The 57,671-nt window shown below is 70.8% G+C and carries 49 protein-coding genes and 2 tRNA genes (2 of these 51 only partly in view); 39 read left to right on the top strand and 12 right to left on the bottom strand.

What is annotated here, in order from left to right:
• A protein-coding gene (locus tag AB0436_RS03785; protein WP_366466025.1) for a class I SAM-dependent methyltransferase crosses the window boundary here: on the top strand, positions 1–750 show its 3' portion. The gene continues 18 nt to the left of window position 1, outside the view; only the last 750 of its 768 coding nucleotides appear in the window; its start codon lies beyond the left edge, outside the window; it ends in the stop codon at positions 748–750.
• A gap of 90 nt (positions 751–840) precedes the next feature.
• Here the strand turns inward: AB0436_RS03785 and rfbC are convergent, their stop codons facing one another.
• Positions 841–1,434: a dTDP-4-dehydrorhamnose 3,5-epimerase gene (gene rfbC / locus AB0436_RS03780; RefSeq protein ID WP_366466024.1), complete on the bottom strand. Its 594-nt coding sequence runs from the start codon at positions 1,432–1,434 to the stop codon at positions 841–843.
• A gap of 47 nt (positions 1,435–1,481) precedes the next feature.
• Positions 1,482–3,500, bottom strand: a complete 2,019-nt coding sequence (locus AB0436_RS03775) for a glycosyltransferase family A protein (RefSeq protein ID WP_366466023.1) — start codon at positions 3,498–3,500, stop codon at positions 1,482–1,484.
• A gap of 399 nt (positions 3,501–3,899) precedes the next feature.
• On the opposite strand from AB0436_RS03775, the gene AB0436_RS03770 reads away from it, so the two are divergent.
• From AB0436_RS03770 to AB0436_RS03745, 6 genes are all read left to right on the top strand, one after another.
• The gene (locus AB0436_RS03770; protein WP_366466022.1) at positions 3,900–6,617 is read left to right on the top strand and encodes a CDP-glycerol glycerophosphotransferase family protein; all 2,718 of its coding nucleotides are present in this window, start codon (positions 3,900–3,902) and stop codon (positions 6,615–6,617) included.
• A 143-nt stretch (positions 6,618–6,760) separates the two neighbouring features.
• Positions 6,761–7,888 carry a glutamate 5-kinase gene (gene proB / locus AB0436_RS03765; RefSeq protein ID WP_366466021.1) on the top strand — a complete coding sequence of 376 codons (1,128 nt, stop codon included), beginning with the start codon at positions 6,761–6,763 and terminating at the stop codon, positions 7,886–7,888.
• A gap of 140 nt (positions 7,889–8,028) precedes the next feature.
• A complete protein-coding gene (locus AB0436_RS03760) occupies positions 8,029–8,559 on the top strand; it encodes a hypothetical protein (RefSeq protein WP_366466020.1) in 531 nt (176 codons plus the stop codon).
• A 120-nt stretch (positions 8,560–8,679) separates the two neighbouring features.
• Positions 8,680–9,963: a glutamate-5-semialdehyde dehydrogenase gene (locus AB0436_RS03755; protein ID WP_366466019.1), complete on the top strand. Its 1,284-nt coding sequence runs from the start codon at positions 8,680–8,682 to the stop codon at positions 9,961–9,963.
• 65 nt (positions 9,964–10,028) lie between these two features.
• On the top strand, positions 10,029–10,655 hold the full coding sequence (locus AB0436_RS03750; RefSeq protein ID WP_366466018.1) for a hypothetical protein: 627 nt from the start codon (positions 10,029–10,031) through the stop codon (positions 10,653–10,655).
• 124 nt (positions 10,656–10,779) lie between these two features.
• The gene (locus tag AB0436_RS03745) at positions 10,780–11,829 is read left to right on the top strand and encodes a hypothetical protein (protein ID WP_366466017.1); all 1,050 of its coding nucleotides are present in this window, start codon (positions 10,780–10,782) and stop codon (positions 11,827–11,829) included.
• On the opposite strand, the gene AB0436_RS03740 is transcribed toward AB0436_RS03745, so the two are convergent.
• Complete coding sequence (locus tag AB0436_RS03740) at positions 11,795–12,970, bottom strand: M48 family metallopeptidase (RefSeq protein ID WP_366466015.1); 1,176 nt, start codon at positions 12,968–12,970, stop codon at positions 11,795–11,797. The genes AB0436_RS03745 and AB0436_RS03740 overlap by 35 nt on opposite strands.
• A 114-nt stretch (positions 12,971–13,084) precedes the next feature.
• On the opposite strand from AB0436_RS03740, the gene AB0436_RS03735 reads away from it, so the two are divergent.
• From AB0436_RS03735 to AB0436_RS03705, 7 genes are all read left to right on the top strand, one after another.
• Positions 13,085–13,228: a hypothetical protein gene (locus AB0436_RS03735; protein ID WP_366466014.1), complete on the top strand. Its 144-nt coding sequence runs from the start codon at positions 13,085–13,087 to the stop codon at positions 13,226–13,228.
• A gap of 81 nt (positions 13,229–13,309) precedes the next feature.
• A complete protein-coding gene (locus AB0436_RS03730; RefSeq protein ID WP_365850208.1) occupies positions 13,310–13,471 on the top strand; it encodes a hypothetical protein in 162 nt (53 codons plus the stop codon).
• Positions 13,472–13,518: 47 nt separating this feature from the next.
• Complete coding sequence (gene nadD / locus AB0436_RS03725; protein ID WP_366466013.1) at positions 13,519–14,115, top strand: nicotinate-nucleotide adenylyltransferase; 597 nt, start codon at positions 13,519–13,521, stop codon at positions 14,113–14,115.
• Between the two features lie 19 nt (positions 14,116–14,134).
• Positions 14,135–15,793 (top strand): LCP family protein, encoded by a 1,659-nt coding sequence (locus AB0436_RS03720; protein ID WP_366466012.1) that lies wholly within the window; start codon positions 14,135–14,137, stop codon positions 15,791–15,793.
• A 258-nt stretch (positions 15,794–16,051) separates the two neighbouring features.
• On the top strand, positions 16,052–16,498 hold the full coding sequence (gene rsfS / locus AB0436_RS03715) for a ribosome silencing factor (RefSeq protein ID WP_366466011.1): 447 nt from the start codon (positions 16,052–16,054) through the stop codon (positions 16,496–16,498).
• Positions 16,495–17,148: a histidine phosphatase family protein gene (locus AB0436_RS03710; protein WP_366466147.1), complete on the top strand. Its 654-nt coding sequence runs from the start codon at positions 16,495–16,497 to the stop codon at positions 17,146–17,148. The genes rsfS and AB0436_RS03710 overlap by 4 nt, the downstream gene beginning before the upstream one ends.
• Positions 17,149–17,261: 113 nt before the next feature.
• Positions 17,262–17,334: transfer RNA gene (locus AB0436_RS03705), tRNA-Ala, on the top strand.
• Positions 17,335–17,380: 46 nt separating this feature from the next.
• On the opposite strand, the gene AB0436_RS03700 is transcribed toward AB0436_RS03705, so the two are convergent.
• Positions 17,381–18,241: a helix-turn-helix transcriptional regulator gene (locus AB0436_RS03700; protein WP_366466010.1), complete on the bottom strand. Its 861-nt coding sequence runs from the start codon at positions 18,239–18,241 to the stop codon at positions 17,381–17,383.
• A gap of 103 nt (positions 18,242–18,344) precedes the next feature.
• On the opposite strand from AB0436_RS03700, the gene AB0436_RS03695 reads away from it, so the two are divergent.
• From AB0436_RS03695 to AB0436_RS03685, 3 genes are all read left to right on the top strand, one after another.
• Positions 18,345–19,787: an MFS transporter gene (locus tag AB0436_RS03695; protein WP_366466009.1), complete on the top strand. Its 1,443-nt coding sequence runs from the start codon at positions 18,345–18,347 to the stop codon at positions 19,785–19,787.
• A gap of 177 nt (positions 19,788–19,964) precedes the next feature.
• Positions 19,965–20,198, top strand: a complete 234-nt coding sequence (locus AB0436_RS03690) for a hypothetical protein (RefSeq protein ID WP_018103228.1) — start codon at positions 19,965–19,967, stop codon at positions 20,196–20,198.
• A 113-nt stretch (positions 20,199–20,311) separates the two neighbouring features.
• Positions 20,312–20,384 (top strand) — tRNA-Ala (locus tag AB0436_RS03685).
• A 47-nt stretch (positions 20,385–20,431) separates the two neighbouring features.
• Here AB0436_RS03685 and AB0436_RS03680 read toward each other — a convergent pair.
• Positions 20,432–22,012: an NADH-ubiquinone oxidoreductase-F iron-sulfur binding region domain-containing protein gene (locus AB0436_RS03680; protein WP_366466008.1), complete on the bottom strand. Its 1,581-nt coding sequence runs from the start codon at positions 22,010–22,012 to the stop codon at positions 20,432–20,434.
• Positions 22,009–23,190: a hypothetical protein gene (locus AB0436_RS03675; RefSeq protein ID WP_366466007.1), complete on the bottom strand. Its 1,182-nt coding sequence runs from the start codon at positions 23,188–23,190 to the stop codon at positions 22,009–22,011. Before AB0436_RS03675 ends, AB0436_RS03680 begins: the two co-directional genes overlap by 4 nt.
• 349 nt (positions 23,191–23,539) lie before the next feature.
• Here AB0436_RS03675 and leuS point away from each other — a divergent pair, with 349 nt between their 5' ends.
• The 5 genes from leuS to AB0436_RS03650 all read left to right on the top strand — a co-directional run bounded on the left by leuS (position 23,540) and on the right by AB0436_RS03650 (position 31,879).
• Positions 23,540–26,425: a leucine--tRNA ligase gene (gene leuS / locus AB0436_RS03670; protein ID WP_366466006.1), complete on the top strand. Its 2,886-nt coding sequence runs from the start codon at positions 23,540–23,542 to the stop codon at positions 26,423–26,425.
• Between the two features lie 114 nt (positions 26,426–26,539).
• Positions 26,540–27,292 carry a hypothetical protein gene (locus AB0436_RS03665; protein WP_366466005.1) on the top strand — a complete coding sequence of 251 codons (753 nt, stop codon included), beginning with the start codon at positions 26,540–26,542 and terminating at the stop codon, positions 27,290–27,292.
• A 62-nt stretch (positions 27,293–27,354) separates the two neighbouring features.
• Positions 27,355–28,200, top strand: a complete 846-nt coding sequence (locus tag AB0436_RS03660; protein ID WP_366466004.1) for a DegV family protein — start codon at positions 27,355–27,357, stop codon at positions 28,198–28,200.
• 404 nt (positions 28,201–28,604) lie between these two features.
• Positions 28,605–29,375, top strand: a complete 771-nt coding sequence (locus tag AB0436_RS03655) for a ComEA family DNA-binding protein (protein ID WP_366466003.1) — start codon at positions 28,605–28,607, stop codon at positions 29,373–29,375.
• A 26-nt stretch (positions 29,376–29,401) separates the two neighbouring features.
• Positions 29,402–31,879 (top strand): ComEC/Rec2 family competence protein, encoded by a 2,478-nt coding sequence (locus tag AB0436_RS03650; protein WP_366466002.1) that lies wholly within the window; start codon positions 29,402–29,404, stop codon positions 31,877–31,879.
• 53 nt (positions 31,880–31,932) lie between these two features.
• Here AB0436_RS03650 and AB0436_RS03645 read toward each other — a convergent pair whose 3' ends face one another.
• Entirely contained in the window at positions 31,933–32,391 is a 459-nt protein-coding gene (locus AB0436_RS03645) for a pyridoxamine 5'-phosphate oxidase family protein (RefSeq protein ID WP_366466001.1), read from the bottom strand.
• Positions 32,392–32,493: 102 nt separating this feature from the next.
• On the opposite strand from AB0436_RS03645, the gene AB0436_RS03640 reads away from it, so the two are divergent.
• Entirely contained in the window at positions 32,494–33,312 is an 819-nt protein-coding gene (locus tag AB0436_RS03640) for an arylamine N-acetyltransferase (protein ID WP_366465999.1), read from the top strand.
• A 175-nt stretch (positions 33,313–33,487) separates the two neighbouring features.
• Positions 33,488–34,378: a YceI family protein gene (locus tag AB0436_RS03635; protein WP_366465997.1), complete on the top strand. Its 891-nt coding sequence runs from the start codon at positions 33,488–33,490 to the stop codon at positions 34,376–34,378.
• A gap of 71 nt (positions 34,379–34,449) precedes the next feature.
• Here AB0436_RS03635 and AB0436_RS03630 read toward each other — a convergent pair whose 3' ends face one another.
• Positions 34,450–34,695, bottom strand: a complete 246-nt coding sequence (locus AB0436_RS03630) for a hypothetical protein (protein WP_366465996.1) — start codon at positions 34,693–34,695, stop codon at positions 34,450–34,452.
• 89 nt (positions 34,696–34,784) lie between these two features.
• Here AB0436_RS03630 and holA point away from each other — a divergent pair, with 89 nt between their 5' ends.
• Positions 34,785–35,774 carry a DNA polymerase III subunit delta gene (gene holA, locus AB0436_RS03625; protein WP_366465994.1) on the top strand — a complete coding sequence of 330 codons (990 nt, stop codon included), beginning with the start codon at positions 34,785–34,787 and terminating at the stop codon, positions 35,772–35,774.
• A 199-nt stretch (positions 35,775–35,973) separates the two neighbouring features.
• Here the strand turns inward: holA and rpsT are convergent, their stop codons facing one another.
• Positions 35,974–36,240, bottom strand: a complete 267-nt coding sequence (gene rpsT / locus AB0436_RS03620) for a 30S ribosomal protein S20 (protein ID WP_365850020.1) — start codon at positions 36,238–36,240, stop codon at positions 35,974–35,976.
• Positions 36,241–36,473: 233 nt separating this feature from the next.
• Here rpsT and lepA point away from each other — a divergent pair, with 233 nt between their 5' ends.
• The 3 genes from lepA (at position 36,474) to hemW (ending at position 41,814) form a co-directional block, all read left to right on the top strand.
• Positions 36,474–38,348, top strand: a complete 1,875-nt coding sequence (lepA, locus tag AB0436_RS03615) for a translation elongation factor 4 (RefSeq protein WP_366465993.1) — start codon at positions 36,474–36,476, stop codon at positions 38,346–38,348.
• A 253-nt stretch (positions 38,349–38,601) separates the two neighbouring features.
• Positions 38,602–40,482 carry an AMP-dependent synthetase/ligase gene (locus tag AB0436_RS03610; RefSeq protein ID WP_366465992.1) on the top strand — a complete coding sequence of 627 codons (1,881 nt, stop codon included), beginning with the start codon at positions 38,602–38,604 and terminating at the stop codon, positions 40,480–40,482.
• Positions 40,483–40,572: 90 nt separating this feature from the next.
• Complete coding sequence (hemW, locus tag AB0436_RS03605; RefSeq protein WP_366465991.1) at positions 40,573–41,814, top strand: radical SAM family heme chaperone HemW; 1,242 nt, start codon at positions 40,573–40,575, stop codon at positions 41,812–41,814.
• A 94-nt stretch (positions 41,815–41,908) separates the two neighbouring features.
• Here hemW and AB0436_RS03600 read toward each other — a convergent pair whose 3' ends face one another.
• On the bottom strand, positions 41,909–42,730 hold the full coding sequence (locus AB0436_RS03600; protein ID WP_366465990.1) for a DUF3097 domain-containing protein: 822 nt from the start codon (positions 42,728–42,730) through the stop codon (positions 41,909–41,911).
• Positions 42,731–42,740: 10 nt separating this feature from the next.
• Positions 42,741–43,469: an MBL fold metallo-hydrolase gene (locus AB0436_RS03595; RefSeq protein ID WP_366465989.1), complete on the bottom strand. Its 729-nt coding sequence runs from the start codon at positions 43,467–43,469 to the stop codon at positions 42,741–42,743.
• A 159-nt stretch (positions 43,470–43,628) separates the two neighbouring features.
• On the opposite strand from AB0436_RS03595, the gene hrcA reads away from it, so the two are divergent.
• The 9 genes from hrcA (at position 43,629) to AB0436_RS03550 (ending at position 54,540) form a co-directional block, all read left to right on the top strand.
• Complete coding sequence (hrcA, locus tag AB0436_RS03590) at positions 43,629–44,639, top strand: heat-inducible transcriptional repressor HrcA (RefSeq protein ID WP_365850010.1); 1,011 nt, start codon at positions 43,629–43,631, stop codon at positions 44,637–44,639.
• Positions 44,640–45,776 (top strand): molecular chaperone DnaJ, encoded by a 1,137-nt coding sequence (gene dnaJ, locus AB0436_RS03585; protein WP_366465988.1) that lies wholly within the window; start codon positions 44,640–44,642, stop codon positions 45,774–45,776.
• A gap of 355 nt (positions 45,777–46,131) precedes the next feature.
• Entirely contained in the window at positions 46,132–47,205 is a 1,074-nt protein-coding gene (locus AB0436_RS03580; RefSeq protein ID WP_366465986.1) for a nitronate monooxygenase, read from the top strand.
• Positions 47,202–47,960, top strand: a complete 759-nt coding sequence (locus AB0436_RS03575; RefSeq protein ID WP_366465985.1) for a 16S rRNA (uracil(1498)-N(3))-methyltransferase — start codon at positions 47,202–47,204, stop codon at positions 47,958–47,960. The genes AB0436_RS03580 and AB0436_RS03575 overlap by 4 nt, the downstream gene beginning before the upstream one ends.
• Positions 47,961–48,086: 126 nt before the next feature.
• The gene (locus tag AB0436_RS03570) at positions 48,087–48,590 is read left to right on the top strand and encodes a hypothetical protein (RefSeq protein ID WP_366465984.1); all 504 of its coding nucleotides are present in this window, start codon (positions 48,087–48,089) and stop codon (positions 48,588–48,590) included.
• Between the two features lie 88 nt (positions 48,591–48,678).
• Entirely contained in the window at positions 48,679–51,888 is a 3,210-nt protein-coding gene (locus AB0436_RS03565; RefSeq protein ID WP_366465983.1) for a S41 family peptidase, read from the top strand.
• Positions 51,889–52,161: 273 nt separating this feature from the next.
• On the top strand, positions 52,162–52,521 hold the full coding sequence (locus tag AB0436_RS03560) for a histidine triad nucleotide-binding protein (protein ID WP_366465982.1): 360 nt from the start codon (positions 52,162–52,164) through the stop codon (positions 52,519–52,521).
• Positions 52,522–52,526: 5 nt separating this feature from the next.
• Positions 52,527–53,471 carry a ribonuclease Z gene (locus AB0436_RS03555; RefSeq protein WP_366465981.1) on the top strand — a complete coding sequence of 315 codons (945 nt, stop codon included), beginning with the start codon at positions 52,527–52,529 and terminating at the stop codon, positions 53,469–53,471.
• Between the two features lie 10 nt (positions 53,472–53,481).
• Positions 53,482–54,540, top strand: coding sequence for an adenosine deaminase (locus AB0436_RS03550; RefSeq protein ID WP_366465980.1), 1,059 nt, complete (start codon positions 53,482–53,484; stop codon positions 54,538–54,540).
• Between the two features lie 43 nt (positions 54,541–54,583).
• Here the strand turns inward: AB0436_RS03550 and AB0436_RS03545 are convergent, their stop codons facing one another.
• Positions 54,584–55,366, bottom strand: a complete 783-nt coding sequence (locus AB0436_RS03545; RefSeq protein WP_366465979.1) for an IclR family transcriptional regulator — start codon at positions 55,364–55,366, stop codon at positions 54,584–54,586.
• A 113-nt stretch (positions 55,367–55,479) separates the two neighbouring features.
• On the opposite strand from AB0436_RS03545, the gene AB0436_RS03540 reads away from it, so the two are divergent.
• On the top strand, positions 55,480–56,406 hold the full coding sequence (locus tag AB0436_RS03540; RefSeq protein WP_366465978.1) for a 5-dehydro-4-deoxyglucarate dehydratase: 927 nt from the start codon (positions 55,480–55,482) through the stop codon (positions 56,404–56,406).
• Positions 56,403–57,671: the 5' portion of a glucarate dehydratase family protein gene (locus tag AB0436_RS03535; protein ID WP_366465977.1), read on the top strand. It continues 42 nt past the right edge of the window; 1,269 of the gene's 1,311 nt are visible here — the first part of the coding sequence; the start codon lies at positions 56,403–56,405; its stop codon lies beyond the right edge, outside the window. The genes AB0436_RS03540 and AB0436_RS03535 overlap by 4 nt, the downstream gene beginning before the upstream one ends.

The raw sequence follows: 57,671 nt of genomic DNA, 5'->3' as shown, positions 1-57,671 counted from the left end.
CCTCGAAACTACCTGGAGATCGGAGTCAACGACGGTCGCAGTCTGGCCATTTCCCGGGTGCCTTCCGTCGCGATCGACCCGGCATTCAAGGTCGTGACTTCGATCAGCTGCGATGTCCATCTGGTCAAGGCGACCAGTGACGATTTCTTCGCCCGGAAGGATCCGCTGGTCCATCTGCGGCGCGGACGGAACCCCTTCAGGGCGCTTGCCCGCCGGGACCCGCTGCAGATGCTGGGCGGCGACCCCAAGCTGGAGCTGTCGTTCATCGACGGCATGCACATTTTCGAGTTCGCGCTGCGCGATTTCATGAACGTCGAGAAGCACTCGCGCTGGAACAGCGTGATCGTGCTGGACGACATGCTGCCGCGCAATGTGGACGAGGCCGCCCGCGACCGGCACACCAGGGAGTGGACGGGCGACGTCTACAAGGTCGCGGCCGTACTGCGGCGCTTCCGTCCGGACCTGCTGGTGGTCGAGGTGGACACCACGCCGACCGGGGTCGTCGTCGTCTTCGGCGCGGACCCGACGAACACGGTGCTGAAGCAGAAGTACGACGCCATCCTCGAGGAGTACGTCACCGAGGACCCGCAGGACGTCCCCGAGGAGGTCCTCGCCCGCAAGACCGCCGTGTCGCCGGATGCGCTGCTCGGCGCGGACTTCTGGCCCGCGCTGATCCGGGCCCGTAACCTGAACCGCTCGCGGTCGGCCTTCGCCGACGTGCGCCGGCGCATCGAGCGGGTCACCGGCTGACCCGCCCTCCCGTGCAACCGGCGAACCGGTAAACCAGCACGGCCGCTGCCCCGCGGGGCGGCGGCCGTCTTCGTGCCACCGGGACCGGGATCAGCCCCGCAGCTCCTCGGTGAACGCGCGGCAGTCCGCGTACGAGGGCAGCAGTTGCTGCGCTTCCGCCTCGGCCAGGGTCGGGGCCGCCGCGTCCTTGTCCGAGAGCAGCGGGGTGACATCGGCAGGCCACTCGATGGCCAGCTCCGGGTCGAGCGGGTTGATGCCGTGCTCGCGGTCCGGTGCGTAGCCCGCCGAGCAGAGGTAGACCACCGTGGCGTCGTCGCTCAGCGCCAGGAAGGCATGGCCGAGCCCCTCGGCGAGGTAGACGGAGTGGTGGTCCACGTCGTCGAGACGGACCGCCTCCCACTGCTTGTACGTCGGTGAGCCGACCCGGATGTCCACCACCACGTCGAGGATCGCGCCCCGCACGCACTTGACGTACTTGGCCTGGCTGGGCGGCACATCGGCGAAGTGGATCCCGCGCAGGGTGCCCCGGCTGGACACCGAGCAGTTGGCCTGGGCCAGCCGCAGCGGATGGCCGGCGGCCTCGGCGAAGTCCGCCTCCTTGAACCACTCGTGGAAGCTGCCACGGCTGTCCGGGAAGACCTTGGGCTCATGCACCCAGGCACCCTCGATGGCGAGCTGCCGCATCCGATCACGTCCTTGTCCTGCTCGTCTGCTGAAAACCGACCCGACGGTCAGCCGAGCAGGCTGCCGACGAAGCGGCGGATCTTCTTGCGGCCACCGGGAGGCAGCCGGCGCACCAGCGGGCCGCCGACGGCCCGCAGGCCGCTGCGCACGACCGAGCGGCGCCGCTGTTTCTGCATCGTACGGAGGCTTTCCGCGTCTATGAGGCGCACGGTGTCCGCGATCCGCAGCCTGCCGTCCGCGCTGACCGTGGCATCGCCTATGACGAGTTCCGGTCCTTCGGCCCCGTCGAGCCGCACACCGAGCTGCCAGCTCCCCGCAGGCACCCCGGCCGCACGGGCGGGCAGGACCAGATGGGTGCGGCCCAGCATCGGCTTGGTGGCGACCTGCACGGAGTGCTTGCTGCCGCTGCCGGAGCTCAGCACGAGTTCCGCGCCGGCGGCTCCGGTGGCGGCGGTGGCGAAGGCGTCCAGCCGTACCTCGGCGGTGCGCCCGGGTATCCGCAGCACCGGGCGGTCGGTGAGCGCGCCGCCCAGCTTCTTGCCGCGGCGCGACACGTCGAGGGTGAGGTTGCTGTGCGGATGGGTGAAGTACGGAATCACCGGCCGGGCCGGCGCGCCGAGCAGAGCCGGATGGACCGCGGCGTCCACCCCCTCGGCACGGTCGGCGCCGAGTCGGGCCTTGCGGACCAGGCCCAGCGCGCGCACCGGCACCCATACGTCCCAGAAGCCCTTGGTGAGCGGCCCGCGGTGCCCGACGGCCTCCGACGGCAGCCGGCCGGTGCCGCGCAGGACGACCTCGCAGGTCCCGCCGCCGAGTTCCTCGACCATGGGGGTGAACTCCGCGGGGCACGGCCACTCGACGGCCGTCTCGCGGTTGCGCAGCGCCACCTCGAACTTGAACTCCCGGATCTCGTCGGTGACGTCGATCAGTTCCCCTTCGGGCAGCAGGCCCTCGGTGAAGTCGGGATGCAGGTACAGGCGGTCGTCCCGGCGGAGCAGGGTGAAGGGCGCTTTCTCGTCGCCCACGGCCAGCCGGGCGCTGATGCTGATGCCGAGCCGGCCGTCCGGCTGCCAGGAGAGGTCCTCCAGCCGGGCGGCGCCCTTGACGGTGGCCGCCCGGCGGGCGAGTTCCAGCAGCCCCTGCCGGTCGTCCTCGCGCAGCAGGGTGGAGCGGAGCCGGGTGATGGCGCCGAGCCCGTCGTGCACTCCGTCGTGCATGAAGCGCAGGGCGAGCGGGCGGATCGCGTCGCACATCTCGTCGCGGAAATCGGGGTCGTAGCGCATGATGGCCGGCTCGCTGAGGCGGCTCAGCATTTCCACCCGGTAAAAACGGCGGAGCAGCAGGTCCCGGAATGACCCCGGCTTGGTGTTCGCCTCCACGACTTCGAGGACTTCGCGCAGGTTTCCGTAATAGCCGGAGGGTACGATCCTGGTGGACCCGGCGTTGTTTCCGTCGTCCCGCTTGGAGTAGAAGTAGCAGGTGTAGGAACCCACGATGGAGACGTTCTTGGCCGGAAAATACGCCTGCATCATGTACAGCTGGTCCTCCAGCCGTCGCTTCCCCTCGGGGTAGGCGATCTTGTTCTCCCGGAGGAACTCCGTACGGAACATTTTGTGCGGTGTAAGGCTGTCGTAAAGTGGCGCGGTCTCCAGGGTGCACTTCTCGCGGTCCTTGCGGAAGACGCCGTGCGGAACACCGCGGAAGTTGCTGGCGACCTTGCCGATCACGATGTCCGACGCGTTGCGCACGCCCATGTCGTACAGGCGTCGCAGGGCGTCCGGGGCGAGGTGGTCGTCCTGGTCCAGGAACTGCACGTACTCGCCCCTGGCCTCCGCCACCCCGACGTTTCTCGGCTTGCCCGGCCAGCCGGAATTCGGGATGGTCCGCACCCGGAAATGCGGATGATCGGCGGACAGCTTTTCGAGCCGCGCGGGAGTATCGTCGGTCGAACCGTCATTGACGAAGATGACTTCGAATTCTTCCGCAGGGAGCGTCTGCTGCAGAAGCGAGTCGATACACGGGTCGATGTACTTGCCCGGGTTGTATACCGGGATGACGACACTCACTTTGACCGGCAAGGTATGTGTCCCATGTCTGGTAGGAGTTTCCCTGGGTGGCGGCTGCGCGCGGGTCGCCGTCGACGGCTCTGTGCATAACATGCCGCTCCTCATCACTCTATCGGGTGCACCCGGGGCGGAGCCGGGAGCCCTTCAGTTATGAGGAATCTGAGATTCCGATTCGGCCGAGCGCGACCGACGGGCCGTCGGGAGGCCTGAACGAGCCGGGCCGTCCTCACAGGGGCATGTGATATGAGACACAGCACCACCGGGGCAACCAAATGACGTGGCCATGCATCACGTCTACGCCCCGTTCATCCGGGGTTCACCTCCGCAGTCCCCCGGAAAGGCCTTCACGCCGTGGCGTCCCGACTTGTCGAAACCATCCCCGAAGAGCTCAGCCGACTCATGAAGTACTTTCCTGAGGCGCCGGCCGAGGAGCGTGCCGCTTTCCACGCCGCAGCGAAGGACTTCCTGGCGCACGCCGCCCCCAAGCTGGTCCGGAAGTTCTCGCCGCTGGCCCGGGTGAAGTGGCATCTGGCGGCCAGCGGGCGAGGGGACGAGCTGGTCGACGTGCTGCGCTACGAGCGCGAGAACCCAGGGGTCTTCACGGTCAAGGGCTTGCGGCGGGCCCGTATCGAACTTCCCGGCGTCGAGAGCGCTTCGCTGCCGCCGACGGTGCGCAAGTTCACCCGGCGGGAACTGCCGGTGACCAGCAAGCTGACCGAGCTCGCCTGGCGGGACGGGCGGTTGGTCGCCCGCGGTTACGCGTACATCCCCAACATCCCCTCGGCGACGGGCCGGCGTTCCCTCCGGATCGCCGTCCTGAAACGACAGGGCAGCAGGAGCACCATTCCGCTGAGGCTGCGCACGGTCCGGGAGCCGCGGGCGACCGCGGAGGCCAAGGGCGCCCTGCACAGCTACGACTGGTCCGGCTTCGAGATCGCCGTCGACCCGGCACGGTTGCGGACCCGCGGCGCATGGCGGGCGGGGACCTGGCGCCTGGGCATCGGCATACCCCGGCCCGGCGGGATGTCCATCGGCAGTATCACCAGGAACAACGCGGGCTCCGGAGGGCACAGCCAGGTACGGGTGCTCGATGACGGCGTACGACTCGTCGCGGGCTTCGAGCGCAATCGGCTCAAGCTCACGGTGGACGTCGTCCCGGCCGAGGTCGAATCCCAGGAGGCGGACGGCGACGATCTCGTGGTGACGCTCCGCTCCAGGGGATCGGCCGCCGAGGGCCGGACGCCGACCGCGCTGCGCTTCGACCACGAGGGAACCGGATACGAAGCCGAGTACCCGCTGGAACCGCGAGGCCACGGGGGCGACGGCTGGATCCGCTATCGGGCGCGGTTGCCCTTCGCGGAGCTGCCCGCCGAGGGGGTCGTCCCCGGCAAGGCCCGCAAGTACCGCGCATTCATCGTGTTCGCCGACGGCAAGGCCAGGCGCGCCACCATGGGCGCCAACCAGTGCACCGGTGTCCACCGCATACCCGGCGGCCTCGAATGTGCCGTACTGACCGACGGCGCGGGCAACTTCACCCTGCAGGCACGGGCCGTCCAGCCCGTGGTCGACCGGGCGGAGTGGAGCGAGGACGGCGAACTGCTGCTGTCCGGCACCTACCCGGGACCGGCCGACGCGGTGAAGTTCGTCCTGCGTCACACCGGCCGCAACGAGGACAAGCCGTTTCCGGCCGAGTTCCACGACGGACGTTTCACCGCACGAGTGAAGCCTGACGTCATGCCCGCCTACGGCGGGACGGTCCCGCTCCGTGCGGGCCGGTGGCTGCCCTTCCTGCGGGCCGCCGACGAGTGGGACCACCGGCGCGACGTCCCCGTGACCATCAGGCCGGACCTGGTCGGTACCCTGCCGCTCTCCCATCAGGGCGCCCACCGGACGTACACCGTGGAACGGACGGACTACGACCGGATCTTCCTCGAGCCGGGCCCGATCCTGAGCCCCGACCTGCGGGGCGCCTACCGGCAGCGGCTCATGCGCGACGTGTACACCCCGGAGCAGCGGAAACTGCCCCTCCGGGAAGCGGTGCTCTACAACAGCTTCGGCGGCAAGCAGTTCTCCGACTCGCCGCGCGCCGTGTACGAGGAACTGATGCGTCGCGGCACCGACGTGGAGCACATCGCGATGGTCCACGACCAGCAGGTCGTCCTGCCGCCCGGCGTGCGCGGAGTGGAGTGGGGCAGCGAGGAGTGGTACGTGGCGCTCGCCCGCAGCCGGTACGTCGTCACCAACGGTGGCATCCGCGAGTGGTTCGTCCGGCGGGAAGGGCAGGTGGTCGTGCAGACCTGGCACGGCACTCCGCTCAAGCGGATCGGTGCCGATCTGCTCGGTACGCCCAAGGCCAACCTCGCGTACATCGACAGCCTGCCGCAGCGCTCCCGCCAGTACAGCCTCTTCGTCACGCCCAACGCCTTCACCACCCCGATCATGAGCCACGCGTTCCGGCTGGAGTGCGAGGTGCTGGAAGCGGGCTATCCGCGCAACGACGTCTTCCACGCCCCGGACCGGGTGGCACGGGCCGCCGCGGTGCGGGAGAAGCTGGGCATCCCGGCAGGCAAGAAAGTCGTGCTCTACGCGCCGACCTGGCGGGACGACCAGCGTTACGGCGGACGCCGGTTCAAGCTGGACAACCAGATCGACATCGCTGCCGCTCAGCGGGAACTCGGCGACGACCACGTCCTGCTCTACCGCAAGCACCACAAGGTGCTCGACAGCATCCCCGGCGCCGGCCAGGGGTTCGTCTGGGACGTCACGTACTACCCGGACATAGCCGACCTCTACCTGATCGCCGATGTGCTGATCACCGACTACTCCTCCGTGCTGTTCGACTTCGCGCACTGCGGACGGCCGATGCTGTTCTTCACGTATGACCTGGAGCACTACCGGGACACCCTGCGCGGCTTCTACTTCGACTTCACCTCGCGCGCCCCCGGACCGCTGATCAAGACGTCCGAGGATCTCGTCGATGCCATCCGGAACATCGATGCCGTGAGCGAGGAGTACAAGGAGAAGTACGCGCACTTCAGGGTGGACTTCTGCGAACCCTCGGACGGCCTGGCCGCCGCGCGGGTGGTGGACCGGATGCTGGAGATCGGCAACGGCTGACCCGGCGGCCCGTCCGGCGGTGTCCATCGAGCGGAATGCTCGAGTACCGGACACCGCCGCTCGCGTACTGTGCCTGTGCCGGGGCGGCCCGAAACGCCCGACGGCGGTGATCCACGGTGGCCCTAGTCGGAGCGAGGAAGTACGTGTCAGCTGCAAGGCAGCTTGTGGCGGAAGCCCGCAGAATCGTCGTGAAGGTCGGCTCCTCCTCCCTCACCACCGCGGGCGGGGGGCTGGACGCGGACCGGGTGGACGCCCTGGTGGACGTACTGGCCAAGGCCCGGAGCGGCGGCGAGAAGGAGATCGTGCTGGTCTCCAGCGGTGCCATCGCCGCCGGACTGGCCCCCCTCGGTCTCGCCCGCAGGCCCAAGGACCTGGCCAGGCAGCAGGCCGCCGCCAGCGTCGGCCAGGGTCTGCTCGTCGCCCGGTACACGGCGTCCTTCGCGCGTTACGGCGTACGCGTCGGCCAGGTGCTGCTGACCTCCGACGACACCAGCCGCCGGGCGCACTACCGCAACGCCTACCGGACCCTGGACCAGCTGCTCGCCATGGGCGCCCTGCCGGTCGTCAACGAGAACGACACCGTCGCCACCGACGAGATCCGGTTCGGCGACAACGACCGGCTCGCCGCGCTCGTCGCCCATCTGGTCCGGGCCGATCTGCTCGTCCTGCTCTCGGACGTCGACGGCCTCTACGACGGCGACCCGGCAAAGCCCGGCAGCACCAGGGTCGCCGAGGTGGCGGGCCCCGAGGACATCGCCCATGTCTCCATCGGCTCCGCGGGCAAGGCCGGCGTCGGTACCGGGGGCATGGTCACCAAGGTCGAGGCGGCCAGGATCGCCGCGGCTGCCGCCGTCCCGGTCGTCCTCACGTCGGCCTCGCGCGCCGCCGACGCGCTCGCGGGCCGCGACACCGGCACCTACTTCCACCGCACCGGCCGCCGCTCCGCCGACCGGCTGCTCTGGCTGCAGCACGCGTCCACCCCGAGGGGCGCCCTGACCCTGGACGACGGAGCGGTGCGGGCCGTGGTCGAGCGGAACTCGTCCCTGCTGCCCGCCGGTATCGCCGCGGTCGAGGGCGAGTTCGGCGCGGGCGACCCGGTGGAGCTGCGGGACACCGCCGGCCGGACGGTGGCCCGTGGACTGGTCAACTTCGATTCCAAGGAACTGCCGCAGCTGCTCGGCCGATCCACCCGGGAGCTGGCCAAGGAACTGGGCCCCGCATACGAGCGAGAGGTCGTACACAGAGACGATCTGGTGGTCCTGCGCCCCTGAAAGGGTGGTTCCGCACGGGCCGGGCAGTCGAAAGTCCAGCGTTTACGGGGGGACCTTCCGCAAAACCGTCACGCGCCGGGCGCCGGGCTGGTCAACTTTGGTGCAGGGGCACACAGGGCAACGCACACAGGAGGACGCCGGTGAGACGAGCGCGTCCGGGGGCGCCGCCCCGCGGAATCGGAGAGCGGACCCTGACGAGCGTCAGCGCGGGGGCCGACTTCGAGCACAGCCGGAAGACGGCTCGGGAGACAGCGCAGGAGACGCCCCGCGACACAGCCGCGGACCAGCGGCCGGACCAGCGGCCGGATCGGCAGGCGGGGGACGGCGCGCTGTCGAAACTCTGGCACATCACCTTGAGCCTCTCGGGCCCGGCAGCCCCGCTCAGCGAGGTCAGACGCGGCCTCGAACAGCTCGCGCACGACCACCCGTTCCTGCTGACCAGCCGCTATGCCCATGACCATGCGGAGGTCCGGTACTGGGAGGAGGCCAGAGATCTGCACGACGCGGCCGCGGTGGCGCTGAGGCTGTGGGGGGAGCACCGGTCGACGGCGAAACTGCCGCCGTGGGAGATCGTGGGACTCGAGGTCATCGACCGCGAGACCTACCACTTGCGTATCGCCGAAGGATTCGGCCCGCTGCCCGCGGCGCCCGTCGGGGTCCACCCCTTCTGACCGCCCGGCACCGGCTTCGACCCTCGCCCGACACCGTGCCCAGGGCCCCCGCAGGCCCGGGGCATCTCGGTGTGTGGGATACCGGATGGATCCCCGCAGACGGCGCATTACGCTGCGGACATGACCTCGCTCTCGCCGCTCTCCGATCAGTCCCCGGTGATCCAGGCCGCCTACCGGTCCCGGGCCGCTGCCGCCGATCTCGCACCGCTGCCGCGCTCCGCCAAGGACGACGCCCTGCTCGCCATCGCCGACGCGCTCGAAGTGCGTACCGGCGAGATCGTCGAGGCCAACGCCCAGGACGTCGAGAAGGCCCGCGCGGCCGGCGCGAGTGAGACGGTCGTCGACCGCCTCACCCTCACCCCGGAGCGGATTCGCGCCATCGCCAAGGACGTACGGGATGTCGCCGCGCTGCCCGACCCGGTCGGAGAGGTGGTGCGCGGTTCGACGCTTCCCAACGGCATCGACCTGCGCCAGGTCCGGGTGCCGCTCGGCGTCGTCGGGATCATCTACGAGGCCAGGCCCAATGTGACGGTGGACGCCGCGGCGCTCTGCCTGAAGTCGGGCAACAGCGTCCTGCTGCGCGGGTCGGCGTCGGCGTACGCCTCCAACACCGCGCTGGTCCGGGTGGTGCGCGACGCGGTCGGCGGCTCCGGGCTGCCTGCCGACGCCGTACAGCTGGTACCGGGGGAGTCCAGGGATTCCGTGCAGGAACTGATGCGCGCCCGGGGCATGGTCGACGTACTGATCCCGCGCGGCGGCGCCTCGCTGATCCGTACGGTCGTCGAGGGCTCCAGCGTGCCGGTCATCGAGACCGGCACCGGCAACTGCCACGTGTACGTGGACGCGGAGGCCGACCTCGAGATGGCCGTCGACATCCTGATCAACTCCAAGGCCCAGCGACCCTCGGTCTGCAACGCGGCCGAAACCCTGCTGGTCCACCGGGACATCGCGGATGCCTTCCTGCCCAGGGCGCTGGACGCGCTGGCGGACGCGGGGGTGACGGTGCACGGCGACGAGCGGGTGCTCGGATACGCCCAGGCGTCCAAGGCGACCGTCGTCGAGGCGACCACCGAGGACTGGGAGACCGAATACCTCTCCTACGACATCGCGGCCGCCGTGGTGGACTCGCTGGACGCGGCGGTCCAGCACATCCGGCTGTGGACGTCCGGGCACACCGAGGCGATCGTCACCACCTCACAGGCTGCCGCCCGCCGGTTCACCCGGTTGGTGGACTCCACGACGGTCGCCGTGAACGCGTCGACCCGGTTCACCGACGGCGGTCAGTTCGGATTCGGCGCCGAGATCGGGATCTCCACCCAGAAACTCCACGCCCGCGGGCCGATGGGTCTCCCCGAGCTCACCTCGACCAAGTACATCGTGACAGGGGACGGTCACATCCGGTGATGTTCCGGATGGTCTGCTTCGGCTTCTCCCTGCCCAAAACGACGCGTCGGGTCTAGTCTGGTGGCGTGCCGGACGACGTGGGGGGCAAGCCGTTCCAGAACGGCTGGGAGCCCAACGACGACCGCGGAGGAGCGGACGAGGAATTCGCCTCCGTGGTCTTCGACGAGGACTTCGTCAGGGCCGCCACGATCAAGGAACCCACCGCGGTGGAGCGGCTGCTGGCCGCGGCCGAGGCGGAGGCCGCGAGGGCCCGGGCCGGCGGCCTCATCGGCGAGGACGACCCCTACGACGAATTCCTCCGCGAGGTGTCCGGGCCGGGCGGCCGAACCGGCGATTACGGCGACTACCGCGGACTCTACGGCCGCGGTGACCTCGACGGCCTCTACGGCGACCCCGACGACGGCGAGAGCGGTCCCTACGGGCCGCACGGCGGCGTCCTGCGCCCATACCGCGGCCGGGCCCGCTGGCACCGGCCGGTGGCCTGGCTACTCGCTCTGGTGATGGGGATCGGCATGGTCGCCCTGGCCTTCGCCGCGGTATATCGCGGAGCCGCGTCCAGTCGGCAGGACCCGGCACCGCCACCGGCCACCAGTGGCGTCGAGGTGGTGACGGGCGGCCTCCGCGGCGCCGGACCATCCGCATCGGCCCACGCATCGGCACGACCGGTACCGGCTGCTCCGCGCACGCACTGACCAGGGCCGCCGGCCGCTGACGGGCCCCGTGCGTGCCGACTCGGACCCGGGCCCGGTGAACGCTCGTCAGAACTCGTCCGCGACACCGCGTTTATGTTGCCCCGCGAAGACCCAACCATGAAGTATGGCGGGGCGCGAGGAGCCACCCGAAGGCCTGCCCAGCGGTGGCGAGGACGAATACCGGTCCGTCGTCTTCGACGAATCGTTCATCCGTGCTGCCCGGCTGCAGGAGTTCTCCGCACAGGAACGGATGGGCGATCACGCACTCGCCGTGCGCAGCCGCACCTTCCTGCCGTTCCGCGGGACGAAGGGGGCTCTCGTCCTCTTCGCGATGGTCCTGTTGGTCTTCGGCACAGCGATCTACCTGGGCGTCCGCCACCCCTACGACGCGCCGAGCACCGCGCACTCCGAGCCGCTCTGGGAGACGGTCGTCCCGCTCGCCCCGGACCGCGCGGTGCCGGGCGGCACGCCCGCCGAACTCTTCGCACACAGCCCTGCCGCGCACTTCCGGATCGGGGCCGAAGGGGTGAATCCGCCGGACGCCGGACGGACCAGGCACTTCGCGGACGCCCAGGTGGTGAGCGCGCTGAAGACGGCCAGGAGCTACGTCCTGGAGTCCTCGCTGGATCCCGAGGTGCTGATGGGCCGGACCGTACGGCCGGTGCGGGACCTGCTCGCACCCGACCAGTACAGCCAGTTCGACCGGAGCCTCGCCGCACCGCTCGCCGACGGGCGTCACGCGGTCACCGGCTGGCTGGTGCGCTTCGACCCGGCGCAGGTGACGCTCGCCGATCCGGGCGTACGGGTCTCGGGGACACTGCGCTACGAGGAGACGGAACCCGGCATCCTGGAGGTGACCGCGGAACACACCTTCGTCTACGCGCTGCGGCCGGCCACCAGCGGCCCCGCCGAGGCGGACGGCGCCTCGCTGTTCTCGGTCCACCGCGAGCTGCACTTCCGCTTCAACGCCGCCGAGCTGCAGCAGCACGAGACGCAGCTGGTGATCAGCTCGGTGCGGGCCGGCCCGCAGTCCTGCACCGCCGGCACGGCGGACCGGCTGCGGCCGCTGCTCGCCGGGAAGCGCGCGGATGCGCACGCCGCCGGGCAGACGGCCGCAGCACTGTGCGGGGTGCTGGCGGCTAGCTCCCAGCCGGACCTTGCCCGTCGCTCGTAGCGCCGTCGTCGGGGTTGTCGGTCTTTCCGGTGCTTCCCGTGCCGCCGGTGCCGGTGCCGGTACTTGTGCCGCTGCCGCCGCCGGTGAACTTCCCGCGCAGTTTCCCGCCCAGGTCGCCCGCCCCGCCGGCCAGGTCGCCCATCAGCTTCATCAGCGGGTCCTTGCTGGCCCGTACCGTGTCCGCGTAGTGCGCGGCGGACTCCCGGAAGGAGTCGGAGACGGAGGTGTCCTTGTCCTCGTCGCGCCGCGGATAGTGCCCGTCCATGATCCGCTGGTAGTCGCGGCTCTCCGCCCACTTCTTGAGCTCGGCGGCGCGCACGGTGGTGAAGGGGTGGGACCGCGGCAGCACATTGAGGATCTTGAGCACCGAGTCGCGCAGATCGCCGCCCGCCTCGTACTCCTCGGCCTGCTCCAGGAACGCGTCGACGTTCATCTCATGCAGATGGTTGCCACCGGCGATCTTCATCAGCCCGCGCATCGACGCCCTGAGATCCTGGCCGACCAGCAGCCCCGCCCGGTCCGCGGAGAGCTCCGACTTGCGGAACCACTCGCGCAGCGCCGTCACCAGCGCCATGATCGCGACGTTGCCCAGCGGGATCCAGGCGACCTTCAGCGCGATGCCGGTGAGGAACAGCAGTATCGTCCGGTAGACCGAGTGCCCGGAGAGTGCGTGGCCCACCTCGTGGCCGACGACCGCGCGCATCTCCTCCTCGTCGAGCAGCTCGACCAGGCCCGTGGTGACCACGATGATCGGCTCGTCCAGACCGATGCACATGGCGTTGGGCTGCGGATTCTGCGTCACGTACATCGCGGGGACCTTCTCCAGGTCCAGGATGTAACAGGCGTCCCGCAGCATGACGTTGAGATGCGCGAACTGGGCGTCACTCACCCGCACCGAGTCGGAGAGGAACAGCAGCCGCAGGCTGCGCTCGGGCAGCAGCCCGCTGAGCGCCTTGAAGACGGTGTCGAACCCGCTGAGCTTACGCAGCGCCACCAGCGCCGACCGGTCGGCCGGATGTTCGTACGCCCGTGAGGAAATGCCCTCGAACCGCTTGCGCTGCCTGCTCGGCACGCCCTCGTGGCCGCTGAACGGGCCACTGCCGCCCTCGTCGCCGCTGTTCTCGTTACTGCTGTCGGTCATGAAATGTTCCCCCTGCCTTCTGTCTTCGAGTCCGGCCCGTCCCCCTGACGGGCCCCAGCGTATGCGGTAGGGCTACCGTGTGGCGGGGGCCTACATCGACAAGGAGCACCCGCCATGCCGGACGTGAACACTTTGCTCGCCGCAGCGACCGACCAGCAGGGACCGGGCGATACGCTACGAGTTCTGCTTGTTGTGCTGATCGTCGGAGCTGTCCTGCTCGCCTGGTTCCTGCTGCGCGGATATCGCAACAACGACTGAGTCGGCGTAAGCGTGCCCGGGGGGCCCGCATACGATGGGCGCGAAGTCCCCGCTCCGACTCCCGGATAGGTCCTGCTGACCATGAGCCTCCACAGCACTGCTTCGTCCCTGGCCACCCTCGCCGCCGAGGGCGGTCACGGTGGCAACCACGAAAGCCTCAGCCCCTACCTCACCGGTGGCGGCGCGCTCTTCGCGCTGCTCCTGCTGCTGTGGATCACCACCCGGTTCAACCGCGACCGCTGATACCCGAACGCGAACGGGTACCGGCCGGGCCAGTAGGGTCTGCACGCATGGGAGAGCAGAAGAGGCGTCTCGGCGTGATGGGCGGGACATTCGACCCGATCCATCACGGCCACCTGGTCGCCGCCAGTGAGGTGGCCTCGCAGTTCCAGCTCGACGAGGTGGTGTTCGTACCCACCGGGCAGCCGTGGCAGAAGAGCCACAAGGTCGTCTCCCCGGCCGAGGACCGGTATCTGATGACGGTCATCGCGACGGCGTCCAACCCGCAGTTCTCGGTGAGCCGGATCGACATCGACCGCAGCGGACCGACGTACACCATCGACACCCTGCGGGATCTACGCGATCTCAACACCGACGCCGATCTCTTCTTCATCACCGGTGCCGACGCTCTCGCCCAGATCCTCACCTGGCGGAACGCGGAAGAGCTGTTCTCCCTCTCCCACTTCATCGGAGTCACCCGGCCGGGCCACATCCTGTCGGACGACGGGCTGCCCGAGGGCGGTGTCTCGCTGGTGGAGGTGCCCGCGATGGCGATCTCGTCCACCGACTGCCGGGCCAGGGTCCAGCAGGGCGAACCGGTCTGGTACCTGGTTCCGGACGGTGTGGTGCGCTACATCGACAAGCGCCAGCTGTACCGCGGCGAATGAGCCACGGAGAGGGGCACCGTTGAACGACCGACAGAATCCCTACGTGCAGTACGACCAGTACGGGCAGCCGATGCAGCTCGTCGGGTACGACGAGTACGGGCAGCCGGTGTACCAGCAGGTTCAGCAGCCGCAGCAGGGATACGGCTACGACCCGTACACCCAGCCGGTGCCCGGGCAGCAGCCGGTACCCCCTCAGCAGGGGTACGACTCCCAGCAGGGCTATGAGTCGCAGGGTTACGGGTCCCAGCAGGGCTACGACCACGGCACCGGGCAGCAGCCCGCCGTCGACACCACCCAGCAATGGATCCCGCAGCAGTCACCTCCCCGCGACCAGCCGCAGCAACCCCAACAGCCGCAGCAACCCGCGCAGGAACAGCCACAGCGCCCCGTGCCGGGGCCCCGGCGCCCCGCGTCCGGTGAGGGCGAGTACCGGACCGAGCAGTTCTCGTTCATCGAGGAGCCGGACGAGGACTCCGAAGACGTCATCGACTGGCTGAAGTTCACCGAGAGCCGTAGCGAACGGCGTGAGGAGGCCCGGCGGCGCGGCCGCAACCGGATCGTCTCGCTGGTGGTCGCGCTGGCCCTGGTGGTCGTCGGCGGCGTCGGCTACCTCTGGTACGCGGGCAAGCTGCCCGGCGTCTCCGGGTCGGACAGCGGGAGCACCGCCGCCGGCGGCGCACAGCAGCGCAACGTGATCGTGGTCCATCTGCACAACACCGGTGGCAGCGGCACCTCCACGGCGCTGCTCGTCGACAACGTCACCACCGGCAAGGGCACCACCCTGCTGCTGCCCAACTCACTCTCCGTGTCGAACGATGACGGGACGACCACCACGCTCGGAAAATCCGTCGACGACGACGGTTCGGACGGCACCAGGCAGGCGCTCGGCACCCTGCTGGGTGCCACGATCGGGGCTACCTGGCGCCTCGACACCCCCTTCCTGGAGAACCTGGTCGAGCTGGTCGGCAATATCGAGGTCGACACCGACGTCGCCGTGCCGGACACCAAGAAGGACACCGCACCGCTGGTGAGCAAGGGCAAGGACCAGACGCTCAGTGGCCAGATGGCTGTCGCCTACGCCACGTACCGCGCGCCCGGTGAGCCCGAGACGAAGCAGCTGGAGCGTTTCGGACAAGTCATGCAGGGTGTCCTGGAGAAGATCTCGGACGACCCGCAGGCCGCGACGACCACGGTGCGGAATCTCGGGTTGGTGCTGGACCCGCCGCTGACCGAGAAGGATCTTGGCGCGTCGCTGGCCAAGCTGGCGGCGCACGCCAAGAAGGGCGACTACCGGACCGCGGTGCTGCCCGTGCGGAGCAACGGCACGCTCAGTGCGGCTACCGCCACCGGTGTGATCAAGGATGTCCTGGGCGGCTCGGTGAAGGCGCCCGAGCAGGGCGACACGGTCCGGGTGGGCATCCGCGACGGCAGCGGCAAGAAGGGCGCGACCGAGTCCGCCCGGATCGCGCTGGTCAACGGCGGTTACTCGGTGGTGATCGGCGACGAGGCGACCGGTACGGCATCGTCCCGGGTCACTTACGGCGATGCGGCACAGAAGAGCAAGGCGGAAGAGGTCGCCAAGACGCTGGGCCTGCCGACCTCGGCGGTGCACCGGGGCAAGGTGGCGGACAACGCGGACGTCTCCGTGGAACTCGGCCAGGACTACAAGATCACCTGAGGTTTAGAGACTGTAGGCGGTCCGTGAGACCCTTGGGGGGGTCCAGCGGGTCTCCGCGGCGTCGCGGGGTCTGGCACGCACTCCCCCCAGGCCTTAAGGGCCAGGGGGAACCCCCGTGCCGCGTTGCCGAAATGCCCTGGTAGCTCCGCTACGAGGACATTCCGGCGCCTTGCGATCGCACGCACCAGACCCCGCTCCTTGTTCCGCGGAGACCCACTGGCCCCCCCTGTTTCACCGACCGCCGACGAAAGCCTGCCTGTGACCGCCACTGACCGCTCCATCGAGCTCATCAACGCCGCCGCTCAGGCGGCCGCCGACCGGCTCGCGCACGACATCACCGCGTACGACGTCAGCGATGTGCTGTCGATCACCGACGCTTTTCTGCTCGCATCGGCGCCCAACGACCGCCAGGTCAAGGCGATCGTCGACGAGATCGAGGAGCAGCTGAAGAAGAAGCTCGGCGCCAAGCCGGTGCGCCGGGAGGGCGACCGTGACGCCCGCTGGATCCTGCTCGACTACGTGGACATCGTCGTACACGTCCAGCACAGCGAGGAGCGCGTCTACTACGCGCTGGAGCGGCTCTGGAAGGACTGCCCCGAGCTGCCCCTGCCCGAGGACGCCGCCAAGACCCGCGGCAAGGCCGCGGAGCACGCCAAGCTGCACGGCGCCGAGGACGACGCGGATCTGGACGGTGAGCTGAGCTGAACGGCACCAAGGGCGGCCGGGGCCGCCGACTGGTTCTCTGGCGGCACGGCCAGACGGCCTGGAATCTCGAGCGCCGGTTCCAGGGCAACACGGACATCGAGCTGACCGACGACGGGGTCAGCCAGGCCCGCCGGTCCGCCCGGCTGCTCGCCTCGCTGAAGCCGGACGCGATCATCGCCTCCGACCTCTCCCGCGCCGCGGCCACCGCTGCCCAGCTGACCGCTGTCACCGGCCTCGGCGTCAGCTACGACTCCGCCCTCCGCGAGACGTACGCCGGCAGCTGGCAGGGTCTCACGCACGAGGAGATCGTCGAGCGGTACGGCGAGCAGTACACGGCGTGGAAGCGCGGTGAGCCGGTCCGGCGCGGGGGCGGCGAACTGGAGACCGAGGTCGCCGACCGGGCCGCCCCGGTCGTGCTGCGGCATGCCGACGCACTGCCCGACGGCGGGACGCTGGTGGTGGTCAGCCACGGCGGCACCATCCGCACCACCATCGGCCGGCTGCTCGGTCTCGAGTCGCACCACTGGGAGGGCCTCGGCGGCCTCTCCAACTGCTGTTGGTCGGTGCTGGGCGAGGGCGCGCGCGGCTGGCGCCTGCTCGAGCACAACGCCGGCACCCTTCCGGAGCCGGTGCTCGGCGACGACGACTGAACCCTCGTCGCGCGGCCGTCGGGGCGGATTTCACTTTCCGGCTGGTCGCAGGCTAAAGTTCTTCTTGTTCGCAGCGCGGAACCGCAGAGAACGCCGGATACGAAGCGAACAGCGGGGCTATAGCTCAGTTGGTAGAGCGCCTGCATGGCATGCAGGAGGTCAGGAGTTCAATTCTCCTTAGCTCCACAATCGGAAATCCCGTCCCCGCTCAGGGGGCGGGATTTTCTGTTGTTCACGCCCAGAGGCTCTGCCGCTGCGCCCGCAGCCGCGCCGCACGCTCCCCGCTCTCCTCGTCGTTCGGGGTGTAGGCCACGATCCGGCACTCCGGCATGCCGTTGACCGTCAGCGAGACGGAGGTCATCCGGATCTCGCCCACCGAGGCATGCCGGAAGGTCTTCACCCGCGAGCCCGGCTGCGCCACATCGCCGCTCCGCCAGAGCTCGGCGAAGTACGGGCTGGCGGCGGAGAGCCGGGCTATGAAGGACTCCCAGGCGGGCTCGCCCGCATGCCGCCCGTACGCGGAACGCAGCGTCGCCACCATCACCGGCAGTTCCTTGTCCCGGAAGGCGAGCGGGCAGTCCGGCTCGGCGACGGTGAAAAGCGTCCACATGATGTTGCTGACGCCCGATGCCCTGAGGAGGGGAGTGTCGAAGAAATCACGATAGGCGGGGTTGGTGGCGATGATGTCGTACATCGCGTTGTACACCACGGCCGGATGGGGGTCGAGAGCGTCGATGAGGCCCTGGATCTCCGGGCCGACTGACGCCGCACCCGACTCCGGGCCCGGGGCGAACGGCACATTCGCCAGCTGGTAGAGATGCTCGCGCTCGGTGTCGTCGAGCCGGAGGGTACGCGCCACCGCGTCAAGAACCTGGCCCGAGGCGTTGATCGGACGCCCCTGCTCCAGCCAGGTGTACCAGGTCACCCCGACGCCGGAGAGCTGAGCGACCTCCTCCCGGCGCAGTCCGGGCGTGCGTCTGCGCAGACCCGGTGGCATCCCCACATCGGCAGGGGTCACCCTGGCCCGGCGGCTGCGCAGGAACGCGGCCAGCTCCGGTCGCCGCCGGTGGTTCGATACGGCCATTGTCGTCATTCCCCCCATGGTCGATGACAGGACCGGCGGCTGCCAGGTGCTGCCAGTACCAGCATCAGCGGGCTCTCGTTACCCGTACCGGAACGGCCGCAGGCTCGATGCCATGGCAACGACCACTCCCGTCACCGCAAGTCCCTCACTCAGTAAAGCTCCAGGCACTGACATCCGGACCGGCTGGCTGCTCGCCATCGTGCTCGCGGGGCAGTTCATGGCCCTGCTCGACGTCTTCATCGTCAACGTTGCCGCGCCCACCATCCGTACCGAACTCCACGCCTCCGGGGCCGGTTTGCAGATGGTCGTCGCGGGTTATTCGATCAGCTACGCGGTGTTGCTGATCACCGGTGCCCGGCTCGGCGACCTGCTCGGCCACCGCAGGATGTTCCTCACCGGGCTCGCCGTCTTCACCGCCGCCTCGCTCGCCTGCGGACTTGCGGGCGGCACCGGTCAGTTGATCGCCTTCCGGCTGGTGCAGGGGGTCGGTTCGGCGCTGATGATCCCTCAGGTCCTGTCGTTGATCCAGCGCAACTTCGCCGGTGAGGCCCGCGGGCGGGCGCTCGGTGTCTACGCTGCGGTGCTCGCCACCGGCGCCGCCGCCGGCCAGGTCGTGGGCGGCGTGCTGGTCAGCGCCGATCTCCTCGGGACCGGTTGGCGCCCGGTCTTCCTGGTGAACGTGCCGATCGGCGCGGTCCTGCTGGTGCTGGGCGCTCGGCTGCTGCCGCGGGACCGCCGTACCGCGCCCGAGCGCTCCCGCGGCCTGGACCTGACCGGGCTGGTGTTGCTCGCGGCCTCCGTGTCGCTGATCACGGTGGTTCTGGTGCTCGGCCAGGAGGAGGGCTGGCCGCTCTGGTCCTGGCTCTCGCTGGGTATCGGCGGGGTGCTCTTCGCCGTCTTCGTGCCCTACGAATCCCGGCTGGCCCGCAGCGGCGGCGCCCCGCTGATCGCACCACGGGTCCTGCGGATCCCCGGGATGGGCCGGGCGGCGCTGCGGATTCTGCTCACCATGGCGGTCAACTCGGGTTTCCTGTTCGCGCTGACCCTGCACATCCAGGGCGGCCTCGGCTTCAGCGCACTGCGGGCCGGGCTGACCTTCGCGCCGACCGCTGTGGTCTTCGGCCTCATCGGGCTCACCTGGCGCACGTGGCCGAAGTCCTGGCAACCCGCCCTGGTGCCCGCCGGGTTCGGACTGACCGCCGTCTCCGCGGCCGCCACCGGCTGGCTGCTGCGCGACGGCGGCGATGTCGGGCCCGCCGTCTATCCGGCCCTCGTCGGCGTCGGAGCGGGTCTCTCACTGGCCTTCAGCCCGACGCTGGCCCGCGCGCTGGCCGGCGTAAGGCAGGAGGACGCCGCTGATGCGAGCGGGCTGCTGGTGACCGTCACCCAACTCGGCGGCCTGCTGGGCGTCGCGACGTTCGGCACGCTCTTCCTCAACCGGCTCGACGAACCGGGTGCGCACGCCTCCGGTCACGCACTGCTGGTCTGTGTGTCGGCGCTGGCGGCCGCGGCGATTCTGGGCGGCGCCGCGGGTCTCGTTCGCCGACGCCGCTGACCCTCTTGCGGGGCCATGGCAGAATCGGACCGCCGGAGGGGGACAACGGCCCGAACGGGAGGGGAGAGCGCGATGCCCGCGAGCATGCTGGAGCGCGCCCATGTCCTCGCACACGGTTTCGGAAGCCTCTCCGCACGCACGGCATGCACGGCCCGCTGCCGCAGCTGGAGCTGACCGATGGGTGCGCACAGGAGGAAATGCGACTGGTGCGGCAGCGGTACGCCGATCGTCCGTGACATGGACCCGGTCAACGCCGACTACCAGTACTGGTGCGAGGAGTGCGCGCGGGCGCTGATCATAAAGGGCGACCCGATCGAGACCTACCGTGAACTGGAGGGCGAGCCGATCTACGGACGGCTGCTCGAGGAACACTGCACGCTCAAGCGCTTCTACTCCTTCGCCACCGCCTGAGCTTCGCCATCGCCTGAGCGCACGGGGCGGGAATCGATTTGGCAGAGCACCGGGGGAACCGTGTAATGTTGGCGAAGCCGCAGGGGGTTCTCCCCACGAACGGCACACAGCACGGGGCTATAGCTCAGTTGGTAGAGCGCCTGCATGGCATGCAGGAGGTCAGGAGTTCAATTCTCCTTAGCTCCACTCCTCGGCTTATGAAGTGGGCCACCCGATCGGGTGGCCCACTTTTTTCAACTCCGGCCGCTGCCGAGCGCCTTGCGATCGCTGCCGGGAAGCGCCGACCGGGACGGTCGCTGCTCCGCCGGTGGCTGCTCGATACGGAGCGCGAGCGCGGGACACCGGCGTACGGCTCGTTGCGCACGCCCCCGGAGATGGACCGGTACGGAAGCGTCGGCGAGCGCCGGATAGCCGTCGGCGCCGAGCCGGATCAGCTCGGGAACAAGGTCCGCGCACAGGCCGTGGCCCTGGCAGAGCGTCCAGTCGACCGCCAGTTTCTCGCCGGTGGCGAGGGACTCCTCGGTGTAGCCGGGCATCGGCAGCGGCAGCACACCCAGCGTCTCGCGCCCGCAGCCGCCGCCCAGTACATGGGCGGCCAGGTCGTCGGTGAAGGCGGAGAGGGTGGAGGCGAAGAAGCGGGCCGAGCCGTCCGGGTGTTTGCAGGCACCCCTGCCGCGTACCGCCTGGGTCACTTCGCGCAGCGCTTCCAGCGCGGCGGGGCCGCCGCCGTTCAGTACGTCGGAGAGGCCGCCCGCGGCGGCCGGAAGCCCCAGTTTGCAGGGGCCGCACTGGCCCGCTGTCTCGGCGGCCAGCCAGTTCGCGACCCGCAGGGCCTCACCGAGCGGACAGGTGTCCTGGCCGATCGGCAGGATCGCGCCGGCGCCCAGCGCCCCGCCGAGGGCGGCCAGCGACTCCCGGGAGACCGCGGCGTCATGGGCGGCGGCCGCGTCGATCCAGTTGCCGTGATAGCCACCGGTCAGCACGCCCTGGGGGGCCGACGGGGCACCGGCCAGCTGAAGCACGTAGCGCAGCGGCACCCCGGTGGGCGCCTCGACGACCATCGGCCGGGCGACCGCGCCCGAGAGGGTGAGCAGCACGGTTCCCGGCTCGTTGTAGAGCCCGGTGTGGCCGTAGCGGCGCGGTCCTGTCCGGGCGGCGACGGCGAGCTGCGCGAAGGTCTCCGCGTTCGACAGCAGGGTGGGCGCGCCGCCGACGCCGGAGTCGGACGCACGGCTGCGCCGGCCCATGGGCAGCGCGGGCCCGCCGTCCGCGGCCCGGATCAACGCCGATGCCTCACCGGAGACCATGCGCTCGGGGGTGCGGACGATCCGCGCCCGCAGCCGCTGCCCGCGCCGGTCGGAGAGTCCTCGCTCGCTGAGCGCCGTGCGGATGGACGACTCGGTCGAATTGCGGGTGAGGCCGATGATCAGGGTGCGCGCGCCGAGCGCTTCCGCCGCCAACAAAGCGCCGTCCAGCACCAGGTGGGGCGCGCGGTTGAGCAGGACGGTGTCCTTGCGACAGGCGGGTTCGCCCTCGCTGCCGTTGATGACGACGACCGGCCGCACCCCGCGCCGGATCGCGGACTTGGCCACGGCCCGCAGTTTCTGACCGAACGGGAAGCCGGCGCCGCCGCGGCCGCGCAGCGAGATGGCGTCGGCCAGCTCGGCGAGGCGCTCACCGGTCTGCGGTTCCAGCGGGCCGTGCACTTTCAGATGCATCGCGAGATCGAGGCGGTCGACCAGGTCGAAACCTGAGGTCAGCTGGGGAAGGCCGACCACACGGACCTCGGGGACATCGGGGAGGGGGACGTTCACGTTCGGTCTCCTGCGGGGGTGTGCCAGGGCTCGCCGGGGGAGGGCGGGTGGAACGGGCCTGGCAGGGGTTCGGTGGCGTAACCGGACGGGTAAGCCGGACTGTCCGGTGCGTCATACACGGGAGCCTCGGCGGGCGGCGGCGGCGCCGGGGCCGGCCAGCGGACGCCGCCGGCCACACCGGTGCGGGGCTGCGGCTCGTACAACGGGCGGGGTGCAGTGAGCGGGTCCTGGAAGGGCTGCTGGGGCGGCTGCTCCGGCTGGGGCGGCCGCTGGGCAAAGGAGGGCGGCTCGTAGGCCCGCGGCCAGGACGGCGGCCGGCCGCGGGCCCACGACTGCTGGTACGACCGCGTCTCCGGGCGGAGCGCCTGCTGATACGGCGGTGTCGGCTGATACGGCGGTGCCTGCTGGTAAGAGGGGGACTGCTGGTACGGCGGCCGCTCCGGTACGGGGGGAGTCACCGGGACTTCCGGTGGCAACGGGACCCCGGTGGACGAGCCCGCGCCCGGACCGGCCAGCTCGGTGATCCGGGCCGCGATCCGCCGTTTCACCGGCGGCGGCAGCATCCGCACCGACAGCGCGCCGGCCACCAGGACCAGAGACAGGCTGTACAGCACCACCACATAGGTCGCCGGGGCACGGCCCGCGTACAGCCCGTGCACCAGGCCGGTGCACCAGGCCGGGTACGCCAGCATGTGCAGCGTCCGCCAGCGGCCGGCGATCCCGAGCGGGGTGCGGCCCGGCGTGGTGAACGCGCTGCGCAGAGCGCCGGTGGCGGCCGCGGTGATCAGCAGATACGCGGCGAGCGAACCGAAACCGATCAGGCCGGCGCTGCCGCGGAAACCGAGTCCGAAGGGAACCAGGGCGCCGAGCAGCGCGACATGTCCGAGCGCGACCTTCACCGTGATGTGCAGCAGCAGGAAGAAGACCGACGCGACCGCGACCGTGCGGTGGACGCCCTGGGCGACCAGCCGCATCCGGGAGGAGAGCAGCAGCCGGTCGGTGGCTATCAGGCCCCAGACCACTGCGGCGGTCAGCGAGACCAGGGAGAGAACGCCTGCGGTGAAATCGGTCGCGGCCCGCAGGGCATTGCTTCCTGCAAACACAATGAGCGGGACGAGGAGCAGAAGAACGATCGATGCTGAGCGTTGAGCGTTGAGCGACGTTCGATGAGGGTTCATAGGGGCGACTCCGAATGGTTCGGCAATGCGATCCCGTTGCGGCATGCTAGGGCGCTCGATACCGAGCAGTACGGCGTTTGCACGGTTGCCCCAGTACAGGGCGGTACGCGGAGTAACCTCGCCCGTCGGGTATCTCCGTACAACGCGGGACGGCGCCTGCGGTACCCTGACGCCATGCGTGCCGTACGCCTTCTGCTTAGCGAGCCGCGCTGATCAGTTCCGACCGACGGAGTGTCCCGGTCGGCATCAGCGTGGCGTCCCCTCCTGTGCGAGGGGCTTTTTCGTTTGGTGCCACTGGTGCCATCAGATGGGTTCGCCGGCAGAGACGACCGATGGAGCTTTGAGGATCATGAGCGAGACGAATTCTGCGGCCGAGGTGGCCGCGGCGCACCGTTACACGGCTGCCATGGCCGCTGACATCGAGGCACGCTGGCAGGACTTCTGGGACGCCGACGGCACGTACGAGGCGCCGAACCCGACGGGAGACCTGGCGGGCGATCCGGCGCTGGCCGCCCGGCCCAAGAAGTTCATCATGGACATGTTCCCCTACCCGTCCGGCACGGGGCTGCACGTGGGGCACCCGCTGGGCTACATCGCCACCGACGTGTACGCCCGCCACCAGCGGATGACCGGGCACAACGTGCTGCACACCCTGGGCTTCGACGCGTTCGGGCTGCCCGCCGAGCAGTTCGCCGTACAGACCGGCACGCATCCGCGGGCCTCCACCGAGTCCAACATGGCGAACATGAAGTCCCAGCTGCGCAGGCTGGGCCTGGGGCACGACCAGCGCCGGTCGTTCGCGACGATCGACCCCGAGTACTACAAGTGGACCCAGTGGATCTTCCTGCAGATCTTCAACTCCTGGTACGACGAGGAGGGGCAGCGGGCCCGCCCGATCGACGAGCTGATCGCCCGGTTCGAGAGCGGTGAGCGCCCGGTGCCCGGCCCGCGCGCCTGGAGCGAGCTGGACGCCACCGAGCGCGCGAACCTGCTGGGCGAGTACCGCCTGGCGTACGCCTCGGACGCGCCCGTCAACTGGTGCCCGGGGCTGGGCACCGTGCTGGCGAACGAGGAGGTGACCGCGGACGGGCGTTCGGAGCGCGGCAACTTCCCGGTGTTCAAGGCCAAGCTGCGGCAGTGGAACATGCGCATCACCGCCTACGCCGACCGGCTGCTGTCCGACCTGGACGCGCTCGACTGGCCCGAGGCGATCAAGCTGCAGCAGCGCAACTGGATCGGCCGTTCGGAGGGCGCCCGCGCCGACTTCGCGGTCGGTTCGGGCGATGACCGCATCACCGTGTTCACCACCCGCCAGGACACCCTGTTCGGCGCGACGTACATGGTGCTGGCGCCCGAGCACGAGCTGATCTCGGGCGAGAAGTCGATCGTCCCGGACGCCTGGCCGGCCGGCACCCACGAGGTGTGGACCGGCGGCCATGCCACCCCGGCCGACGCGGTCGCGAAGTACCGCGCCTTCGCCGCTTCGAAGTCCGATGTGGAGCGGCAGGCCGACGCCAAGGAGAAGACCGGGGTCTTCACCGGCGCGTTCGCCGTCAACCCGGTCAGCGGCGAACGGGTGCCCGTCTTCATCGCCGACTACGTACTGATGGGCTACGGCACCGGCGCGATCATGGCCGTCCCCGCGCACGACAGCCGTGACTTCGCCTTCGCGCGCGCCTTCGAACTGCCGATGCGCTGCGTCGTGGAGCCGTCCGACGGCCGCGGCACCGACCCCGCGGCCTGGGACGACGCCTTCGTCGCGCACGACGCGAAGCTGGTCAACTCCAGCAGCGACGGCATCTCCCTGGACGGCCTGGGCGTCACCGAGGCCAAGGCGAAGATCACCGCCTGGCTGTCCGACCGGGGGATCGGCGAGGGAACGGTCAACTACCGGCTGCGCGACTGGCTGTTCAGCCGGCAGCGCTACTGGGGCGAGCCCTTCCCGATCGTCTACGACGAGGACGGCGTCGCGCACGCGCTGCCCGAGTCGATGCTGCCGCTGGAACTGCCCGAGGTCGACGACTACTCGCCGCGCACCTTCGACCCGGACGACGCCGACACCTCTCCGGAGACCCCGCTGTCCCGTAACGCGGACTGGGTCAACGTCGAGCTGGACCTGGGGCTGGGCGACGGCGTCAGGAAGTACCGGCGCGAGACCAACACCATGCCGAACTGGGCGGGTTCCTGCTGGTACGAGCTGCGCTATCTGGACCCGCACAACAGCGAGAAGCTGGTCGACCCGGCCATCGAGCAGTACTGGATGGGCCCGCGCGAAGGCCAGCCGCACGGTGGCGTCGACCTGTACGTGGGCGGCGCCGAACACGCCGTACTGCACCTGCTGTACGCCCGGTTCTGGTCCAAGGTGCTGTTCGATCTGGGGCACATCTCCTCGGTCGAGCCCTTCCACAAGCTGTACAACCAGGGCATGATCCAGGCCTTCGTCTACCGCGACAGCCGGGGAATCGCCGTCCCCGCCGCCGACGTCGAGGAGCGTGACGGCGGCTACTGGTACCAGGGCGAGAAGGTCAGCCGGGTGCTGGGCAAGATGGGCAAGTCCCTGAAGAACGCGGTCACCCCGGACGAGATCTGCGCCGAGTTCGGCGCCGACACGCTGCGTCTGTACGAGATGGCGATGGGCCCGCTGGACGTCTCACGGCCCTGGGACACCCGTGCGGTGGTCGGCCAGTACCGGCTGCTGCAGCGGCTGTGGCGCAACGTCGTCGACGAGCAGACCGGCAAGGTCACCGTCACGGATGCCGAGGCCGACGAGGACACCCTGCGCGCTCTGCACAAGGCGATCGACGGAGTCGGCCACGACATGGCCGGGCTGCGTTTCAACACGGCCATCGCCAAGGTCACCGAGCTGAACAACTTCCTGACCAAGGCGGGCGGCCCGGTACCGCGCACGGTCGCCGAGCAGCTGGTGCTGCTGATGGCGCCGCTGGCCCCGCACATCGCCGAGGAACTGTGGCGCAAGCTGGGGCACACCGCCTCGGTGGTGCACCAGGACTTCCCGGTCGCCGATCCGGCGTACGTGGTGGACGAGACGGTCACCTGCGTCGTTCAGATCAAGGGGAAGGTCAAGGCGCGCCTGGAGATCTCCCCGTCGATCGCGGACGAGGAACTGGAGAGGCTGGCGCTGGCGGACGAGGCCGTGGTCGCGGCGCTGGCGGGCGCGGGCATCCGGAAGGTGATCGTCCGGGCGCCGAAGCTGGTGAACATCGTTCCGGCGTAGCCGGGCGGTATATGCGGGCTTTCCCCTACGGGCAGGTTCGGGGTTTCCATGGAACCCTGTGCCTGCCCGTTCCGTTTACGGTGGAGGGACACACCCGACGACCGAGGGGCACCCATGGACTTCGTGATCCTGATCCTGGCGCTGCTCTTTCTGGCCTTCGTCGGGACGGGGGCCTACCTCACCGTCAAAGCGGTGGGTGCCGCCAAGCGTGGTGTGGACCGCACGATCTCGCAGGCCCGGCGCACCGTCGAGGACACCGCACTGCGGGCGAAGAGCTACGGCCAGCCGGGCGTCCTGGGCGAGCTCGCCCAGCTCCGTCTGACGCTGCGCACGTCCATGCGGGCCACCCAGGACGCGCTGCACGCGGGCGTGAACGAGGACGCGTCCCTCCAGGAGTCGCTGAGCCTCTTCGAGCGGCTCAGCGCGCACGGTCTGGAACTCGACGCGGAACTCAGGCGCCTGGAGCGGGAACCGGACCGGGCGGGATTGAGCGGGCGGCTGCCCGCCCTGCGCGAGCGCACCGAGCAGATCACGCATTCCGCCGACGCGCTCCGCTGGGCGGCGCGGGACCGGGCACGGCGGTTCGCCGACGACGACCTGGCCGCGCTGAACGAGCAGATCGACGTGGAGGCCGGAGCTCTGCGGCACTGGACCGTGCCCGACGGCGGGCCGAGCGGTGCGGCCGCGCAGCCCGGTGCGACCGCGCAGACCTGGCCGGATCCTGCTGTCGGCGCGGGCCCGGTGGCCGGTGCGGAGAGCGGTCCTGAGGGCGGCGGCGAGCCGCAGGCGATCACCGGGCGGGACCGGGAGCAGCCGCAGACCCGGTATCCGTGGCAGAAGGCCCCCCGTCCGAAGAGCACCAGCTGAATTGCCGTTTCGGAGTGGGGCCGCGCTCCCGGTCCACGCCCCCTGCAGGTAATCTCCCGCTCATGTCCCGCATTGTCGCGATCGTCACCGATTCAACGGCCTACCTGCCCCGTCAGACGCTGGGGCGGCACGGCATCACCTCGGTGCCGCTCACCGTGGTCCTCGGCGACCGTGCTCTGGAGGACGGTACGGAGACCTCGGCCCGAGCGCTGGCGCTGGCGCTGCAGAAGCGGCGTTCGGTGACCACTTCCCGGCCGAGTCCCGAGGTGTTCGCCGCTACCTACCGCGCCGCCGCCGAGGCCGGCGCCACTGGGATCGTCTCACTGCATCTTTCGGCCGAATTCTCCGGCACCTACGACGCCGCCGTACTGGCTGCCGAGGACTCGCCGGTGCCGGTACGGGTGGTGGACACCGGCATGGTCGCGATGGCGCTCGGGTTCTGCGCGGTGTCGGCGGCGGAGACCGCGGAGGCGGGCGGCACCCTCGACGATGCGGTGGCCGCCGCCGAGAAGCGCGCCGGAAGCACCTCCGCCTACTTCTACGTGGACACCCTGGACTACCTGCGGCGCGGCGGCCGGATCGGGGCCGCTCAGGCCCTGCTCGGCTCGGCGCTGGCCGTGAAGCCGTTGCTGGAGCTGAACGGCGGGCGTATCGAACTGCTGGAGAAGGTCCGCACGGCATCGAAGGCGATCGCCCGGCTCGAGGAGATCGTCGCGGAGCGCGCCGGGACCAGCCGGGTGGACATCGCGGTGCACCACCTGGCCGCGCCCGAGCGGGCCGCCGCACTGGCCGAGCGGCTGCGGGACCGGGTGCCGGGGCTGGCCGAGCTGGATGTCAGTGAGGTGGGGGCGGTGATCGGGGCGCACACCGGTCCCGGACTGCTGGGGGCCGTGGTTTCGCCGCGTTGATCCGCCCGTTCGGGCGGCCTGCTTATCCACAACTGGTGGGTTTTCCACCATAATTGACCTTGATCAGCACGGTTGCCGGGTGGTGCCTACCGTCTCGTGGCATGACATCCCGAACTCTTGCGTCACGCTCAGCCACCAGCGGCCCCGGCCGCGCCCCGGCATCGGACGGCCGCGCCCGGCACGGCAGACACCGGGGGCGCGGGGGCCGGCCGAGTGCCTCCGTGCCGGCCTCCCGCCTCCGTGCAGAAGCTCTTTTCCCGGCTGCTTCCCCGGCCGGGGGCAGCGGGGGCGGGGCGGTGCTGGAGGCCGAGCGTGGCCCGCTTGCCGCACCGGCGGTACCGGCTCCGCCATCGCTCGCAGCTGCGGAGCCGCCGGCAGTTCCGGCCTCTCCACCCCCGGCCGCGTTGTTCGGCCCCGAGACCGGCGCGCCCCCGCCCACGCGGGCCGGCACGGTGCTCGCCGGTGTCGGGGCGGCGCTGCGGGAGCGGCTTCCGGTGTGGGTCCAGTCCCGATGCGGGCTCGCTCCCAGAACGCTTGCCGCGCTGTCTGTCGTCCTGGTCGTGGCCGCCGTCCTTGCCGCCCAGCACTTCTGGACCGGCCGGCCACACTCCGTACCGGCTCCCCAAGTCGTCAGCGAGGGCCGACCGAGCGGCGCGGGCGCGCGGTCGCCTGTCGCACCGCTCATGTCACCGGGGGCGGCGGCACCCTCCGCGTCGGCCACCCGGGCCGCCGCGCGCATCGTGGTCGACGTGAGCGGCAAGGTCCGGCAGCCGGGAGTCCGGCAATTGCCGGCGGGCTCCCGAGTCGCCGACGCACTGCGGGCCGCGGGCGGCGTGGAGGACGGTGAGGACACCGCCGGGCTGAACCGGGCACGGGTGCTCACGGACGGCGAACAGGTCGTCGTCGGCGGACCTCCGGCGCAGCAGGGAAGCACTGAGGGCAGCGGCAACGGCGCACCCGCCGGCGGGGCCGCGGTACCGGTCGGACCGGTGAGCCTGAACACCGCGACCGTCGACCAACTGGACACCTTGCCGGGTGTCGGACCGGTGCTGGCCCAGCACATCATCGACTACCGCACCCAGCACGGCGGCTTTTCTTCCGTCGACGAACTTCGCGAGGTCAACGGGATCGGTGACCGCCGCTTCTCCGACCTGCAGCCGCTCGTGCAGCCATGACTCCGGAAGCCGTGACTCGTGCGGCCGTGACCCGTGCGGCAGTTCATGCCGCATCGGGCCACCGGCTGGGCGCGGCCGACCCGCACCAGGAAGGACCGGCTGATCTGCGGCTGGTGTTCCCCGCGCTGGCAGCCTGGGCCGCTGCGGCCCTGACCGTGGTCGCACCGGGCGGCTGGGCCGTCGCCACCGTGCTGGTCCTGCTCTGCGCGGTGGCGGCGCTGCTGGTGGGCGGAGCCGTCCGGCCGGGGCGCCGCCTCCGTACGACCGCCGCGGCTGCGACACTGCTGTGCGCAGCCGCAGGTGCCGCATCGGCCGGGCTGCACGGGGCGGACACCCGGCGCGGCCCGGTGCCCGCGCTGGCCCGCCAGTCCGCCCGGGTCACAGCCGAGTTGACCGTCACATCCGACCCGCTCCCGACCCGCCCACGGGTCAGAGGCGACCACGCGATGCCCGGATCGGTCGTGCTTGACGCCGAAGTGACCTGGGTACGGGCTCCGGATGGCACGGCGGCCAGGGTCCGCACACCCGTCCTGGTGATCGCGCACTCCGACCGATGGCAGCGACTGCTGCCCACCACCCGGTTGCGGTTGACCGCCCGGCTGGAACCGCCACTGGCCGACGGGGACCGTATCGCGGCGGTATTCAGCGTGCCGGGGAAGCAGCCGCCGCGGATCACCGGCCCGCCGACCGGCATCCAGCGCCTGGCGGGCGGGCTGCGCGGCGGACTGCGCAAGGCCAGCGAAGGACTTCCCCCGGACGCGCGCGCCCTGCTTCCCGGACTTGTGGTGGGCGACACCGCCCGGGTTCCGCCCGATCTGCAGGACGACTTCGAGGCCACCGATCTCACTCATCTGCTGGCGGTGTCGGGCAGCAACCTCACACTCGTCCTCGCGCTGCTCATCGGACCACCCGGTACCGCGCTGCGCGCGGAGCGCGGCGGCCTCGCGCCACGGCTGGGCATCCCGCTGCGCGGCACGGCCGTGCTCGGCGGCATCCTGACCGTCGCCTTCGTGATCGTCTGCCGACCGGACCCGAGCGTGCTGCGGGCCGCCGCCTGCGGGCTCGTCACCCTGCTGGCGATCGGCACCGGCCGACGCAGATCGCTCATCCCCGCACTGGCCGCCGCCGTCCTGCTGCTGGTTCTGTACGACCCCTGGCTGGCCCGCAGTTACGGCTTTCTGCTCTCCGTGCTGGCCACCGGTTCACTGCTCACCATCGGCCCGCGCTGGAGCACCGCGCTGCAGGAGCGGGGGGTACCGCCCCGGCTTGCGGAAGTGCTGGCTGCCGCGTCCGCAGCACAGGCCGTCTGCGCCCCCGTCATCGTGGTGCTGGCTTCCCGGGTCGGGTTGGTGGCCGTGCCCTGCAACCTCCTCGCCGAACTCGCGGTGGGCCCGGCGACCGTCCTCGGTTTCGCGGCCCTCGCCACGGCGCCGGTGGCCATGCCGGCCGCCGAAGTGCTCGCCCGGTGTGCCGGATGGCCGGCCGGCTGGATCGCCGCTGTGGCACGCGGCGGGGCCTCGCTGCCCGGCGCGCAGATCGACTGGCCCGGTGGGTGGACCGGCGCACTGCTGCTCGCCGCGGTGACGGCCGCTTTGGTGCCGGTCGCCCGCCGACTGCGCCGTCACCCCTGGGCCTGCGCCGGCTGCGCGCTTCTGCTGCTGCTCGCGGTCCTGCGGCCCGCCCCACTCACCCGGATCGTCACCGGCTGGCCACCGCCCCACTGGGAGTACGCCATGTGCGATGTCGGCCAGGGAGACGCCACGGTGCTGGCCGTGGGCACCGGCTCGGCCGTCGTCATCGACGCGGGCCCCGACCCGCGCCTCGTCGACCACTGTCTCCGCGCTCTCGGGGTCACCCGGATCCCGTTGCTGCTGCTCACCCACTTCCACGCCGACCACGTCGCGGGCCTGCCCGGCGTACTGCACGGCAGAGCGGTCGGCGCGATCGAGACGACGACCCTCCAGGACCCCCCGGAACAGAGCGCGTTCGTCCGCCGGACCGCGGCCGCCGCCCATGTCCCACTCGCCCCGGCCGGGGCCGACGAGCAGCGCAGCATCGGAAGTCTGCGGTGGCAGGTGCTGTGGCCACCGGGCACGCCAGCGAACGCGCCACCGGGTATGCCGGCGGTCTTCCCGGACGGACCGAACGACGCCAGCGTCACTCTGCTGGTCCGCACGGCCGGACTGACCCTGCTGCTCCCCGGCGACCTCGAACCACCGGCCCAGGAAGCGCTGTTGCGCACCTACCCCGCCCTCCCACCGGTGGACGTGCTCAAGGTCCCCCATCACGGCTCGGCGTACCAGGATCCCGCGCTGCTGCGCGCGGTGCGCCCCCGGCTGGCCCTCATCTCCTGCGGCCAGGACAACCCGTACGGCCACCCGGCTCCCCGTACGGTCTCGGCGTTGAAGGCGGGTGGGGCCGAGGTACTGCGGACGGACACGGACGGGTCCATCGCGGTGACAGGCAGCGGCCCCGCCCTGCGGGCGATACCCGCCGGGCGCTGACCTGCGCCGAGCGCGCCGCCGGTTCGCGCCGCCGGGCGACGGCGCAAGCCCGGTCAGTCGAGGTCGAGCCAACGGCCGTCGCGCATCAGCTCCCGGCCGGGAAGCTCGTTCACCTCGCGCCAGGCCTGTACGACCTGCGGAGTGACTCGCAGATAGACGTACGGCTTCTCGGCGCGCGGATCCCAGACCAGTTTCGCGGCGAAGGCATCGGCCGCCGGGGTCAGAGCCTCGGCCGTGACGGGCTCGGCGGTGCCCTCGATCAACACCACGTCCCTGGTGTGTCCGAGGGTGACCCGGACCCGGCCCGAGGGCGTCAGGTTGCGAGCGGTCGGGTTGGTCCTCCGCGTGCAGATCACCAGGTCGCCCTCATACAGGACGAACGACAGCGGCACCAGACAGGGTTCACCGTCCGCGGAGGCGGTGGCGAACCAGGCGTCCGCATCGTTCTCCAGCCGGTCGAGGGCGTCCTGGCGTCGCTGCTGCCGGCTCCGCGCCGGCTCCCGGGTCGTCATGACCGATCACGTTAGGGCGTCGGCGCACTCCGGCGGATCGGGCTGCGGTCCTAGGCCGCGCGACCCATGGCGCGCACCCTCGGCCTGGACGAGACTTTCCGCATGGACGCACCGCAGTCGCCGCAGCCCACGCCTCGGTGGGTCGATGAGTACCTCAGCCGTATCGGCGCCGTCCGCCCCGCGGCGCCGGACGCCGGGGCGCTCAGCGACCTGCACGTGCGCCATCAGTTCACCGTGCCCTTCGAGAACCTCTCGGTCCCCCTCGGTGAGGACATCGTGCTGGCCGACAAGCCGCTCGTCGACAAGATCGTGGGCGCCCGGCGCGGTGGTTTCTGTTACGAACTGAACGGTGCCTTCGCCGCGCTGCTGCAGGCGCTCGGGTTCACGGTGACCCTGCTCCAGGCCCGGGTGCACAGTGCGGACGGCGGTCTCGGCATCCCGTACGACCATCTCGCGCTGCGCGTCGCGACGTCGGACGGGACCGGTCCCTGGCTCGCCGACGTCGGCTTCGGTGACCACAGCCACCGCCCCCTGCTCCTCGACGCCAGGGACGAACAGCAGGACGCCGCAGGCGTGTTCCGGATCGCGGACGCGCCCGACGGCGATGTCGACGTGGTGCGGGACGGCAAGCCGCAGTACCGCCTGGACCCGCGGCCGCGGGCACTGGCCGACTTCGAGGCCGGAGCCTGGTACCACCGCACATCCCCGGCGTCCCACTTCACCCGTTCGCTGATCTGTTCACGCCTCAGCGACGGGGGCCGGATCACCCTCAGCGGCAGCAGACTCGTCACCACCACCTCCAGCGGTGAGCGGCAGGTGACCGAACTGGGCACCGACGCCGACATCCTTGCCGCCTACCGCGATCACTTCGGGATGGTGTTCGACCGGGTCCCGGCGCGGCGCGACATTACTGGGCAGTAGGCCCAGGAGGCCCCACATCGTGACAGCAGCCGCCCAACGCCCACGACCTGCTGCGTTTGCCTCGAACGTTGCGACAGTGATCGAATGCCTACTCGTCAGCGAGTCGCCGCCCCGACAATGACGTCCTGCTGTGCGTGCGACCGAGTGTCAGCATGACGCGCGGGGGTTTCCAGAAGTGTTCAGCCGTTGGCTTGGTAAGGGTTCCGCCGGCCCGGCCCGCAGTGGCAGCCCGCTCAGCGGGCTCTCGGTGCCCGCCCACGCCGGAGTGCTCAGCTGCCGGGTGATCGATCCCGTCAACGAGCCCGTGAAGCAGGCGCAGTTCGTCCTCTCGGACCCTATGGGCCGCAGGGTCGTCGGCGGCGAGACCGATCCCTACGGAACCATTTTCGCCACCGTGCCCGCCGGCGAGTACCGACTGGCCGTCACCTGTGAGGGCTTCACGCCCTTCCGCGGAAACGCCACAGTGACCGAGGGCGGTCACGCCGGTCTGGGCGATGTCACCCTGCAGATCGCTCAACCCCCCTCGCTCCCGGAGCCCGGCGAGTGGGAAATCGAGCCGATGCACTCACAGATCAGCTTCACCGCCCGCCACATCGGGCTCGCCCGGATCCACGGCCGATTCAACACCTTCGCCGGCGCGGTCAGGATCGCGGACCAGATGGAGAACTCCGCCATGCACGTCATCATCGACGCCGCGTCGATCGACACCAACGTGCGGATGCGCGACGACCATCTGCGTTCCGAGGACTTCCTCGACGTGGCGCAGTTCCCGACGCTCGAGTTCTACAGCGACCGCTTCGTCCACCGCGGCGGCACCCGCTGGGGCGTGACCGGTGCGCTCACCCTGCACGGCGTCAGCCGCACCGTCACACTCGAGACCAGCTATCTGGGTATCGGCAACGGCATGGAGGGCGAAACCCGCGCGGCCTGCCGCGCCACCACCGAGTTGCACCGCGAGGACTTCACGGTCAGTTGGCAGACCATGCTGGCGCGCGGTATCGCCGTGGTCGGCAACAGCATCACCGTCGATCTCGACGTGCAGATCGTGCGGAAGACCACTCAGTAGTCCGGTCAGTAGTCGGGTCGGCAGTCCGGGTCAGCAGTCCGATCAGCGGTCCGATCAGCGGTCCGCCCCTTTTACGGCGCCTCCAGCCACCCCTCGTACTCCGCCGCCAGGGCGTCCAGTTCCGCAGGGTCCAGCCGCCGCTCCGGGTCCTCGACGACGACCAGCCACTGGGCGTCCTCGGCGTCGTCCTCACCGGCCAGCGCGTCGCGTACGAGCTGGGGCTCGTCGCCGACGCCGAAGCGATCGGCGAGCTCCACCGCCACCTCGTCCGCCGTGTCGCGGTCGGGCAGCACCAGCACATGTCTCAGGTCGCTCACCGGTCCATTCTCGGGCACCCGTTCCCGTGCGCCTCGCCTCGGGGGAGTGGCAGCGTCCGTGTCAGTGCCCCGTGCGATGCTGGACCGCGATGTCCACCAGAAGGAATTCCACCGACGATCCGCTCGCGCCCCTCACCCTCGCTGTCGGGCAGGAGGACCTGCTGCTCGACCGCGCGGTGCAGCAGGTGGTCGCGGCCGCCCGCGCCGCCGACTCCGACACGGACGTCCGCGATCTCACACCGGACCAGCTGCAGCCCGGCACCCTGGCCGAGCTGACCAGCCCCTCGCTCTTCTCGGAGCGCAAGGTGGTGATCGTGCGGAATGCCCAGGACCTCACCGCCGACACGGTCAAGGACGTCAAGGACTACCTGGGCGCCCCCGCCGAGGAGATCACCTTGGTCCTTCTCCATGCCGGCGGAGCCAAGGGCAAGGCGCTGCTGGACGCGGCGCGCAAGGCCGGTGCACGGGAGGTCGCCTGTCCCAAGACGACCAAGGCCGCCGAGCGGCTGTCCTTCGTACGCTCGGAGTTCCGTGCGCTGGGCCGTTCGGCCACGCCCGAGGCGTGCCAGGCGCTGGTCGACTCGATCGGCAGCGATCTGCGGGAGCTCGCGAGTGCGGCCTCCCAGCTCGTCGCCGACGTCGAGGGCACCATCGACGAGGCGGTCGTCGGCCGTTACTACACGGGCCGGGCCGAGGCCTCCAGCTTCACGGTGGCGGACCGCGCCGTCGAGGGGCGGGCCGCGGAGGCGCTGGAGGCGCTGCGCTGGTCGCTTTCGACCGGGGTCGCCCCCGTCCTGATCACCAGCGCGCTGGCTCAGGGCGTGCGGGCCATCGGCAAGCTGTCGTCGGCGCGCGGCGGCGGCAGGCCCGCGGATCTGGCGCGCGAGCTCGGGATGCCGCCGTGGAAGATCGACCGGGTGCGGCAGCAGATGCGGGGCTGGACGCCGGACGGGGTGGCCGCCGCGCTGCGGGCGGTCGCGGATGCCGATGCCGGCGTCAAGGGCGGCGGCGACGATCCGGAGTACGCCCTGGAGAAGGCCGTCGTGACGGTGGCCGAGGCGGCGCGCATGCGGCGCTGAGGAACCGGACACGCCGAAGGCCCCGCCTCCGTCCTGGGGAAGGACGGGCGACGGGGCCCGGGCTCAAGCATGTGTGCGCCGCACCCGCGTGGCGAACGCAGGCCGTGTGCGGCGCGGGGTCGTCGTCCCGGAGCGGTAGAGGGGCCGCTGGGTCCGGTGCGACGGGTGGGGCTCAGCGAGCCCCGTCAGTCAGGGTCGTTCAGGCCGAGAGGCCGGCAACGCGCTTGGCGATGGCGGACTTCTTGTTGGCAGCGGCGTTCTTGTGGATGACACCCTTGCTGACAGCCTTGTCGAGCTTCTGCGAGGCTTCGCGAGCGGCCACGGTGGCCTTCTCGACGTCGCCCGCAACAGCGGCCTCACGGGCCTTGCGGATCGCGGTCTTGAGCGACGACTTGACGGCCTTGTTGCGCAGGCGCGCCTTCTCGTTGGTCTTGTTCCGCTTGATCTGGGACTTGATGTTCGCCACGAAAGAGCCTTTTCAGGTTCGATTGAATTTCGATGAGCGCCTCGCACCGACCCGTACGGACTCGTAAGGAGCTCGTGCGGAGAGGGTAGGAGGCACAGCTGACCACGGTACCAGTCGTCCACCCACCGGCCCAAAACGGTCCGACCCTCCCAGTCGTGGGACCATGGTCCCTACGTATCGATCCGCCATCGCCCGAGACGAGACGCCCGCCGTCTCAAGAATCAGGACCCTGCGTGCCCGCGACTCCTACCAACGTGCCCGAGCCGAGTCGTACCGACCCGGCGCTGATCCGCAATTTCTGCATCATCGCGCACATCGACCACGGCAAGTCGACGCTTGCCGACCGGATGCTCCAGCTGACCGGTGTCGTCGACCAGCGGCAGATGCGCGCTCAGTACCTCGACCGGATGGACATCGAGCGCGAGCGCGGCATCACCATCAAGTCCCAGGCGGTCCGGCTGCCCTGGGCGCCCTCCGCGGGCGAGGACATCGGCCGTACCCACATCCTCAACATGATCGACACCCCGGGCCACGTGGACTTCACCTATGAGGTGTCCCGTTCGCTCGCGGCCTGTGAGGGAACCATCCTGCTGGTCGACGCCGCCCAGGGCATCGAGGCGCAGACCCTCGCCAACCTCTATCTGGCGATGGAGAACGACCTCACCATCGTGCCGGTGCTCAACAAGATCGACCTGCCGGCCGCGCAGCCCGAGAAGTTCTCCGAGGAACTGGCGAACCTCATCGGCTGCCGGCCGGAGGACGTGCTCAAGGTCTCCGCCAAAACCGGTGTCGGGGTGGACGCGCTGCTCGACCGGGTGGTCAGGGACGTCCCCGCCCCGGTCGGTCAGGCGGACGCACCGGCCCGCGCGATGATCTTCGACTCGGTGTACGACTCCTACCGCGGCGTCGTCACCTATGTCCGGGTCGTCGACGGCCAGCTCAACAAGCGTGAGCGCATCCGCATGATGTCCACGAACGCCACCCACGAGCTGCTGGAGATCGGCGTCTCCTCCCCGGAGATGACCCCGGCCGACGGCATCGGCGTGGGCGAGGTCGGCTACATCATCACCGGCGTCAAGGACGTCAGGCAGTCCAAGGTGGGTGACACCATCACCTCCCTGCACCAGGGCGCGACCGAGGCGCTCGGCGGCTACAAGGACCCCAAGCCGATGGTCTTCTCGGGGCTCTACCCGCTGGACGGCTCGGACTACCCGGACCTGCGCGAGGCGCTCGAGAAGCTGCAGCTCAACGACGCCGCGCTGGTGTACGAGCCGGAGACGTCGGCGGCCCTGGGCTTCGGTTTCCGGGTCGGCTTCCTCGGGCTGCTGCACCTCGACGTGGTCCGGGAGCGGCTCGAGCGCGAGTTCAATCTGGAGCTCATCGCCACCGCCCCCAACGTGGTCTACCGGGTGGAGATGGAGGACGGCACCGAGCACCTCGTCACCAACCCGAGCGAGTTCCCCGAGGGCAAGATCGACAAGGTGCACGAGCCGGTGGTCCGGGCCACCGTCCTCGCGCCCAGCGAGTTCATCGGCGCGATCATGGAGCTCTGCCAGAACCGCCGGGGCAGCCTGCTCGGCATGGACTACCTCTCCGAGGACCGGGTCGAGATCCGCTACACGCTGCCGCTCGCCGAGATCGTCTTCGACTTCTTCGACCAGCTGAAGTCCAAGACCCGCGGCTACGCCTCGCTGGACTACGAGCCCACCGGCGAGCAGAGCGCCCAGCTCGTCAAGGTCGACATCCTGCTGCACGGTGACAAGGTCGACGCGTTCTCCGCCGTCACCCACCGGGACAAGGCGTACGCGTACGGGGTGCGGCTGGTCGCCAAGCTCCAGAAGCTCATCCCGCGGCAGAACTTCGAGGTGCCCATCCAGGCCGCCATCGGCGCCCGGGTCATCGCCAGGGAGACCGTCCGCGCCATCCGCAAGGACGTCCTCGCCAAGTGTTACGGCGGTGACATCTCCCGTAAGCGGAAGCTGCTGGAGAAGCAGAAAGAGGGAAAGAAGCGGATGAAGATGGTGGGCAATGTGGAGGTTCCGCAGGAGGCCTTCATCGCGGTGCTGTCCACCGACGAGTCCGGCGGCGACGGCAAGGCCAAGAAGTAGCCCGGACGGGCGAGTGACATAGGCCGAAGATCGGCCGAGAACCAGACAGAGTGCAGGCCGGGGAGGTGTTCCGCGGCCTGACCGACGGGCTTCCGCGCTTCGGCGTGGGGGCCCGTTCGTTATGAAGCGCACGCTTACCCCCTCTTACGTGGCGGACACCGGCGCTCTACTCTGAGTCTTAGTTACTCGCCAGTTCAATTACCAGCCACCAGCCAGTCGCGCAATGCTGCCCGCAGGCCCGGAGGACGACGTCGTGAGCGACACACAGACCTTGATCGATAGCCGGCCGCCCTCCGTGGCGACCCTTTTCACCCAGCGGGTCGCGGAGACGCCCGACGCCGAGGCATACCGCTTCCCGGTGCCCGCAGCCTCCGGCGACGGACCCGACGAGTGGAAGTCGCTGACCTGGGGCCGGGCGGCCGAGCGGGTGTACGCGATCGCCGCCGGCCTGATCGATCTCGGCGTACAGCCCGAGGAGCGGGTGGCGCTCGCATCGTCCACCCGGATCGAGTGGATCCTCACCGACCTCGGGGTGATGTGCGCCGGCGCGGCCACCACCACGATCTACCCCTCGACGAACGGCGAGGAGTCGTCCTACATCCTCGCCGACTCCGACAGCCGGGTCCTGATCGCCGAGGACGCCGCGCAACTGGCCAAGGCCCGCGAGCGGCGGGCCGGTCTGCCCCACCTCAGCCACGTCGTGGTGATCGACAGCACCGGGGTCGAGCCGGACGAGAGCGGCTGGGTGCTCTCCCTCGCCGACCTGGAGGCCCGCGGCGCGGCGTACCTGGCGAACAACCCCGAAGCGGTGCAGAAGCGGATCGCGGCCATCACGCCCGAGCAGCTCGCCACGCTGATCTACACCTCGGGCACCACCGGCAGGCCCAAGGGCGTCCGGCTGCCGCACGACAACTGGTCGTACATGGCCAGGGCCACCGTGGCGACCGGCCTGATCACCAAGGACGACGTCCAGTACCTCTGGCTGCCGCTGGCGCACGTCTTCGGCAAGGTGCTGACCTCCGGGCAGATCGAGGTCGGCCATGTCACCGCGGTGGACGGCCGGGTCGACAAGATCATCGAGAACCTGCCGGTGGTGCAGCCGACCTACATGGCAGCGGTGCCGCGCATCTTCGAGAAGGTCTACAACGGGGTCGCCGCCAAGGCCCGGGCCGGCGGCGGAGCCAAGTACAAGATCTTTCAGTGGGCCGCCCAGGTGGCCCGTGAGTACGCCAGGACCACCCAGGACAGCTTCCGCCGCACCGGCATCGCATCGGCGCCCTTCGGCCTGGAGACCAAGCACAGAATCGCCGACGCGCTGGTCTATGCCAAGATCCGCGAGGCGTTCGGCGGACGACTGCGCGCCTGCGTCTCCGGCTCGGCCGCGTTGGCTCCGGACATCGGGTTCTTCTTCGCCGGCGCCGGCATCCACATCCTGGAGGGGTACGGCCTGACGGAGTCCAGCGCCGCGTCCTTCGTCAACCCGGGCGAGGCCTACCGCACCGGCACGGTCGGCAAGCCGCTGCCCGGTACCGAGGTCCGCATCGCCGGCGACGGCGAGGTCATGCTGCGCGGTCCCGGCATCATGTCCGGCTACCACGGGCTGCCGGAGAAGACCGCCGAGGTGCTGGAGTCCGACGGCTGGTTCCACACCGGTGACATCGGCGAACTGTCGGCCGACGGCTACCTGCGGATCACCGACCGCAAGAAGGACCTGATCAAGACATCGGGCGGCAAGTACATCGCACCGGCCGAGGTCGAGGGACAGTTCAAGGCGGTGTGCCCCTTCGTCTCCAACATCCTGGTGCACGGCGCGGACCGGAACTTCTGCACGGCGCTCATCGCACTCGACGAGCCGACCATCCTGGGCTGGGCCGAGGAGAACGGTCTGGGCGGCAGGTCGTACGCCGACGTGGTGGCCTCCCAGGAGGTCGAGTCGCTGATCGACGGCTATGTGCAGCGGCTCAACGAGGGGCTGCAGCGCTGGCAGACGGTGAAGAAGTTCCGGCTGCTGCCCCGCGACCTGGACATCGAGCACGGCGAGCTGACGCCCAGCCTGAAGCTGAAGCGGCCGGTCGTCGAGCGCGAGTACCGGACGCTCATCGAGGACATGTACGCCGGCTCACGCGAGGCGTAGCACGGCGGGTGGGCGGGCGCGTTCCAACCCCGCCCGCCCGGCCGCCCGGCTGCCTCGGATGGCGGAGGGACCGGTCGTCCGGGTGTGACAATGGGGTACATGCCTTCCGCACTGCCCGATGGTGAACCCATGCCCGACGACGGGGCGCTGCCCGGTCATGTCCTGGAGGGTGCGGGGGAGCGGCCCCTCGGTTTCTATCTGCACGTGCCCTACTGCGCGAGCCGCTGCGGCTACTGCGACTTCAACACCTACACCGCGACCGAGCTGCGCGGCTCCGGCGGCGTACTGGCCTCCCGGGACAACTACGCCTCGACCCTGATCGACGAGGTCGGACTGGCCCGCAAGGTCCTCGGGGACGACCCGCGACCGGTCAGCACGGTGTTCGTCGGCGGCGGCACACCGACCCTGCTGGACGCGGCCGACCTGGTACGGATGCTCGCGGCGGTCCGGGACGAGTTCGGCCTCGCCGACGACGCCGAGATCACCACCGAGGCCAACCCCGAGTCGGTCGACCAGGCGTATCTGGAGACCTTGCGGGCCGGCGGCTTCAACCGGATCTCCTTCGGGATGCAGAGCGCCCGGCAGCACGTACTGAAAATCCTCGACCGCACGCACACGCCCGGCCGGCCCGAGGCGTGCGTCGCGGAGGCGCGGGCAGCGGGCTTCGACCACGTCAACCTCGACCTGATCTACGGCACTCCCGGGGAGTCCGACGACGACTGGCGGGCCTCGCTGGCCGCGGCGGTCGGCACCGGCCCCGACCACATCTCCGCCTACGCGCTGATCGTCGAGGAGGGCACCCAGCTCGCCCGGCGGATCCGCCGGGGCGAGGTACCGATGACCGACGACGACGTCCACGCCGACCGTTACCTGATCGCGGACTCGGTGCTGGCCGATGCGGGCTACTCCTGGTACGAGGTCTCCAACTGGGCCCGGACCCCGGCGGGCCGCTGCCTCCACAATGAGCTCTACTGGCGGGGCGCCGACTGGTGGGGCGCCGGCCCCGGCGCGCACAGCCATGTCGGCGGCGTCCGCTGGTGGAACGTCAAGCACCCCGGCGCGTACGCGGCTGCCCTGACGGCCGGGAAGTCCCCCGGCGCGGGCCGGGAGATCCTGCCCGCCGAGGACCGCCGGGTGGAGCGGATCCTGCTGGAGCTGCGGCTCATCGACGGCTGTCCGCTGTCGATCCTCGCCCCGGCCGGTCTGGCGGCGGCGCGGCGGGCGCGGGCCGACGGGCTGCTGTCGGAAGGGCCCTTCGAAGAGGGACGGGCGGTGCTCACCCTGCGGGGCCGGCTGCTGGCGGACGCGGTAGTGCGGGACCTGGTGGACTGACCGCTCCCCGCTTCCCGCTCCCCGCTTGCCCGGGCTCCGCCCCGGACCCCGCTCCTCAAGCGCCGGAGGGGCTGATCATGGCACCTCCACCCGTTCACCCCGCCGTGCCCGTAACAAAATCGATCAGCTCCTCCACCCGCCCCAGCAGCTCCGGCTCAAGATCCCGATACGACCGGACCCGGGACAGGATGTGCTGCCAGGCCGCACCCGTGTTCTCCGGCCACCCCAACGCCCGGCACACCCCCGTCTTCCAGTCCTGCCCCCGCGGCACCGACGGCCACCCCGCGATGCCCACGGCCGACGGCTTCACGGCTTCCCACACGTCGATGTACGGATGGCCCACGATCAGCGCGTGGTCGCTGGAGACGGCCGCAGCGATACGGGACTCCTTGGAACCGGGCACCAGATGGTCGACGAGCACGCCGAGCCGGGCATCCGCCGCAGGGCCGAACTCGGCGACGATCGCCGGGAGGTCGTCGATGCCGCCCAGATACTCCACGACCACCCCCTCGACCCGCAGGTCGTCGCCCCACACCCGTTCCACGAGTTCCGCGTCGTGCCGCCCCTCGACGTAGATCCGTCCGGCCCGGGCCACCCGGGCGCGTGCGCCGGGGACGGCGAGGGAGCCGGACGCCGTGCGGGCGGGGCCCCGGGGGGCCGCTGTGGGGCGGACCAGGGTGACCGGGCGGCCCTCCAGCAGGAAGCCGCGCGGGGCCATCGGGAAGACCCGGTGCTTGCCGAAGCGGTCCTCGAGGGTGATGGTCGGCCCCTCGGCCGTCTTCTCGCACCGGATCACCGCACCGCAGAACCCGGTGGTGACCTCCTCGACGACCAGATCGGGTTCGGCCGCGACCTCCGGGGCGGGCGTCTGCTTCTTCTTCCACGGCGGCGTCAAGTCGGGGCTGTAGCTGCGCATTCGCCAGACGCTACGACAACCGGGAGCGGGCTGCCAGCATCTCGCGCTGGGCCCGGACGAAGGCGGCGTCCACCACGGCCCCGTGCCCGGGCACGTACAGCGCGTCGTCGCCGGCCAGCGCGAGCAGCCGGTCCAGGGCCGCGGGCCACTGCGGGAGCATCGCGTCCGGGCCGGCCTGCGGCTCGCCGGACTCCTCGACCAGATCGCCGCAGAAGACGACGTCGGGACTGCCGGGAACCAGCAGCACCAGATCGTGGCCGGTGTGACCGGGGCCGATGTTCGCCAGCACGACCTGCCGTCCGCCCAGATCCAGCGACAGCTCACCGGAGACCAGGTGGTGCGGCCCGACCAGCCGGGCCACCGCGTCGTCGGCCTCGGCAGGCGGGATGCCGTGGCGTACCGCCTCCTCGCGCAGGGCGGCCGCCCCGCGGGAGCCCCGGGCGAGCAAATGATCGGTGCCCACCGCTCCGTAGACCCGGGCACCGGGGAAGGCGGCGGTGCCCAGTACATGGTCGAAATGCGGGTGACTCAACGCGATGTGCGTCACGCTCCGGCCGAGAAGTTCCGCCGCCCCGGCACGGATCCCGGCGCCCTCACGGGGCGACGAGCCGGTGTCGTACAGCAGCACCGCTTCTCGTCCCGCGATCAGCCCGACGGTCGCGTCCCAGCCGGGCAGACGGCGCCGGCCGACATCCGCGGCGAGGTGTTCCCAGCCGGAGTCTTCCCAAGTGACGTCCATACCGTGACGCTATCGGGAATGGCCGGCACCGGCGCGATAGCGTGACGGGCCGTGCTTGCCAGGGGTGAACCTCACCGCCGTACACTGGGTAGCTGCTGGCACTCGAACGCACAGAGTGCCAGGCGGGTTCCGACGATCGACAACTGGAGGTGTGCGCGGGTGCTCAGCGATCGCAGACTCGAAGTGTTGCGCGCCATCGTCCAGGATTATGTGGGCACCGAGGAGCCGGTCGGCTCCAAGGCGCTCACCGAGCGGCATCGGCTCGGTGTCTCCCCGGCCACCGTCCGCAACGACATGGCCGCCCTGGAGGACGAGGGATTCATCGCCCAGCCGCACACCAGCGCGGGGCGTATCCCGACCGACAAGGGCTACCGGCTGTTCGTCGACAGGCTGGCGGGCGTCAAGCCCCTGTCGTTGCCCGAGCGGCGCGCCATTCAGAACTTCATGGACGGGGCGGTCGACCTCGACGACGTGGTGGGCCGCACAGTGCGGCTGCTCGCGCAGCTCACCCGGCAGGTCGCCGTGGTGCAGTATCCGTCGCTGACCCGTTCCACGGTCCGGCATGTGGAGCTGCTCTCGCTGGCCCCCGCCCGGCTGATGCTGGTGCTGATCACGGACACCGGACGGGTCGAGCAACGCATGATCGACTGTCCCGCACCCTTCGGTGAGACATCCCTGGCGGATCTGCGGGCCCGGCTCAACAGCCGGGTCGTGGGGCGCCGTTTCGCGGATGTGCCGCAGTTGGTGCAGGATCTTCCCGACTCCTTCGACCAGGAGGACAGGGGGACCGTCGCGACGGTCCTCTCGACCCTGCTGGAGACGCTGGTGGAGGAGACCGAGGAGCGGCTGATGATCGGCGGCACCTCCAATCTGACCCGCTTCGGACATGACTTCCCGCTGACCATCAGGCCGGTGCTGGAAGCCCTGGAGGAGCAGGTCGTGCTCCTCAAACTGCTCGGCGAGGACTCGGGCATGACCGTAAGCATCGGGCATGAGAACGCCCACGAGGGCCTGACGTCCACATCGGTCGTCGCCGTCGGCTACGGTTCGGGCGACGAGGCAGTCGCCAAACTCGGCGTGGTCGGACCGACCCGCATGGACTACCCCGGAACGATGGGAGCGGTACGCGCAGTGGCACGTTACGTCGGACAGATCCTGGCGGAGTCGTAAGTGGCCACGGACTACTACGCCGTACTCGGCGTGCGCCGCGACGCTTCGCAGGACGAGATCAAGAAGGCATTCCGGCGGCTGGCGCGTGAGCTCCACCCGGATGTGAACCCTGATCCCAAGACGCAGGAACGCTTCAAGGAGATCAACGCCGCCTACGAGGTGTTGTCCGACCCGCAGAAGAAGCAGGTCTACGACCTCGGCGGCGACCCGCTCTCGCAGGCGGGCGGCGGCGGAGCCGGTGGCTTCGGCGCGGGCGGCTTCGGCAACTTCTCGGACATCATGGACGCCTTCTTCGGTACGGCGTCGCAGCGCGGGCCGAGGTCGCGCACCCGGCGCGGCCAGGACGCGATGATCCGCCTGGAGATCGACCTCAACGAGTCGGCCTTCGGTACGACCAAGGACATCCAGGTCGACACCGCCGTGGTCTGCGCGACCTGCAGCGGCGAGGGCGCGGCCCCCGGCACATCGGCGCAGACCTGCGACATGTGCCGCGGTCGCGGCGAGGTCTCGCAGGTCACCCGGTCCTTCCTGGGCCAGGTCATGACCTCGCGGCCGTGCCCGCAGTGCCAGGGCTTCGGCACGGTCGTGCCGACCCCGTGCCCGGAGTGCGCGGGCGACGGACGCATCCGCTCCCGCCGCACGCTCACGGTCAAGATCCCGGCCGGCGTCGACAACGGCACCCGCATCCAGCTCGCGGGCGAGGGCGAGGTGGGCCCCGGCGGCGGCCCCGCCGGCGACCTGTACGTCGAGATCCACGAGCTGCCGCACGCGGTCTTCCAGCGGCGTGGGGACGATCTGCACTGCACGGTGACCGTCCCCATGACCGCGGCAGCGCTCGGCACCAAGGTGCCGCTCGAGACGCTGGACGCGCTGGAGGAGGTCGACATCCGGCCCGGCACCCAGTCCGGCCAGTCGATCCCCATGCACCAGCGCGGCATCACGCATCTGCGCGGTGGTGGCCGCGGCGACCTGATCGTGCACGTCGAGGTGCTCACCCCGTCGAAGCTCGACCCCGAACAGGAGCGTCTGCTCCGCGAGTTCGCCAAACTCCGCGGCGAGGAACGGCCCACGGGCCAGTTCCAGCCGGGGCAGCAGGGGTTGTTCTCGCGGCTGAAGGACGCGTTCAACGGTCGGTAGGCGCGGCCGGTTGCGCGGCTGGGGGTCCGGGGGTCGTCCCCCGGGGGATGCAGTCAGCCGGGGCAGCAGGGGTTGTTCTCGCGGCTGAAGGACGCGTTCAACGGTCGGTAGGCGCGGCCGATTGCGCGGCTGGGGGTCCGGGGGTCGTCCCCCGGGGGATGCAGTCAGCCGGGGCAGCAAGGGTTGTTCTCGCGGCTCAAGGACGCGTTCAACGGTCGGTAGGCGCGGCCGATTGCGCGGCTGGGGGTCCGGGGGTCGTCCCCCGGGAGAACGGGGCCAACGGCCGGTAAGCCGTCTCGCGGCCGGACGATGATGTCGATTCGGTGTGCTGCGGGGGACGTGGCACGATGCGGTCATGTCCTCCGCATTCGCCGGTCTCTGCCGATATCCGATCGTGCAGGCCCCCATGGCCGGCGGCGCTTCCGGCCCGCAGCTCGCCGCCGCCGTCTCCGAGACGGGCGGACTGGGTTTTCTTGCCGGCGGGTACAAGACCGCGGACGGTATGTACGAGGAGATCAAACAGCTGCGGGGGCAGACCGGTCTGCCCTTCGGCGTGAATCTCTTCATGCCGCAGCCGGAGAACTCCGACCCCTCCGCCGTCGAGGTCTACAGCCATCAGCTCGCCGGTGAGACGACCTGGTACGAGACGCCGCTCGGCGACGCGCAGGGCAGCTCCGACGACGGGTACGAGGCCAAGCTGGCCGTGCTGCTCGACGACCCGGTGCCGGTCGTCTCCTTCACCTTCGGCTGCCCGCCCCGCGACGTCCTCGATTCCTTCGACCGGGTCGACACCTTCACGATCGTGACCGTCACCACACCGGACGAGGCCCAGACCGCGCAGTGGTGCGGCGCGGACGCGGTGTGCGTCCAGGGCATCGAGGCCGGCGGGCATCAGAGCACCCACCGTGACGACCCGCAGACCGACGGGACCGGCATCGGGGTGCTCTCGCTGATCACCCAGGTGCGGGAGACCGTGCAGCTGCCGATCATCGCCGCCGGCGGGCTGATGCGCGGCTCCCAGATCGCCGCCGTACTCGCGGCGGGCGCGGACGCGGCGCAGCTCGGCACCGCCTTCCTCGCCTGTCCCGAGTCGGGGGCGAACGTGCTGCACAAGCAGGCGCTGACCAATCCGCTGTTCGTGCGTACCGAGCTCACCCGGGCGTTCTCCGGTCGTCCCGCGCGGGGCCTCGTCAACCGTTTCGTGCGCGAGCACGGTCCGTACGCACCCGCCGCCTACCCGCAGGTGCACTACCTCACCGCCGGGCTGCGCAGGGCCGCGGCCGCGGTGGGCGACGCCCAGGGCATGGCGCTGTGGGCGGGCCAGGGCCACCGACTCGCCCGCGAACTGCCGGCCGGTCAGCTGGTCGAGGTGCTGGTCGCGGAACTGGAGGCGGCGCGCGCCGCCCTGGCGGCGGACGACTGCTCATGACCGCCCCCGTCTTCGTCGTCGACGACCTCCGTCGCACCGAGCCGGGCCCGGACGGCACCTTCGTACTCGACGGGCCGGAGGGCCGGCATGCGGTGTCCGTGAAGCGGTTGCGGACGGGCGAGACCGTCGTACTGACCGACGGCGGCGGCCGCTGGGCGGAGTGCGTGGTCCGCGCCGCCGAGGGCAAGGACCGGCTGGTGGTCGAGCTGGGCGCCCGGCAGGAGGAACCGCCGCCGGCCCCCCGCATCACCGTCGTCCAGGCCCTGCCGAAGGGCGACCGCGGGGAGGTCGCCGTGGAGACGATGACCGAGACCGGCGTCGACGCGATCGTGCCCTGGCAGGCGTCCCGCTGCATCACCCAGTGGCGCGGGGAACGCGGCGCCAAGTCCCTGGCCAAGTGGCGCAGTACGGCCCGCGAATCCGGTAAGCAGTCCCGCCGGACCCGTTTCCCGGAGGTCGCGGACGCCATGAGCACCAAACAGGTTGCGGCACTTCTGGCCGAAGCGGATTTCGGGGCGGTCCTGCATGAGGACCGGACCTACCGGAGCGGAGCCCTGGCGAGTGCCGCGCTGCCGTCGGCCGGGGAGATCGTGCTGGTCGTCGGGCCCGAGGGCGGGGTGTCGCCGGAGGAGCTGGCGGCGTTCGCCGACGCCGGTGCGGGGGCGTACCGGTTGGGGCGGAGCGTCTTGCGGACGTCCACGGCGGGGACGGTGGCGGCGGGTCTGCTGCTGGCCCGGACGGGGCGGTGGGGGTAGCGGGCGGGGCCTGCGGCTCTCGGGCTCCGGCTCAGGTCCTGCTCCTCCCAGGGCGGTTCGCCCACGCGAGTGACATGGCCGCAAGTCACCTACCGGGCCCCACCCCCCCGTGGGACGCTGCCCTGCATGGGGGCAGGACGAGCAACGTACAGAAGGATCCTCGCGGCAACCATCACCGCCGCCGCCACCCTCGCGGGCGTCGCGGCCTGCGACCCCGTCGACGGTTTGGACACCGCATCGGTCGCCTACACCACCGACCGCACCGGCACCAGCGCGCTGGAGCACCACGGCTTACGCGTCGACTGGCTGACCTGCACCGCGGATCTGGGCAGGAGCAAGAAACCCTCGCCCACCGCGGACGTGCACAGCGTGGCGAAGGTCGACTGCCAGGGCAGGACCAAGGACCGCAAGGACATCACCATCAAGGGCAAGGTGACCAAGGCGGTCGACGGCCGCTGCGTGCGGGGCGCCCTCACCGGCACGGTGGGCGGCGAACTCGCTTTCCGCGCGACCGTGTTGGGCAACTGCGACGCCGCCCCGTCGAGCAGCGACGCCGCCCCGCCGGGCAACGGCGGGGCCGGGCCGACAGCGACCGTCACCGTGACGGTGACCAGGTACCCGGGCAAGTGACCCACCGGGCGGCGCCCGGCCGGCCCGCACACCGTCAGTACGCACAACTCCGGTCCGGCGCACCGGATCACGGCCTAGGGTGATCCATGTGACGCACCCTGCCTATCTCCGGTTTCCGCATGTCCAGGGCGATTCGATCGCCTTCACCGCAGAGGACGACGTCTGGCTGGCCCCGCTCGACGGCGGCCGCGCCTGGCGTGTCAGCGCCGACAACCGGCCCGTCGACCATCCACGGATATCCCCCGACGGCGAACGGGTCGCCTGGACGTCCACCCGGGACGGCGCCCCCGAGGTGCATCTCGCGCCCACCGACGGCGGCCCCTCCCAGCGCCTGACCTACTGGGGCGATGCCCGGACGTCCGTACGCGGCTGGACCCCCGGCGGTGATGTGCTCGCCATCAGCACCTACGGCCAGGCCTCACTGCGCCGCAGCTGGGCGCGGGCCGTCCCGGTCGACGGCGGTCCGGCGCGGACCCTGCCGTACGGCCCGCTCGGCTCCCTCGCCTACGGGCCGGGCGAGCGGGTGCTGCTGCTGTCGGCCACCATGGGCCGCGAGGCGGCCAAGTGGAAGCGGTACCGGGGCGGCACGGCGGGCAAACTGTGGACGGGGGAGACCGGCGGCGACTTCGTACGGCTCCACGAGGACATCGACGGGAACATCGAGTGCCCGATGTGGGTGGCGGGCCGGACCGCGTTCCTCTCCGACCACGAGGGCGTCGGTGCGCTGTACTCCTCGCTCCCCGACGGCTCGGACCTCCGCCGCCATACGGCAGTTGACGGTTTCTACGCCCGGCAGGCCGCCACCGACGGGACCCGGGTGGTCTACGCGTCGGCGGGCGAACTGTGGATCGTCGACGACCTCGAAGGGGCCGCACCGCGCCGGCTGGACGTCAGGCTCGGCGGCCAGCGTGCCGACCTCCAGCCGCACGTCGTGAACGGCGGGCACCACCTGCACACAGCGTCCCCGGACCGTACCGGCCGGGGCAGCGCCGTCGAATCGCGGGGCGCCGTCCACTGGGTCACCCACCGGGAGGGGCCGGCCAGGGCGCTCGCCACCGAGCCGGGGGTGCGGGCCAGACTGCCCCGTACCTTCCGGGCCGACGGCGCCGAGCACGTCGTCTGGGTCACCGACGCGGAGGGCGAGGACGCCCTGGAGTGCGCGCCGGCCACCGGCGCCGCGCCGGACGCCGAGCCGCGCCGCCTCGGTCAGGGACGTCTCGGCCGGGTACTGAGCCTGGCGGCCGCCCCCGACGGCAGCCGGTTCGCGGTCGCCGCGCACGACGGCAGGGTGCTGATCGTCGAACGGGACACCGGCGATGTGCACGAGGTCGACCGCAGCGAGCACGGCGACGCGTCGGGGCTGGTCTTCTCGCCCGACTCGGCATGGCTCGCCTGGTCGCACCCGGGCCCGGAGCCGCTGCGCCAGCTGAAGCTCGCGCACCTCGCGGATCTCTCGGTGGCCGAGGCGACGCCACTGCGCTTCCGGGACTTCCAGCCCGTCTTCACCACCGACGGCAAACACCTGGCCTTCCTCTCCGAGCGGGCTTTCGACCCGATCTACGACGCACACGTCTTCGACCTGGCGTTCATCGGCGCCTGCCGCCCGCATCTGCTGACCCTCGCCGCCACCACCCCCTCCCCGTTCGGGCCGCAGCGCCACGGCCGCCCGACCGAGAAGGACAAGGACGCCGACGAGCACGACCCCAGCGCACTGCCGGTCACCCGGATCGATCTGGAGGGGATCGCCGACCGGATCGTGCCGCTGCCGGTGGAGGCCGCCAGCTGCTCCACCCTGCGCGCGGCCAAGGACGGCCTGCTCTGGCTGCGTCACCCGCTGCACGGTGTGCTCGGCACGACCAGGGCCACGCCCGCCGCGCCCTGGCCGCGTACCGTCCTGGAGCGGTACGACCTGGAGAAACTCCGCCACGAGGAACTCGCCTCCGACGTCGACCACTTCGAGGTGAGCGGTGACGGCAAGCGGCTGGTGCTGCACATGGACGGCAAGCTGCGTGTCGTCCCGTCCGACAGCAGGGTCTCCGGTTCCGATCCGGACGAGGACTCGGACAGCGACATCACCGTCGACCTGTCCCGGATCCGCCGCACCCTCGACCCGGCTGCCGAGTGGCGGCAGATGTACGACGAGACCGGCCGCATCATGCGGGACAACTTCTGGCGGCCGGACCTCGGCGGCGTCGACTGGGCCGGGGTACTCGACCGTTACCGCCCGGTCCTCGCCCGGGTCGCCACCCACGACGACCTGGTCGACCTGTTGTGGGAGGTCCAGGGTGAACTGGGCACCTCGCACGCGTACGTGACGCCGCCGGGCGGCTGGCGCGACGACGCGACCCGGCAGGGACTGCTGGGCGCCGACATCTCCCGTGGGGACGACGGCCGTTGGCGCGTCGACCGGATCCTGCCCGCCGAGACCTCGGACCCGGCGGCGCGCGCCCCGCTCAGCGCCCCTGGAGTCGCGATGCGTGCCGGTGACGCGATCCTGGCCGTCGACGGCCACCCGGTGGACCCGCGTACCGGGCCGGGTCCGCTGCTCACCGGTGCGGCGGACAAGCCGGTCGAACTCACCGTCGCGCCGGCCGGCGGCGGCGAGCCGCGCCATGTCGTGGTGGTGCCCACCGGTGACGAGGAACCGCTCCGTTACCACGACTGGGTGGCCGACCGCCGGGCGTACGTGCATGAGCACTCCGGTGGCCGCCTCGGCTACCTGCACGTCCCCGACATGGTCGGCGCCGGCTGGGCCCAGCTGCACCGGGACCTGCGGGTGGAGGTCGCCAGGGACGGCCTGGTGGTCGACGTCCGGGAGAACCGCGGCGGCCACACCTCGCAGCTGGTCGTGGAGAAGCTCGCCCGCCGGATCGTGGGCTGGGACCTGCCGCGCGGTATGCGTCCCTCCAGTTATCCCGGCGACGCGCCGCGGGGGCCGGTGGTCGCCGTGGCCAACGAGTTCTCCGGCTCGGACGGGGACATCGTCAACGCCGCGATCAAGGCGCTGGGCATCGGTCCGGTGGTCGGTACGCGGACCTGGGGCGGCGTCATCGGCATCGACAGCCGGTACCGCCTGGTCGACGGGACGCTGGTGACTCAGCCCAAGTATGCCTTCTGGCTGGAGGGGTACGGCTGGGGCGTCGAGAACCACGGTGTCGACCCCGACGTCGAGGTGGTGCAGGCACCGCAGGACCATGTGGCGGGGCGTGATCCGCAACTGGACGAAGCGATCCGTATCGCGTTGGCCACGCTCGCGGAGACCCCGGCCAAGACACCGCCCGACTTGCCGCGGAGCTGATCCACCCTCCCCGGGGGCCCCGCCCCCGGACCCCCGGTCCTCAAACGTCCCCCGGCTAGGGCTGGGAGGTGCCCCCAGGGCGGGCTGGATTTGGCTCCCCTGAGTGCGATCGTGCGTGCACAAGCGACCACGACCGCCGATCCTGCCTGCGGCGCCGCCCACTTCCTGCCCGGCCGGCGATTGAGGTCACCCACAGCCCGGCAGCAGGTCGCACCCGCACGTCCCCGCTAGCATGGGCCGCGTACAGATCATCACCGACCGAGGAGACTCCGCATGGCGGGAGAGCCGCAGCCCGACTGCCTGTTCTGCAAGATCGTCTCGGGGGACATCCCGGCAACCGTCGTCCGCGAGACCGAGACCACGGTCGCCTTCCGTGACATAAACCCGCAGGCTCCGACGCACGTCCTGGTGATCCCCAAGGCGCACTACCCGGACGCGCAGACGCTCGCCGTGGCGGAGCCGCAGATCGCCGCGGACGTGCTGAACGAAGCGGGCCGGGTCGCAGCCGAGGACACCATCGACGGGACCGGCTACCGCATCGTCTTCAACACGGGCTCCGGCGCCGGCCAGACCGTGTTCCACGCGCACGCCCACGTGCTGGGCGGCCGCGGCCTCAACTGGCCCCCCGGGTAGTTCTGTTGTCCGTACGCGAACTCGTGGTGCTGGGTACCGCCAGCCAGGTGCCGACCCGGCTCAGGAACCACAACGGCTACCTGCTGCGCTGGGACGGCGAGGGCATCCTCTTCGACCCGGGCGAGGGTACCCAGCGTCAGATGCTGCACGCCGGGGTCGCCGCGCACGACATCGACCGGATCTGCGTCACGCACTTCCACGGCGACCACTCGCTGGGCCTGGCCGGAGTGATCCAGCGGATCAACCTGGACCGGGTCCCGCACCCGGTCACCGCGCACTATCCGGCGAGCGGGCAGCAGTTCTTCGACCGGTTGCGGTACTCCACCGCGTACCGGGAAACGGTCCGGATGGTGCAGGCACCGGCCACCGGTGAATGCATCGTGCTGGCCGAGACACCGGCGTACGTACTGGAGGCGCACCGGCTGCGGCACCCCGTCGAGTCGTACGGCTACCGGCTGACCGAACCCGACGGGCGCCGGATGCTGCCCGCGAAGCTTGCCGAGCATTCCATCACCGGGCCGGAGATCAGCCGGCTGCAACGCGAGGGCGAGGTCGGCGGGGTGACGCTCGACCAGGTCAGCGAGGTGCGGCGCGGGCAGCGGTTCGCGTTCGTCATGGACACCGGGCTGTGCGACGGTGTCCACCGCCTCGCCGAGGGCTGCGATCTGCTGGTCATCGAGTCGACCTTCCTCGACGAGGACGAGCGGCTGGCCGCCGAATACGGCCACCTGACCGCCGGCCAGGCTGCCCGGGTGGCGCGGGACGCGGGCGTACGGCACCTCGTACTGACGCACTTCTCGCAGCGTTATGCCGACCCCGAGGCATTCGCACGGCAGGCGCGCACCGCCGGTTTCGACGGCGAACTGACCATTGCCGCCGACCTGATGCGGGTCCCCGTGCCCACCCGGCACGTTCCGGCACGACCTGGCACTCCGAACCCATCGAACTGAGCGAGATCCCATGCCCCCTCTCCCGACGGACCACCTGCCCACGGACCACCTCCCGACGCATCACCTGCCGAAGGCCGAGCTACACCTGCACATCGAAGGCACTCTGGAACCGGAGCTGGCGTTCGCGCTCGCCGCGCGCAACGGTGTCGAGCTGCCGTTCTCGGACACCGAGTCGCTGCGCAAGGCATACCTCTTCAAGGACCTGCAGTCGTTCCTCGATCTGTACTACGGGCTGATGACCGTGCTGCGCACACCCGAGGACTTCGAAGAGCTCACCGAGGCGTATCTCGTCCGGGCCGCCGCCCAGGGCGTACGCCATGCGGAGATCTTCTTCGACCCGCAGGCGCACTCCGCGCGCGGAGTCGAGATCGCGACGGTGGTCGAGGGGATCTCCCGGGCTCTCGAGCGGAGCATGGAGCGCCACGGCGTCTCCACCCGGCTGATCATGTGTTTTCTGCGCGACCGTTCGGCCGACTCGGCGTTGCGCACCCTGGAGGCCGCTCGGCCGCATCTGCACCGGATCACGGCGGTCGGCCTCGACTCGGCCGAGGTCGGGCACCCGCCGTCGAAGTTCCGCGAGGTGTACGAGGCGGCCGGCGCGCTGGGGCTGCGCAAGGTCGCCCATGCGGGGGAGGAGGGCCCGCCGGCGTACGTATGGGAGGCCCTGGACGTGCTCGGCGTGGAGCGGATCGACCACGGGCTGCGGTCCGTCGAGGACTCGGAGCTGGTGGCGCGGCTGGTGCGCGACCGGGTGCCGCTGACGCTCTGTCCGCTGTCGAACGTGCGGCTGCGGGCGGTGGACACCCTGGAGGAGTTTCCGCTGCGGCAGATGATGGACGCCGGGCTGCTGTGCACGGTCAACTCCGACGACCCGGCGTACTTCGGCGGTTACGCCGGAGACACCTTCCACGCCGTGCACGAGGCCCTGCGACTCGGTCACGAGGAGCTGCGCACGCTGGCCCGCAACTCCTTCCTGGCCGCCTTCCTGGACGACGACGAGGAGCTCAGGGCGCGTTACCTGGCCGAGGTGGCGGCGTACGACTTCGGCGCGGACCTCGACCTGGGCTGACGCAGCGGGGCACGCCGTCCCGGCGGACGGCCGGGGCGGCGGCTCAGAGCCAGCCCGGCGCGCCCGGCAGGGCCGGGGTGGCGGCCTCGATCTTCAGCCGCACCTCGCGCATCGTCGCCACGATCTGCCGCTCGTGCTCGTCGGTGAGCCGGGCCACCGGCACCGAGCAGCTGATGGCGTCCACGGCCGGCGCGTCGTAGCGCAGCGCGAAGCCGAACCCGACGATGCCGGAGACGCCCTCCTCGCGGTCGATCGAATAGCCGCGCTCGCGTACGCCCAGCAGGTCCGCGGTGAGCGCCGTCCGGTCGGGGAGGGTGTTCGGGGTGAAGCGCTCCAGCTCACCCTCCGGCAGCGCGCCGGCGTCGCGCTCGGCGAGCAGCGCCTTCCCCAGTGCGCCGACGTGCGCGGGCAGCCGGCGGCCGACGCGGCTGATGGTGCGCAGGTATTCGTGTGACTCGCGGGTGGCGAGATAGACGACGTCACCGCGGTCGAACCGGCCCATGTGGATGGTCTCGCCGAGCGCGGTGGAGGCCTCGTCCAGATAGGGCTTCGCCGCACGCACCCGGGGATCGGTGTCCAGGTAGCTGGTCCCGGTGAGCAGGGCGCGGATGCCGATGCCGTACAGCGATCCGGTCGCGTCGGTGCGCACCCAGCCGCGGTCGATGAGGGTCTGCAGCAGGGCGTACATGGAACTGCGCGGTACGCCCAGCTCCTCCGCGAGCTCGCGCAGCCGGGCCGGCCGGTCGCCGCGTGCGGCCAGTACTTCGAGCAGTTCGACGGTGCGGCCCGCCGACTTCACCTCGCGTACGCCTCCGGTCTCTGGCATGCGCGAATTCTAAGGCGCCCCGGCAGGCTCCTTGACGCTCCCCGTTCACGTATCTACTGTCTGTCTCTATGCGTAGACAGCATCTACATGCGGAGACAGCGGAGGCGGCGGCGATGGACACTGCGGACCGGCTCAGGGGAGGCATGGCGCGAGGGGTGCTCTCCTTCCCCCTGACCAGCTTCACCGCCACGGGGGAACTCGACATCGAGGGCTACCGGGCCTATCTGGAGACCCAGCTGGCGGCCGCGCCCGGCGCGGTCTTCCCGGCCTGCGGAACCGGCGAGTTCTTCTCGCTCGACGAGGACGAGTACCGCCAGGTCGTCACCACCACGGTCGAAGTGGCCGCAGGCCGGGTCCCGGTGGTCGCCGGTATCGGTTACGGCTGGGCGCAGGCCGTCCGGTTCGCCCGGATCGCCGAGGAGGCGGGCGCCGACGCGGCGCTCGTCATGCCGCACTACCTGGTCGCCGCACCGCAGGACGGCCTGGTCGCCCAGCTGGCGCAGATCGCCGCCCGCACCCGGCTGCCGCTCATCGCCTACCAGCGCGGCCAGGTCGCCTTCACCGCCGACTCGCTGCGCCGTGTCGCCGCGATCCCCGGCGTCATCGGGCTCAAGGACGGGCACAGCGACCTCGACCGGCTCCAGCGGCTGACGCTCGCCGCACCGGAGGGCTTCCTGTTCTTCAACGGCGCCTCCACCGCCGAGGTCCAGGCCCGCGCCTACGCCACCGTCGGCATCCCCGCCTACTCGTCCGCCGTGCACGCCTTCGCCCCGGAGATCGCCGGCGCCTTCTTCACGGCGCTCGGCGAGGGCGACCACGCCCGCGCGGACGAGCTGCTGCGCGGTTTCTACGTGCCGCTGGTCGAACTCCGCGACCGGGTCCCCGGCTACGCGGTGTCCCTGGTCAAGGCCGCCGCCCGGCTGCGCGGCCGCCGGGTCGGCCCGGTCCGCGCACCGCTGACCGACCCGGGCCCCGACGACCTCGCGACGCTCGACGCACTGCTCGCCACCGGACTCGACCTCGTAGGAGCCACCCGATGACCCGCCCCACGCCCCGAAGCCTGAAGATCGCCGAAGTGCGGCTCACCCCGGTGCTGATCGCGGACCCGCCGCTGCTGAATGTGCAGGGAGTGCACCAGCCCTACACCCCGCGCCTCGTCGTCGAGATCGTCACGGCGGACGGCGTCACCGGCGTCGGCGAGACCTACGGAGACACCAAGTACCTGGAGATCGCCCGTCCGTACGCCGAGCTGATGCCCGGCCGTTCGATAGCCGACCTGAACGGTCTGGTCCCGCTGGCCGAGCAGGTGGGAGTGGACGCCGCGCGGATCGAGAACACGGTCGACGTCGGTGGTCTGCGCGGCGTCCAGACCGCGGACAAACTGCGCCTGTCGATCATCTCGGCCTTCGAGGTCGCCTGCCTCGACGCGCTCGGCAAGGTCCGCGGCCTGCCGGTGCACGCGCTGCTCGGTGGCAAGGTCAGGGACTCCGTCGAGTACAGCGCGTACCTCTTCTACCGCTGGGCCGAGCACCCGGACGGTGCCGGCGAGCCCGACACCTGGGGCGAGGCGGTCGACCCGGCGGGCATCGTCGCCCAGGCGCGGCGCTTCGTCGACGAATACGGATTCACCTCCTTCAAGCTCAAGGGCGGCGTCTTCCCGCCCGCCGAGGAGATCGCCGCGATCAAGGCTCTGGCCGAGGCGTTCCCCGGCCACCCGCTGCGCCTCGACCCCAACGGCGGCTGGACCCCGGAGACCTCGCTCGAGGTCGCCGCCGAGCTGGCGGACGTACTCGAATACCTGGAGGACCCGACGTCGGGCACGCCGAACATGGCCGAGGTCGCCGCCGGTACGGAGGTGCCTCTCGCGACCAACATGTGCGTCACGACGATCCCGGAGATCCGCGAGGCCTTCCTCAAGGACGCCGTCCAGGTCGTGCTCTCCGACCACCACTACTGGGGCGGCCTGCGCGCCACCCGTGAACTGGCCGCGATCTGCCGCGCGTTCGGGGTCGGTCTCTCCATGCACTCCAACACCCACCTGGGCATCAGCCTCGCCGCGATGACCCATGTCGCCGCCACCGTCCCCAATCTGGACTACGCCTGCGACAGCCACTACCCGTGGCAGACCGACGACGTGATCACCACCCGCCACGTCTTCAGCGACGGCCGCCTCCCGGTCTCCGAGGCCCCCGGCCTCGGAGTCGAGCTCGACCGCGACGCCCTCGCCCGCCTCCACCGGCGCTGGCTCGACGACGACGGAGCGATGCGCGACCGCGACGACGCCACCGCGATGCGCAAGGCGAAG

The sequence above is a fragment of the Streptomyces sp. NPDC051322 genome, assembly GCF_040689485.1.
GTDB lineage: Bacteria > Actinomycetota > Actinomycetes > Streptomycetales > Streptomycetaceae > Streptomyces.
Note: the sequence above shows the minus strand (reverse complement) of the source record. Positions and strands in the feature narration are given on the sequence as shown.

Bases quoted from the DNA above. Each gene is read 5' to 3' on its own strand.
- rfbC (WP_366466024.1), bottom strand. From the start codon at position 1,434: ATGCGGCAGCTCGCCATCGAGGGTGCCTGGGTGCATGAGCCCAAGGTC.
- AB0436_RS03770 (WP_366466022.1), top strand. From the start codon at position 3,900: ATGAAGTACTTTCCTGAGGCGCCGGCCGAGGAGCGTGCCGCTTTCCAC.
- AB0436_RS03755 (WP_366466019.1), top strand. From the start codon at position 8,680: ATGACCTCGCTCTCGCCGCTCTCCGATCAGTCCCCGGTGATCCAGGCC.
- AB0436_RS03745 (WP_366466017.1), top strand. From the start codon at position 10,780: ATGGCGGGGCGCGAGGAGCCACCCGAAGGCCTGCCCAGCGGTGGCGAG.
- AB0436_RS03740 (WP_366466015.1), bottom strand. From the start codon at position 12,970: ATGACCGACAGCAGTAACGAGAACAGCGGCGACGAGGGCGGCAGTGGC.
- AB0436_RS03735 (WP_366466014.1), top strand. From the start codon at position 13,085: ATGCCGGACGTGAACACTTTGCTCGCCGCAGCGACCGACCAGCAGGGA.
- AB0436_RS03730 (WP_365850208.1), top strand. From the start codon at position 13,310: ATGAGCCTCCACAGCACTGCTTCGTCCCTGGCCACCCTCGCCGCCGAG.
- nadD (WP_366466013.1), top strand. From the start codon at position 13,519: ATGGGAGAGCAGAAGAGGCGTCTCGGCGTGATGGGCGGGACATTCGAC.
- AB0436_RS03700 (WP_366466010.1), bottom strand. From the start codon at position 18,241: ATGACGACAATGGCCGTATCGAACCACCGGCGGCGACCGGAGCTGGCC.
- AB0436_RS03695 (WP_366466009.1), top strand. From the start codon at position 18,345: ATGGCAACGACCACTCCCGTCACCGCAAGTCCCTCACTCAGTAAAGCT.
- AB0436_RS03690 (WP_018103228.1), top strand. From the start codon at position 19,965: ATGGGTGCGCACAGGAGGAAATGCGACTGGTGCGGCAGCGGTACGCCG.
- AB0436_RS03675 (WP_366466007.1), bottom strand. From the start codon at position 23,190: ATGAACCCTCATCGAACGTCGCTCAACGCTCAACGCTCAGCATCGATC.
- leuS (WP_366466006.1), top strand. From the start codon at position 23,540: ATGAGCGAGACGAATTCTGCGGCCGAGGTGGCCGCGGCGCACCGTTAC.
- AB0436_RS03665 (WP_366466005.1), top strand. From the start codon at position 26,540: ATGGACTTCGTGATCCTGATCCTGGCGCTGCTCTTTCTGGCCTTCGTC.
- AB0436_RS03660 (WP_366466004.1), top strand. From the start codon at position 27,355: ATGTCCCGCATTGTCGCGATCGTCACCGATTCAACGGCCTACCTGCCC.
- AB0436_RS03645 (WP_366466001.1), bottom strand. From the start codon at position 32,391: ATGACGACCCGGGAGCCGGCGCGGAGCCGGCAGCAGCGACGCCAGGAC.
- AB0436_RS03640 (WP_366465999.1), top strand. From the start codon at position 32,494: ATGGACGCACCGCAGTCGCCGCAGCCCACGCCTCGGTGGGTCGATGAG.
- holA (WP_366465994.1), top strand. From the start codon at position 34,785: ATGTCCACCAGAAGGAATTCCACCGACGATCCGCTCGCGCCCCTCACC.
- hemW (WP_366465991.1), top strand. From the start codon at position 40,573: ATGGGGTACATGCCTTCCGCACTGCCCGATGGTGAACCCATGCCCGAC.
- AB0436_RS03600 (WP_366465990.1), bottom strand. From the start codon at position 42,730: ATGCGCAGCTACAGCCCCGACTTGACGCCGCCGTGGAAGAAGAAGCAG.
- AB0436_RS03595 (WP_366465989.1), bottom strand. From the start codon at position 43,469: ATGGACGTCACTTGGGAAGACTCCGGCTGGGAACACCTCGCCGCGGAT.
- AB0436_RS03580 (WP_366465986.1), top strand. From the start codon at position 46,132: ATGTCCTCCGCATTCGCCGGTCTCTGCCGATATCCGATCGTGCAGGCC.
- AB0436_RS03575 (WP_366465985.1), top strand. From the start codon at position 47,202: ATGACCGCCCCCGTCTTCGTCGTCGACGACCTCCGTCGCACCGAGCCG.
- AB0436_RS03570 (WP_366465984.1), top strand. From the start codon at position 48,087: ATGGGGGCAGGACGAGCAACGTACAGAAGGATCCTCGCGGCAACCATC.
- AB0436_RS03560 (WP_366465982.1), top strand. From the start codon at position 52,162: ATGGCGGGAGAGCCGCAGCCCGACTGCCTGTTCTGCAAGATCGTCTCG.
- AB0436_RS03550 (WP_366465980.1), top strand. From the start codon at position 53,482: ATGCCCCCTCTCCCGACGGACCACCTGCCCACGGACCACCTCCCGACG.
- AB0436_RS03545 (WP_366465979.1), bottom strand. From the start codon at position 55,366: ATGCCAGAGACCGGAGGCGTACGCGAGGTGAAGTCGGCGGGCCGCACC.
- AB0436_RS03540 (WP_366465978.1), top strand. From the start codon at position 55,480: ATGGACACTGCGGACCGGCTCAGGGGAGGCATGGCGCGAGGGGTGCTC.